The following is a 57,671-nucleotide window of genomic DNA, read 5'->3' as shown; positions in this document are numbered from 1 at the left end:
GAATGGTTTGGCCAACAACCTCACCAACTCACGTTATTTTAACTACACCTTGGTGGATACAATTCGTCCTGATCCTGTAGAGCATCCTTTGGAATTGCCGCCAGATATTCAGGCTTTAGTTGATCAACAAAAACTCTCTGTTTACGAGGCCACAGCAGCCGATCAAAAACGGGTGGTATCATCTCAGGAAGTGACACAATCTGTGGTGAATGAGGCTGAGTTTGCAGGCACAGAAGAAGGTACTAGCAACGATAAACTGCGCATACTACAAGCACAGCAAGAAGATACACAATCGGAAGAAGAACGCTTAAAACAACAGGCACGTATCGACAAAAAAATTCCTGTGATTGTGACTTTAAATGCAGACCGCTTAAATAGTGCCGAAGTCGGTGCAGGTTTTGGAACTGACACAGGCGTGCGTTTGCGTGGGCAATATCGCCGTGCCATTGTCAATAAACGTGGTCACTCTTTCGATGCTAACTTGGAGCTTTCGCAAATTCGTCAAGCTATTGATGGACGCTATAACATTCCTTATAACCATCCACTGAATGATTATGTTGCGTTGGTTGGCGGTTATGAGCGTGAAGAACGTGACGATGTTGCACAAGGTGGCGGCTTGATGATTGAATCTGCGGTTGCAGGTGTTGACCGTGTGATTAAAAAACCAATGGGCAGTTGGCAACATACTTTTGGTTTACGTTATCGACTAGATCGCTTGACCGAAGATGGCACTGTGTTTTTAACTAAACCTGATGCGTTTATTGCCAATGGTGACGTCGAGCAGCAATCGTTATTACTTGGCTATGAAGTTTCACGTACCGACAGCAACCGTCGTGTTAATCCAAGCAAAGGTTTACGTCAAATTTATAAAGTAGAAATAGGAAGTGAATCACTGCTCAGTGATGCAGATTTAGCCATTCTGAATGCAGGTTGGCGTTTTATATACTCCTTGGGTGAAAACGACGACCATCAGTTTGTCGGGCGCAGTGACTTAGGTTATATCTACACCGAAGATTTTAATAAAGTGCCGTATAACTTGCGTTATTTTACCGGTGGCGACCAGTCTTTACGTGGCTTTGACTACAAGTCTTTATCACCACAAATCGAAGGCTTTAAAATTGGTGGTCAGGCTTTGGCAGTGGGTTCATTAGAATATAACTATCAATTTAAAGAGGGTTGGCGCGCAGCCGTATTTAGTGATTTTGGTAATGCTTACGATAAAGACTTTAGCAACGACACCGAATATAGCGTAGGTTTAGGGGTACGTTGGGCATCACCGATTGGTCCAATTCGGATAGATGTGGCTTCTGGCATTTCAGATGACAATCATCCAATCCGTTTACATTTCTTTATTGGCTCTCAACTATAAATTTAAGACTTAGAGAACATTATGGCTGAAGTTGAACAGCAACCAGAAATCCCAGTAACGCCACCTAAAAAGCGTCGAATACTCAGGAGTGTTTTACTGTCACTGCTGTTGATGCTGGTGTTATTGGTGTCCGCTTTGGTGTTGATGTTCTCAACAGACCGTGGCTCAAAGTTTTTATTAGATAGTGTATTGCAGCGCCAAGAAATTATTCATTATGAATATGAAGGCGGTAATTTATGGCGCGGGATTATTTTGCGCAATATCATCGTCAGCTTAAAACCTGTTGATGTCAAAATTGACCGTGCCGATGTCATTCTTGGTTGGCGTGCCATACTAGATAAAGAAATCCATCTTAACCGCGCCGATGTGCGTAATCTGCGGATTTATCCAAAAGGCCCGCCGAGTGATGATCCATTCAAATTCAATGAAATCCGTTTACCTTTTGTTTTGCGTTTAGACATTGCCGATGTCGATCATTTATTGATTCAAACCGCTTCTGGAACTCAGATCGATTTTTACGATATTCATTTAAACAATGCCTTATGGTCGGGTACAGAGCTTAAATTTGAAGACTCCAAGATGGATATGGGATATTTGAATGTACGTAATGCCACAGGCAATATGAAGTTTGAGGGTAAATATCCGCTTAATGTGGTGGGGGTTTTAAATATTCCATCTTTACATAACAGCTTAAATATTCACGATATTAAGGTGGTTGGCAAAGGCACGCTTGACACGATTCAGGCAGGTGTTGCAACAAATACGCCTGACTTGCTCACAGGATGGGTGGTGTTGCACCCTATGCGCAAACAAGTGCCCATGTTTGGTGAGTTACAATTTAAAGACTACCGTTGGCCGATTTTGACCGAGCAGGAACTTTTTACTCAAGCGGGCGCAGCCAAATTTAAAGGCGATATCGAGCTTTTAGATATTGATGTCAATACGGATTTGAGTGGTAAACACATTCCTAAAGGTCAATATACAGGTTTGATGTATACCGATTTAGTTCATCAACTAAATATCAGTAATTTAAATGCACAACTCATGCAAGGTGCAGCTAATGTGGCTGGTATCGTCAGTTGGGATAAAAAAGTGAGTTGGGATTTAACAGGACGTTTGGATAAAATTAATCCTAAAGATCCAATAATTCCTCAAGTGGTCAAAGACTTTTTACCGCCAAGTTTAGATGCCAATTTAACTTCCAAAGGTCATTTGGAAAAAGGTACGCATTTAACTGCACAAGTTGATTTTGACCAATATGAAACTTGGAATTTAAAACTCGATCAAAACCCTGCGCAGGGCAAAGCGGCGAATCCTATGCTGCTTGATGTGCGTTGGAATAACATAGACCGTGCTGTTCCGTATGTGGGTTGGTTAAAAAGTGAATCGGGTGATGTGCAATTGGCCTTACTAGAAGGTCAGCAAGATATTTTTGTGGCGACTAAAGTCAGCACACATGAAAAAACCATGTTACCTGCAGGTATGTACCAGGCCAAGCTTAATTTAAAAAATAATCGCTTAAATATTCCCAATTTTAAATTTGATACCGCAGATAGTCATTTGGCAGGCAGCGCCGTAATTGATTTGCCAACCGACAAACGTCAGTTGAAATGGAATGCAGTATTGGCTGCAAAAAACTTTAACCCACAAAGCATTAGCACCGCAGCACCTGTTAATGTGTTGAATGGACAGTTTAAAGCCAATGGTTTTGCATTGCCAAATCAGCAAATAATTCATTTGAAAGATATTAATTTGACAGGGCGTTTGGTCAACCAAAATGAAAACGTACACTTAACTGGGCAAAGCACCATCGCTTTATTATTCCATGATATCAAAGCTGGCGGTGGCTTTAAAAGTTTTGCCGTGAATTACGATGGTGGCTTAAATGCCAGTGCCATTCAAGGCAGTAAAGGACATTTAAAACTAAAATTATCAGGTACACCTGAACTAATTAAAATTAGTGACTTACGCCATGATGGGGTTGCAGGACAAATTGTCGCGGATGGTTTGCTGCATTTGAATCAGGGGGTAAGCTGGAATTTAAACGCTTCTTTAATTCGCTTTAAGCCGCACTATTTTGTGTCCAGTGTACGTGGTGAATTATCGGGTAATATCCGCACTCAAGGTATTTGGTCAGACACTCAAAAACGGATCAATATTGAACGGCTGAATTTGGCAGGCATGCTCAATAATAAACCTGTACGAGGTACGGGTAATTTAGCTATGTTGATTGATGACAATCAAAAAGGCTTTTTTCCACGACAGTTTGAAGCCAATAATCTATTTTTGTCTTATGCCAAAAATCAATTACAAGCAACGGGGAATGCACAAAATCTGCGTATTAAAGTCAATGCGCCTGCTTTATACGAAATTTATTCAGGGTTGCGTGGGCGTGCTTATGGCTATATCAATGTACAGTCGCAGCCACGCTTACAAGCCACTGCCAATTTCGCAGTTGATCAATTTAGCTTAAATAATATTTTTAGTGTGCGTAAATTGCGCCTAAAAGGTGAGCTGCCAACTTCAGAAAATACACCAACACTGATGAAGGCATCCATTGAAAATTTACGCAGTGGTAACCGCGGCATTGATCACGGGCAAATTTCTTTGGCGGGTACACGTCAGGCGCATATTTTAAAACTTGAAGCTGAAAATAAGCTGAGTAAGTTTTATGTGCAATTGGCAGGTGGTTTAAATGCACAAAATGATTGGATGGGACAAATTCAGAAAGGGGATTTTGACTCCTTAAGAACCCACTTGGCACAGCGCCAAAACGCAGCCGTTATTTATCAACATAAAACCAATGAGCTGTATGTCGGTGCGCATTGCTGGATGAGTCAGCAAAGTCAATTGTGTTTTGATCAACCTATTCGCGTGAGTAAAACCAAAGCCAATGCTTCATTTGTAACTCAAAACTTAGACTTAAATGACTTTTCTGCATTTATGCCTGAAGGTTTGGCGATTACAGGTAAGGTCAATGGATATGCCAAAGCGGCATGGGCAAAAGGACAAAAGCCAAAAATTGATGCTCATTTGGTAACGCGTGATGGCGTCATTGGACTTGCTGGGGACGATCCGCAAGATATTGGCTCTACCTTGCGCTATGAACAAGTGGCTGTGGTCGCAAAAAGCATTGCCGAAGGCTTGAAATTGCGCGTAGATGTGAAAACGCCTGAAATTGGTACGGGTTATGCGAATGTACTAATTGATCCTTATGCTAAAAATATGCCAATCCGCGGTGAAATTGCCTTTGATCAGGTACAACTCAAAGTTTTTAAACCGTTTATTGCCGATGTGCGCACAATGGCAGGCATTTTGTCTTTTGCTGGCAAGATCAACGGGACTTTAACATCACCATTGCTTACAGGTGAAATGCGCCTGAAAGATGGTGTGATCAGCATGATTTCTTTGCCTGTAAATCTGACCAATGTGCAGGTCTATTCATCTATCCGCCAAGATCAGGCCAGTATTAATGGTGCATTTAACAGTGGTGGTGGTGTTGGCCGTTTAACGGGCAATGTAGATTGGAAAAATGAGCCACGAATTCAGTTAAATCTAAACGGTAAAGATTTATTGATTCGTCAAGCACCACTGATTACTGCAACGGTTACGCCAGATGTATCGTTAGATGTTTTACCTTTCCAGAAAAAACTGAATTTAAAAGGGCGTGTGGATGTACCTCGAGCTTTGATTTCTATGCCTGAAGTTTCTTCACCTGTGGTCAACGTTTCTTCGGATGTGCGTGTGGTGCATGAGGGACAAGATCAGCTGGCGTTGTTGCGTTCAGCTCGTCCATGGGATATTCGTGCCGACCTTGAGCTGAATTTAGGTGATCGCGTTATCTTCCAAGGGTTTAATAGTCGTATTCCACTGCTTGGGCGTTTGTATTTATCGCAACGTGGTTTGGAAACTGCAATGCGTGCCAATGGTGCGATTGGGGTAAGCCAACGTGTGAAAATTGAAGCCTATGGACAAAGTCTGGATTTGAACCGTGCAATTGCGCGTTTTAATGGCCCAATTTCTAACCCAACTTTAGACATGGATGCCAATAAAAATGTACAGGGCAGTATGGTCGGCTTTAGAGTCACAGGCACAGCCAGTAGTCCGAATATTCAGGTGTATAACGATGCAGGCTTATCTGAACAAGAAGCATTAAATGCCTTGATTACAGGTCGTATCAATGAAGGTACCAGTGGCTTGAGTCAGACCGAAAGCTTTAAGTCAGACGTCAATAATACCATTGCCGCGGCTGGTATTAGTATGGGCTTAGGGGGTACACGTGCTTTGACTAATCAAATTGGGCGTACTTTCGGTTTAAGTGGTTTGGCGCTTGATGCTCAGGGTACAGGAGATGATACCCAAGTCAGTTTGACGGGTTATATTACCCCAGATTTGTTTATCCGTTACGGTGTAGGGGTTTTCACACCTGTTAATAAATTGACTTTGCGTTATCAAATGAACAAACGATTGTATTTGGAAGCCAGCCAAGCTTTAGAACGCGCTGTGGATATTTTCTATAACTGGCGTTTCTAAAAGCAACCTTACTAAAAAGTGCGTTCAACCAGAGCGCATTTTTCAAACTTGTGTATGGATGGTTGCGTATTTATGCCAACTTTTGATTATCATAAGCACAACAGGAGAGCTTCAATGAAAAAGATTTTAGTGGTGACTGCAGTGCTTGCATTAATGGGCTGTGCAGAAAAGAAACCCTTAACCCCAGAAGAACAATGGCAAGGCTATTGTAGAAGTGTTGGCAACGCAGCGCGTACCATTATGCTAGATCGTCAAAATGCGATTGAAAAAGAAAGTGCCATAGAACATGCCAATAAAATTGAAGATGACATTACCCGTAATTTTATCTTAGAGATTATTGCGCAAGTCTATGCATTACCAATTGAAGAAATTAATGCTGATGTTGATGCGGCACGTGAAAAAGTCCGTACGCAATTTACCGAAAAATGTATTGCGACACCGCATGATAAAATGCCTAATTACAAACCGTTCTAAAGGAACGGTTTTTTTATGAATTAAAATTGAAATATGTTTTGTACTTCTACTATCTTTTATCAAAAAATAGCCTAAGTTAATCAAACGTCTAAAACAAAATAAATAACAAATAAATTGTGACAAGATCTAAATCTTAAAACTAGTAAAGCTTATCTTTTTCATGAATAATTAAAAAACAACAACAGTAGGAGCGCATAATGGAAGTAGTTGCTTACCTGCATAATGCTGATTTGCTCTTAGAAGATGAACAAGGTGTCGCGGTGATTGGCGGCAGTTATTATGTGTTGAGTTTAGGTGATCGGGTGTATTTACGTCAGCAAATTGATGCACCTGCAAAGATATATCAAGTTCAAATTACATTTACCAGCGCAGAGCATTGCATGCTGCATGAACATGAAATTCAAGTCAAGTTTGAAGGTAGTCGTGAACAATTACAGCACTATCTTCAAGCCACAACGGTACACTAAGGTGGAATATCATTCATTCATTAGAACAGGCAACATGAGTGTTGCCTTTTTTACGAGTTAAACTTTAGGCGAAAAGTTAGTGTACATACAGACAAAGTTAAAATTAAGTCGTGTTTTGTCTGTAAATTGAACAATATGCGCATCATTTATTTATAAAATAACGGGCATCACGAAGAAACACTCTAGTTGCATTAACTTTTAACTGGAATTTTAGTAAAATTTAGCAGTCCATATTATTTGTGATGCTTTAAAAGCAGGAATACGTAAATGATTTTTTAAAAAAGAGGAATAACACCGTGCTAGAAGCTTACCGCCAACACGTTGAAGAACGTGCCGCACTCGGAGTCCCACCGAAGCCACTTGACGATGTGCAAACAGCTGCATTAGTTGAATTATTAAAAAACCCACCAGCTGGCGAAGAAGCTTATTTAGTTGATTTGATTGAAAACCGTGTGCCTGCAGGTGTTGACCAAGCGGCATACGTTAAAGCTGCTTTCTTAGCTGCTGTAGCAAAAGGTGAAGCAACCTCTCCACTCGTTTCTAAAGAGCGTGCTGTTTACTTACTAGGCACAATGCTTGGTGGTTACAACGTAGCACCCTTAGTAGACCTTTTAGACAATGCTGAATTGGGTGGCTTAGCAGCTGAAGCATTGAAAAAAACTTTGCTTGTATTTGATGCGTTCCATGACGTAGCAGACAAAGCAAAAGCAGGTAACGAAAACGCGAAAGCAGTTTTACAATCTTGGGCTGATGCTGAGTGGTTCACTAGCCGTAAAGATGTTCCTGAAGAAATCAAACTTACAGTCTTCAAAGTTACTGGCGAAACCAACACTGATGACTTATCACCAGCACAAGACGCATGGAGCCGTCCAGATATACCATTGCACGCAAATGCAATGTTGAAAAACGTACGTGATGGCATCAACCCAGAAGTTCCTGGTGAAGTTGGTCCATTAAGCCAAATCAAAGACCTTATCGCCAAAGGCAACCAAGTTGCTTACGTCGGTGACGTTGTAGGTACAGGTTCTTCTCGTAAATCTGCGACTAACTCTGTACTTTGGTTCTTCGGTGACGAAATCGCACACATTCCAAACAAGAAAGAAGGCGGTTACTGCTTAGGCGGTAAAATTGCGCCAATCTTCTTTAACACAATGGAAGATGCGGGTGCTTTACCAGTAGAAATTGACGTTTCTAACATGAACATGGGTGATGAAATCACGCTTAAAATCGACCATGCTGCTGCTAAAGTAACAGCGTTCAAAGACGGCGCACAAATCGCTGAATCTGAACTTAAAACTCCAGTGCTTCTAGACGAAGTACGTGCGGGTGGTCGTATTAACTTGATCGTTGGCCGTGGTTTGACAACTAAAGCGCGTGAAGCTTTAGGTCTTGCACCATCTACTTTGTTCCGTACTCCAGTTCAGCCTGAAAACACTGGTAAAGGCTTCACTCAAGCTCAAAAAATGGTAGGTCGCGCTTGTGGTCTTCCAGAAGGTCAAGGTGTTCGTCCAGGTACTTACTGCGAACCTAAGATGACTACTGTTGGTTCTCAAGATACAACAGGTCCAATGACGCGTGACGAATTAAAAGATTTAGCTTGCTTAGGTTTCTCTGCAGACTTAGTGATGCAATCTTTCTGTCACACCGCTGCGTATCCAAAACCAGTTGACGTTCAAATGCAACACACGCTTCCTGACTTCATCATGAACCGTGGTGGTGTTTCTTTACGTCCAGGTGACGGTATTATCCACTCTTGGTTAAACCGTATGCTTCTGCCAGATACAGTAGGTACTGGTGGTGACTCACATACTCGTTTCCCAATAGGTATTTCTTTCCCTGCGGGTTCTGGTCTTGTAGCGTTCGCTGCAGCAACTGGTGTTATGCCACTTGACATGCCTGAGTCTGTACTTGTGAAGTTCAAAGGTAAAATGCAGCCTGGTATCACTTTACGTGACCTTGTACATGCGATTCCTTACTACGCAATTAAAGAAGGTGACTTAACTGTAGAGAAGAAAGGTAAGAAAAATATCTTCTCTGGTCGTATCTTAGAAATCGACTTAACAGAAATGGAAACTGACTTAACTGTTGAGCAAGCATTTGAATTGTCTGATGCTTCTGCTGAGCGTTCAGCTGCAGGTTGTTCTATCACACTTTCTGAAGAGAAAGTTGCTGAATACCTTCGTTCAAATATCACCATGCTGAAGTGGATGATTTCTGAAGGTTATGGCGATGCGCGTACTATGGCTCGTCGTGTTGAGAACATGGAAAAATGGTTAGCGAACCCATCACTTCTTAAAGCTGATGCAGACGCTGAATACACGAAAGTGTATGAAATTGACCTTGCTGACATCAAAGAACCAATCCTTTGCTGCCCGAACGACCCAGATGATGCAAAACTTCTTTCTGACGTTCAAGGCGACAAAATTGACGAAGTGTTCATCGGTTCTTGTATGACAAACATCGGTCACTTCCGTGCTGCTGGTAAGTTATTAGACAAAGTTCCTGGTGGTTCTTTATCTACTCGTCTATGGTTAGCGCCGCCAACTCGTATGGACGAGCGTCAACTTATGGAAGAAGGCTTCTACAACACTTATGGTAAAGCGGGTGCGCGTACAGAAATGCCAGGTTGTTCATTATGTATGGGTAACCAAGCGCGTGTAGCACCGAACACAACTGTAGTATCTACTTCTACACGTAACTTCCCGAACCGTTTAGGTCAAGGTGCGAACGTTTACTTAGCTTCTGCTGAGCTTGCATCTGTTGCTGCTGTACTTGGTAAGCTACCAACACCAGAAGAATACCAACAGTACGCTTCTCAAATCGATAGCATGTCTGCTGACATCTACAAGTACTTGAACTTTGACCAGATGGAAAGCTATACAGACGCTGCTGCGAAAGTAGACACCAAGAAAATTGCTGCTGCTCAGTTGACCTAAGATGGGAAAAGCTAACACAAGAGCCAATCTATGATTTGTTTGAGTGTTGAGCAATAAGCAAGATCAAAAAAGGGCTGATTATTCAGCCCTTTTTTTTATGCGTAAAATTTCAATCTAATAATGAATGACATTTAAAACAGCATAGATTGTGATATTTCAGCTTGCCTAACTTATTTAAAAATAGGGGCGCAAGCTATGAAATAAATTAGAATTTAACTTATTAAAACAATATAAATTTGCCTATCAATACCGTTTGTCATAAAATAATGTAAACTGCGTCACAAAATATGGTGGATTAATGCTGGTATTCAATTTTAATTATAATTTTTGGTAAAAACTTTATTGAAATGAACTACTTAGTTTTAATTTTAATGAAATTGGATATTTTTTAATAACTTACTATAACCCCAGTTACGGATAAGCCAAAGATTTAATCACATGAATTTTAGGCTTATTCTTTTGGCAAAGTTGATACGCACATAGTGAAGAAAATACGCCTGCTAAAAAACCAGCAATCGAACGATGTTTACTCGTAACTAAGTGATATTTTTCTTTCAATAATCCTATCAATGTTTCAATTCTTTTACGTTGTCGTAGATGAAATTCATCAGAAAATGGCAATAAGGTCACTCTCATATTTTTTCTTGGATAAGTAATTAAATCAATGCCTTGCTCTTTAAGTGTTTCTTTCAATGGTTGGCTAATGTAGCCTCTATCACCATAGACCGTTGCTGATAAGCCATTCACTAAATCCTCAACTTTTTTAAGATCAGCAATATGTCCGTTTGATAAATCTGAATTTACAATTTCACCCTCTTGATTCATCAGCAAGTGTAATTTGCAACCATAAAACCAGCCCATCGTACTTTTACCACGAGAAGCAATCTCATCTAAAGCATGATGACCTTTAGGGATTCTTTTATTTTTACAAACAGGTAAAGGTGTTGAATCAATCCATAAATATGAACTTTCATCTTTTTGGCTCAACGCATAAAGCAAAGCATGAATAGCAAGTTGGTGCTGATTGATGAGGGTAATCAGGTTTTTATAACAAGGCAAGTCTTTAAAGAGTTTGCTTTCAAACTGACAAAGCAAGTTAAAAAACATCTTAAAATTATGTACTTGAGATGTTTTATAGTAGATGGAGATAGCCACAATTTCTGATAAAGATAGCGTTGCTTGTCTGATACGTTGACGTTTGTTTTCTTGCTTGAGAAATTGCCAATAGATGGGTTCAAATTTTTTGAAAAAATCATCAACAATACAAAAAATTTCTGTAAAATCGTACATGGTAGTTAGAGCCTTTGGGTTGTGTCGTAACTTTCTAAATGGCTCTAACTACCTTTTTTTCAAGGGCTTTTCTTATCCGTAATTCGGGTTACTATAATGATTGTAAAATTATGTAATTAAAATGTGTCATATTATTAATGCATTGACCAATTAAAAAAATTTTGCGTCTCTCTTTAAATATGAAACTGGGTTGTTTTTATGAATTTAATAGAAACAGTTTTTGACTTTAAAGCGCTTTCAATGCAGCAGCAATCGTATTTTTTTGAAAAAATTTATCAATTCGATCAAAAAATCTTTCCAAATTCGAGTTTAGAAGAATTTAAAGCCTTTGTTTATGACCCCGATGCAATCGCAGTCACGGTTATTCAATATCATGATCGAGATCAAGTGGTTGGGCAAAATGTTATTCCTTTTATTTTGATTCATTATAATGAACAGCCTATGCATGTGGTCAATTCACGAGCGGGTTTTTTGTCTGAATATCAAAAACAAAATTTGACGATTCCAAGTGCAGTCAAAGCCATGTTGAATCGACGCTTAAAAAATCCATTTATTCCATTGTGGTTTGTGATTAGCATTAATCAACCGAAGATTTATTCTTTGTTTGCTTCGCGTTCTAAAAGTTTTTTCCCAAGAGTCGGGAAAACTATGCCTAAGGAATATCATGAAGTTTTGCAGCTTATGGCGGCACGGTATCCTGAAATTCAAAAGCGCGGTGAAGGCGTATATGTGCATGAAACTCATTCTCCAGCACGAAGTTTTGAGCAACTGATGCATTTGAGAATTCCGCAAGATGTACATTCCAATTTCTTTTTGCAGCACGCGCCTGATTATTTTGATGGTTGGGGCATTATGTGTATTTGTAAATTAGACGGTAAAACTTTATCCGAAACAGTACTCAATTTAGCCCTGAACCGTAAAGTGGATGAGCTACTTTTCACATCGAAAAACTGTAATCCTCTGTACGTATCCTGTTGACTCTATACTGCAGTAGATGATGAATTTGGGCAGTGATGGGGTGTAACCATCATCTTCACCAAAGTTTTATTGAGTGAAATAATGATCTTGATGTTTACAATTGCGACAAAATAAGGACACATAATTTTCTGCGTCATAATCGACAGTCAGTTCATCCGATCCGCAGTTCATACAGCGTTTGAGTGAATAAAATTTAAGCCGTGCTTCAATTTTTCGCCAAGAACGCCACACAGGTTGAAAGAAAATTCGTTCGTCATAACCCAAAAAGCGAAAGAGTAAAATTTCGCTCATATAGCTGAAAGGCAAATTAGGCGGGCGTGGCAGGGTAGAGGTCTCCCATTTTTCAGCAACTGCCCGTTCACGATATTGCTGTACAGTCTTTTTGAGTAAATTGGTATTAATAAAGTTTTCATTGCGTGGTTTGAGTGCTTTTTGTTGGTATAAATATTCCAAAGCTGTTTGCACTAAGTAAAAAATTTGCCCAACCGCCAAGACATCTAAAAGTCGGTAGCAAAAGTTCTGAAAACTACGGTTTCCCGCAATTTGTATGCCCCAAGTCCGACAATAAAATTGCATAAACTGCACAATTTCTTGATATAGCAATAAATACAGCGCATCTTTGACTTCATCTGCCGTTTTGAACGGTGTACCCATGCTTAGATTTTCATAAAACCAATAGCGTAATTGTTGTGCAATGCTAAATAAACTGGGTTCAGAATAACCATCTAAACGGACATTGATGTAATATTGCTGGGCATTTTCGGCAAAATCTTTGGCAATTAATATTTGCTCTTTTAGCAAATGTTTGATCATACTGTGCTGAAAAAAATAGTTGGGGGTAATATTCAAATACTTAATTTTTTCCCAATCTATAAATTCTTCATGTGGAATATGTTCCTGTGCATGCTGATCTAAAATACTCAATAAGAATAATTTATCTATAAAACGCAGCTGACTTAATTCGCGTTCAGGTGCATCCTGTTTTTTTAATTTTTGTTGTTCTTGCAAGCGGGTTTCCGCCATGATTTTTTTACGTTGCTGGGTGCAACTTGAGCAATGACAGTTTTGTTGTTGGCTATTTTGAAAGATGCGATGTTCACAATGGCTACATTGGTGAAAATTTAATTCCTGCTCATATTGTTCTGCTTCTACCCAATACATAGATGCCTGACACAAAGGGCATAATGTGCTTTCATCTAATTGTTTTTGCAGAATTTGTAGCATTGTGAAATAGAAGCTCAAGTAAATGGTGATATAGCATTATACATGCCTTGTGAACTGAAAAGGGGAAGCTTCTGTGCTTTTGATCATCATCAAAATTAGCATGTGTTGGTTGTATTTGAAGCGAAGTTGCGTATCGAAATATTAAATTTACAGCTAATAGCAATACAGGTATTGATTTATATCGTCTGTTTTTATGTTACTTGTACAGGATTAGTCCAGATAGGATTGAAAAGCTTGGGTTGAGCGCCCATATCAATCAGCAGTGTTAATTAAGATTGAAATAGATTGTGCGCAGACAGATGCTGAAAGTTGTCGTATGATCATTGCAACTTCACAAAAACAAGCGCATCGCCACAAAGAATGAGGACAAGATGAATATTGCAGCAAATCCTATGGTTGAAGCCAACCAAACTATCTATTTAAAAGACTATCAAAAACCTTCATTCTTGGTGGATGCTGTAGAGCTAGATATTCAAGTCTATGCAAATTACACCCAAGTGGGTGCAACATTGAAAATGCAGCGTCATACTGCAGGCGATTTGGTGTTATTGGGGCGTGATTTAGAATTAAAATCCATTATTTTGAATGGTACTGAATTATCAGAAAGTGACTATCAATTAGATAGTGAGCAACTCCGCATTGCAAATGCACCCAATCAAGTCACGTTAGAAACCATCGTGATCATTCATCCTGAAAGCAATACGCAACTCGAAGGCTTATATCAGGCAAGTTCTGATTTATTTGTTACGCAAAATGAGCCTGAAGGTTTCCGTAAAATTACCTTCTATCCTGACCGCCCAGACGTATTATCGGTATTTACCACACGTGTCGAAGCCGATAAAAAATATCCTGTGTTGTTGGCAAATGGTAATTTGTTAGAAACAGGCGAAGCAGGTGAGGGTCGCCATTATGCGATTTGGCAAGATCCGACCAAAAAGCCAAGCTATTTATTTGCTTGTGTGATTGGTGATTTGGCAGTCATGAAAGACCATTACGTGACATCTGAAGGACGTAATGTAGCACTGGAAATCTATGCTGAAGAAAAAGACATTCCAAAATGCAAAATTGCCATGCAAGCGTTAAAACATTCTATGCGTTGGGACGAAGAACACTATGGTCTGGCGTATGACTTAGACAATTATATGATTGTGGCGACAAGTGCCTTCAATATGGGCGCAATGGAAAATAAAGGTCTGAATATTTTCAATACGTCATGTGTATTGGCCGATGAAGAATACACCACCGATGCCGCAATTATGCGTGTACAGTCCGTGATTGCGCATGAATATTTTCATAATTGGACAGGTAATCGTATTACTTGCCGCGATTGGTTCCAGTTATGTTTAAAAGAAGGTTTAACGGTATTCCGTGACCAATCTTTCTCTGAAGATTTACAGTCTGCCGCAGTACAGCGTATTGATGATGTGGCGGTACTCAAAGCACATCAATTCCCTGAAGATTCTGGTCCGTTATCGCACCCACCACGTCCAGATCATTTTGTAGAAATTAATAACTTTTATACCGCAACAGTCTATGAAAAAGGTGCGGAAATTAACCGCATGATGTCAACTTTACTTGGTAAAGAAAAATTCCGTAAAGGAAGTGATGAGTATTTCCGTCGTCATGATGGACAAGCAGTTACGGTTGAAGATTGGGTCAATGCTTTAAGCGCAGGTTCAGGTGTCGATTTATCTAATTTCCTGACTTGGTACAATCAACCTGGCACACCAAAACTTGAAGTGCAGGGCGAATACGATGCGACTACACAGGTTTATCGCTTAAATTTAAAACAAAGCCTGAAGAGTAATGCTAAATATCCAAATTTAAAAGCACTGCCTATTCCTGTTGCACTGGCACTGTTCAATGCTGAAACAGGCGAACAATTTATTTTGCAGTCTGACGCTTTGGTTGAGAATTCAGTGAAAGATGGCGTGTATTTGTTTGATCAGGGGCAAGCAAGTATTGAATTTAGTGGTGTAACATCACATCCCGTTGTTTCTTTATTGCGTAATTTTTCTGCACCTGTGAATTTAGAATTTAACTATTCTAATGATGAATTGGCATTTTTAATGCAGCACGAAACCAATGGCTTTAACCAGTGGCAGGCGACTCAGACTCTATTGGAACGTATTTTATTGGAAGAACATGCAGCAGATACTTATTTGCAAGCCATGAAAAATACAGTACCTGCTTTAATTGAAAAAGATCCTTTGTTGGCATCACGTATTTTTGATGTACCTTCTGAAGGCTATTTGGGCAGCCGTATTGATCAAAATTATCAACCTGAAAAAATTCAGCAACAACGCAATGCGTTGTTAGATACATTGGCGCGCGAACTTGGTGCATTCTGCAAAGAAACCTATTTAAGCCTTGATCCAGACATGCAGCTAGATTTCTCTCAGGCAATGGGTGTACGTGCTTTAAAGAATATCATGTTGGCGTTAATGGCACGTCAGGGCGATGCCGAAGCGTTTGAGCTGGCAAAGCAGCAATACCAAACAACTCGAAATATGTCTGAGCGTTTAGGGGCATTGCGTGTCTTGGTGTGGAATGATGCACCGCAAGCCAAAGCTGCTTTGGAAGATTTTTATACACGTTTTAAAAATGAAGCTTTAGCACTTGATCAATGGTTTATGGTTCAAGCTTCACATCCTAAAGCGACTGTTGAAACTATTCAGGCTTTAACTGCGCATCCTGATTATGATTTGGGCACACCAAACCGTATTCGTTCAGTCAGTGGTGGTTTAAATAGCAACCCTGTGAATACATGGAGTTTTGGTGTTCAGCATTTTATTGACTTAGCCAAGTATTTAGATGAGAAAAACCCAATTGTAGGTTCGCGTTTATTGCAGGTGTTGTCGCGTTGGTTCACTTTGGCAGAGCCACAACGTAGCCAAGTGCAAGCAGCGTTGCTAAATTTGCAGTCTGTGGTGAAATCTAAAAACGTGGTTGAAACCCTAAATAGTATGTTAGAGGTTTAAGTTAAAAAACTAAAAGCCATTTCATCAATTCGTTGAAATGGCTTTTTTGTGGCTGGAATATATTAAAAATAATCTAGCTTAGTCACAGCGAAGTTGATAATCCTTCCTAGAGTAGGTATTAATTTTGTTTAATTGAGCAAGTAATTTTTCATTAAATGTCGATTTTAGAGTTTAGATTTTTTTAGTCCAATCGGCGTTTATCTAAGTTTGTAAATCTGCTGCATATTCTTCACAAATAATATGATTGCCTTCATTTGCAGAATAGTTCTCTAAATCTTGAAGCAAGAATTTCTGCTTTAGTATTGATGGGTGCGAGTTCATACAACATGCTTGGGGCTTGATGTATCGGTTGAGGTGGGGAACAGCCGAAAGTGATTTAGCTACATATCAGAACGAAAAAAAGCAGCTTTACATTGACCCAAAGATTAAAAAATTAAAGTTTTGTTTTAACGCTTACAAGCATAAAATTTAAGAGTATAGTCATTTTTATAACCAGTGAAATGAGTTGAATGACAGTGTCTCGATTTTGTGGAGTTAGTCAGCTCGGCTGACTTGGGAAATGCAGTTTTATGTGTTAGTTTTGATGAAAATCACTTTTTTTCTGCGCTTAATTTATGCAGATGTTTATCAAAAATCACGAAAATTTGAGGCATGAAATGGTTAAACATTATGACTATTTGGTAATTGGGGCGGGAAGTGGTGGTATTGCATCGGTCAATCGAGCGGCGCAATATGGAAAAAAATGTGCATTAATTGAAGCTGCAAATTTAGGTGGGACCTGTGTCAATGTGGGGTGTGTGCCTAAAAAAGTGATGTGGTATTCAGCACAAATCGCTGATGCCATTCAAAAATATGGTCCAGATTATGGTTTTAATACTGAATTAAAATTGCATGATTGGAATACCCTAATTCAAAATCGTCAAGCTTATATTCAGCGTATCCACGCATCGTATCAATCTGGTTTAGCTAAAAACAAAGTTGATGTGATTCAGGGTTTTGCTCATTTTGTAGATCAAAAAACAGTTGAAGTAAATCAGCAGCAATATACTGCAGATCACATTTTAATAGCGACAGGCACCGAGCCAACACTTCCAGGCATTGAAGGGGCAGAGCTAGGCATTGATTCAAACGGTTTTTTTGAATTGCAACAATTACCAAAACGCACGGCAATTGTTGGTTCTGGTTATATTGCTGTAGAGCTGGCTGGAGTTTTAAATGCGTTAGGCTCACAAGTCGGATTGTTTATTCGTAAGCAATTCCCGCTGCGTAGTTTAGATCAATTTTTAGGTGAAACATTACTTGAATGTATGCGAGATGAACATATCCAAGTGCATACTCAAGCCATTCCAAAGAAAGTTACGCGCCAAGCAGATCAGTCTTTGTTATTACACCTTGAAGATGGTTCACAGCACGAGATCGATTGCTTAATTTGGGCGGTTGGACGTAAAGCAAATACACAAGCATTGAACTTGGCTGCTGCGAATGTACAGATTGATGAAAAGGGATATATTGTTGTAGATCAATTCCAAAATACCAGCCAAACGGGTATTTATGCGGTGGGCGATATTATTGGAAAAATTGAGCTGACACCAGTTGCTGTTGCCGCAGGACGCAAATTGTCGGAACGCTTATTCAATCACAAACCAAATGAATATTTAGATTATCAAAATGTTGCCACGGTGGTCTTTAGTCATCCGCCTATTGGTACGGTGGGTTTAAGTGAAGCGCAAGCCATTGAACAGTTTGGGCAAGATCAGGTCAAAGTCTATCAATCTTCTTTTACCTCAATGTACACGGCTGTAACTCAGCATCGTCAAGTGTCTAAAATGAAATTGGTCTGCGTTGGTGATGAACAGAAAGTCGTGGGCGTGCATGGTATTGGCTATGGCATGGATGAAATTTTGCAAGGTTTCGCAGTCGCAGTCAAAATGGGCGCGACTAAGCAAGACTTTGATAATACTGTTGCAATTCATCCAACTGCTGCAGAAGAATTTGTGACCATGCGCTAATAGAGTAGCGTGGTCGCTCACAAAGAGTATGGGTTAAAAAAATCCATACTCTTTTTTATTTTTGAAATTTGTAGATAAAAAATCAGAAGATAAACGTCAGACAGATAAAGTTTGCTCTCGTGATTTATTTAGCCTAATAAGAAAACCCACCGAAGTGGGCTTGTGCGATCAAACACCATCCATTGTGTTTGGGGAGATTATCTGACGAAAATGATTAAGGTTAGATTAAGAAATTTTTTTTTATTAAGTTTATCTTTACAAATTTGTAGCTGATGCTGCAAAGACTTTAAATCTATGTTACAATGTAACCTGTACAATAAAAATATCTCTATTCTCTCGTAGTTATTCATCATCATGCTTTACTGCATTTATTTTCTATGCACTGCAAATTAAGTGTGATGAATGTTGTTGTATTAAAAAAACTATGCTCAAAATTTAATTTGAGCTTAATTTGTAAGTTATAAATGAATTGGTGTAAATATTGAAAAAAATGCAAACAATGCTTGCGAAAGCAGTGAATGGTCGTGAAATTATGGTGTCTTTGGTGGCATCAAAGAAAAAGCAAAATACCCGTGATGGTTTTAAATGGGTCGAAGTCGGAAAACATGTGTTGTTGGAATGTGGTCAGGAAATTGAACTGAATTTAGATGGTCGAAGTTTTTATACTGATACGCATGAAATGTTCCGTTTACCACATCGTGTCAATTAAGTTTTACTCTGAAATGAATATTCAATTCAGCTAAATTGCATAAAATATGCAGTTTAGAAAAATTTAAAAGTTTTATCCAGAAAAATCCCGTTCACTGGCGAACGGGATTTTTTTATTTTGTTTTTTACTGGGGCAAAGCACAGTTAGTACGGAATTAAACCTTAACAACCAAAACAGGAACAGGGGACTGAGTCAGTACGTTTTGGGCAACGCTACCGAGCATCATCTTTTTCACTCCAGTACGACCATGCGAACCCATAATAATCAGGTCAGCACCAATTTCATTGGCAATTTGTACAATCCCTTCTGAAGCTGCAACACCACGGATAATTTTGGTATCTACCGAAATACCTTCACGGCTAAAAGATTGCTGAATTTCAGCCAAACGATTTTGTGCATTTTGTTCAGCCTGCATGAAATAATCGGTAATTGCAGGGGCAACTTTGTAGAAGTCCACACCTACAAAAGGATCAACTGCAATTACACTCATAATGGTGACAGGGCAATTTAGATCTTTTGCCAATGAAAGTGCTTGTTCGGCTGCAGCATAAGACATAGGCGACTCATCTACTGGAACAAGTAAGTGTTTATAAGTTGTCATGGCAAATCCTTATTTAAAATTTATGATAAAAATATGGTTTAAATTTGTGATTAAGCTTTAACTACAAGCACAGGTAATTCTGTATGGCGTAATACGTCTGTGGCAAAACTACCCAACAATAATTTTTGGAAACCTTTGCGACCATGTGAACCCATCACAATCACATCGGCATTTAATTCTTTCGCAGTTTTGATTACACCTTCCGCAGATACCAAGCCCTCAACCACGTGAGTTTCTGCATTTACACCTACCGCTTGCGCAATTTCATCTGCTTCTTTTAATGCCTTTTGCGCATTGGCTGTCGCTTGCACAAAGTATTCTTTCATAATGGCAGATGAATAATTATAGTAAAAGTCTGAATCGGTAAATGGGTCTTCCGCAACAAGGCTAATTAAGGTGAGTTTGCTGTTAAATACTTTGGCAATTTCAGCTGCATGTTTGACCGCTGAAAAAGAAATTTGTGAACCATCTACAGGGACTAAAATATTTTGGTACGACATGCGGGTAACTCCAGAAATTATGATTATGCGCCTTACACTTTATTGATAGCATATAGTCTATACAGGTTCAATTTAAAATCTGAAAAAAGATTGATAATTCATTTAATTACCCGCCAAATTTGCTGAAAGAAAAGATAAGCTGAAGATGATGAAATTGCTCAACTCAACGGCAAGGCTATACGATAAAATAAGCTGCTAAATTTGCAAAATAAACAGCCCCAAATGTTTTGAATAACTTGGGTTTGAATTGTGCCTATGAATCTTGAGGGAATTGTGGTTTGAAATTATTTTGGATGTTGCTGTGTTTTATATTGTTAAGTGCTTGTCAAACCACGCAGCAGAACAGTCGAATCATTGCTGGTGCATTTAATCTCACCACAGGCTTGCAGCAAAAAATCATGGATCGCTATGCACCCAAAAACATACAAGTGCAACATGATATTGTGTATGCCACGCAGCCCAATTTGAGTTTTGACTTGTATCAAGACAGTCAATTGCAAGATTTAGCTGCACGCCCGACAATTGTCTGGATTCATGGTGGTGGCTGGATTGCAGGTTCAAAAGCCCACGCACGTGGCTATTTTAAATTATTAGCCGCGCAGGGCTTTAATGTAATTGCCGTACAATATCAATTTGCCCCGCATGCAACTTATCCTACTCAGTTGCAACAAATTGATCAGGCTTTAAATTATATCACGCAACATGCAGAAAAATATCAGCTTAATCCACAACAATTATATTTAGCAGGCGATTCTGCAGGGGCGAATTTAGCTAGCCATTATGCCGCATTATTGAGTAATCCTGCATTTGCACAGCAGTCTAATTTACAGCCGACTATTCAGCACAAACAACTTAAAGGGCTGATTTTGCACTGCGGGATTTATGATCTAAAAGCGTTTGTTGAAACTGCGCCAGATGAAATGAATATTGTGGAGTGGGGTGTATATAATTTGGTGCAAGCTTATACGGGCGAACGTAAACAGGACAGTGAATTTCTGAAGAATATTTCGCCTATTCAACATTTAACGGCAAACTATCCTGCGGTATTTATCAGTGGTGGTAACAAAGACTTTTTAACAGAAACTCAATCTATGCCGATGCTGCATGCTTTACAGCAACAGCAGATTCCTGTGACGACAGCATTTTATCCAGATACAAAAGCATGGTTAATTCACGAATATCAATTTTTTATGCACCAAAAAGAAAGTCAGCAAACCTTTGCGAAAACGGTGGAATTTATCCGAAGCACAGCAGACCCTAATGTATCGCGCATACAATAAATCAATACGATGCTTCAGAAAAAGTGTTTTTTAACTGCTTAAGTTATTTAGCTTTTGCTTTGTTTAAACTTTAAAACTGCCAAAACCACACAACCAAAAATCAGCCCCCAAAATGCTGAACCAATACCAAAAAACTGCACCCCAGAAGCACTAAATAAAAAGGTCAATAAAGCGGCTTCACGCTCTGCAACGTGCTGAAAGGCGAGGGCGATGTTGTGTCCAATAGTGCCAAGCAGTGCAATTCCTGCCAAAGCAGTAATAAAAACAGCTGGGAATGACATCAACAAACTGGTGAGCGTTGCAGCAAAGATCCCCATCAAGATATAAAACAAACCGCAGCTAATTCCCGCAATATAGCGCTTACTGGCATCGGGATGCGATTGATCATCTAAGCTAATCGCAGCACTGATGGATGCGATATTGACACTAAAACATCCAAATGGCGCGAAAATCGCTTGTGCTGTGCCTGTCCAACCAATTAAGTGACGTACATTTGGGTTAAAACCATAGCTTTTGATCATGGCAAGACCGGGTAAATATTGCGATGCCATATTAATGACAAACAAAGGCAGGGCTAAACCTAAAATAGCAGACCAACTTAATTCAGGTTGCATCCAAACTGGTTGTGCAATACTCCATTGCACACTCGGCATTTGAAATTGCAAGAAGATTGGGCATAGTGCGACCCCAATCAATACAGTTAAAACAATGCTATAACGCGGGCTAAATCGTTTTGCCAATACATAGGCTGCCAATAAAGACAAAATAAATGCCCATGCTTCTTGCAGACTGGTAAATAGGGCAATCCCAAATTTAAGCAGCACACCTGCCAACATGGCGCTGGTTAAGCTTTGTGGAATATAAGTCAGTACCTTTTCAAAAATACCCAAAAAGCCAAGCACTGCTGTGAGTACGCCACAAAACAAAAATGCGCCAATTGCTTCGTGTAAGCTATAACCGCTGCCCGTGGCGATAATCAGTGCCAAGCCTGCGGTAGACCATGAGGTCGCCACAGGATATTTAAATTTCCAAGATAAAATCAGCCCGCTTAGACCAATACCTAAACCCAACGCCCAAAACCAAGAGCTGATTTGCTCAGCACTTGCGCCTAAAATTTGTGCTGCCTGAATGACTAAAACCGCGGAAACACTAATACCGACCAAGAAGGTAATAAAACCTGCAAATACTGCAGGCACAGAGAAGTCATTTAAAAGTTTTTGCATGCTTTCTTAGACATATTTTCTATAATTTATGAACAGATCATACACATTTGAACAAATAGTCAAAAGTGTTTTTTATACTTTTTTTATAGCGTTGAGCTTGCCAGTCTAAAGCCAAAACCGCAGAACAAAATACCAATGCTTGCAACGCAAATGGCTGCAATTTTATAGCGTTGATTGAAATAACTGGCTAATTTGACTCCTGAAAAAATCAAGATAGATAAATAACCCATGCTAATGATTTGTAGGACGATGGCTAAAACAGCAAAGCTCAGCATCGGGTAGGTGTAATCAGGATTGACGAATTGCACAAAAAAAGACAAATAAAACAAAATTGCTTTTGGGTTAATAACGCTAATCATTAAAGCAGTTCGGTAGGGATGAACCCGTTCAGTTGTATTGCTCGTTGCTGTTGTAGAAAGATTGGCGTGCGAAGTTCTGGTTTGTGGAAACCATGTTTTATAGGCTGCAATCAGTAGTTTGATGCCTAAATAGCCTAAGTAGAGCGCACCAACAACTTTTAATAAGGTGAATAGCCATGGAAAAGCATGCAACAATGAGGCTGCCCCTAAAATGGTGCACACAATTAAAATCAGATCACCCGTAAATACACCGAAAGCAGCTGCATAGCCTGTGCGTATCCCAAAGCGTGAAGCCACTGACATGACATAGAGTGAGTTTGGGCCAGGCAAGAGCACAATTAAGGTTGTGCCAATTATAAAAGTGCTGAGGTCACTAATACCAAACACGCAAACTCACCTAAATAAAAACCGATGTTGCAGTATAACAACATCGGTTTTGTGGCTTAGTAAAAATTTTGCAATTTTACTGAGATAGGTTAAAGATTAAGCTTTAATGTCTACATCTAAACCGAAAGACTGGCGTAATAGGGTGGCAAGTTGCTCACGCGCTTTAATAAAGCCATCAATGCCGCCTTGTAACAATTGGAACGCCATCAAATCTGCCTCAAGTTGCGCTTTGAATTGTTCCTTTTCAATTGCTGCCAGTGGTTCAGCTTGAACTTGAATGCCATTGGTCGATAACGCTGCAGCGACTTCTCGCTCATCAGTTTCGAGTTCTGCCAATAAATTTGGTGCAACGGTCAGCAAATCACAACCAGCTAAAGCCAAAACTTGATCAATACTGCGGAAACTCGCGCCCATAATTTCAGTTTGTACTTGGTGCTGTTTATAGAATTTATAAATCTTCTTCACTGAAAGTACACCCGGATCTTTCTCAATAGGGTAGTACATGACATTTTCAGCTTTTTTATACCAATCTAAAATACGACCCACAAATGGTGAAATTAACGTCACTTTGGCATCTGCACAGGCATGTGCTTGATGCAAACCAAACAACAAGGTTAAATTGGTGTGAATACCTTCAGCTTCCAACACTTTAGCCGCTTGAATGCCTTCCCATGTCGAAGCAATCTTGATCAAAATGCGGTCTGAATGAACACCATAAGCCTGGTACAGTGCTAAAAGCTCTTTAGCTTTGGCAATGGTTGCCTCAGTGTCATATGACAAAGAAGCATCTACTTCAGTTGAAACGCGTCCTTTGATGAGCTTTAGAATTTCTACACCAAATTTGACCGTTAAAATATCAATGCTGCGCTCAACCAATAGATCATTTGTATAACCTTCAGCTTTAGCTTGCTCAAATGCAGCTTCAATCAACGCTTTATTTTCAGGTTGATTTGCAGCCGCTGTAATGAGTGATGGGTTGGTGGTCGCATCCAAAGGACGAAACTTTTCAATCGCAGCCAAGTCACTACTATCTGCAACAATGGTGGTTAAGTTTTTTAATTGATTTAAGGCTGTCTGTGTCATTCGAGATCTAGTTCTTAGGTTATTGCTTATACATTCAGTTATATCACAAACAGCTTTTAACCCAAGTACCAAGCATGCGGGTTTGTGGATTATTTACCAGTTTTTCTCAGATTTCGGACGTAATTAATCAAAAAATGAGCAGCAGCGCCCAATTGATGTTCTCGGCTCCAGACCAAATCGACAAAATATTCAAATTTTGGGGTGAAATCTAGCAACTGTAAAATTTTTAATTCGTGTTGTAGTTCAGGGTGTTCATTCAGCATCTCCAAGGGCAAGACACCCCAGCCTAAACCCTGCTTAATCATACTGCAGGCAGAATGATGATTATCGGTAGGCCAATAGTGCTTAGAAAATAACAACTCGGGTTTAATCTGCCGATCACGGCTCGCCACTACAATTTGCCGATTTTGTAAAATCTGTTCAAAACTGACTTGATCAGATTCAGCCAGCGGTGAATGTCGGGCAGCGACAGGCACTAAAATTTCACGTTTTAATTCCACAAATTGTTCACTGCTTTGTAATTGTTCGCGTTCAAACATAAAGGCCAAGTCCGCTGCTTGAGTCATGAGTAAATGCAGTGCATCTTCTTGTGGTGCAGAGAAAATATTGATCTGCAATTCAGGAAATTGCTGTTCTAGTAACACAATATAATCTGTCCAGCGAGTGTGTAGTAATTCAGATACCACCACTATATTTAAGTGTGATTCTAGGCCAGAACTGAGCGCGAAAGCATGCTGTTTCCACTGCTTCATTTCTATGAGTAGTTGTTTGCTTTTTTCGTAAAGACTCTGCGCTTGTGGGGTAGGCATAGGTTCACGTCCAACTCGTTCAAACAGTTTTAGGTCTAAATCAATTTCTAAATTGGCGATGGACATACTAATTGACGAAGGCACTTTACCCAATTGACGTGCAGCTGCAGAAAAAGACCCCGTCTCCATGACGGTGATAAAAATAATCAGCTGATCTTGATTGATATTCATGGCTGAGGTTGGCTTTTATCTTTCAATATTATTGATAGATTCTAACTCGATTGGTCAATTAAAAGAAAATAAAATAAGCGGTGAAGAATAAGTATTTGAGTAAGCAGATGTTGATTTCCAAAAGAAGATGGGTACATGCTCTGAGTTATGAAGTGATTTTATTGGTCATTATTGCTTTGGTATTAAGTTATATGTTTGAAATGCCAATGCAAGTGACAGGTGGTCTAGGTATTGCAATGGCAGTGACATCGGTGCTATGGAATATGTTGTTTAATCATTATTTTGAAAAGTTTGAAGCAAAGCACCAATTACACAGAACTTTTAAAATACGTATTTTACATGCAATTGGTTTTGAAGGTGGCTTAATGCTCGCCACTATTCCGATGGTGGCGTATGCCTTAGAAAAATCTATAAAGCAGGCGATTTTCATTGATTTGCTGATGACGCTCAGTATTTTGCTCTATACCTTTATTTTTCAATATTGTTATGACCATGTTGAAGCGAAATTGGGTTATGCTCCGCAACATTCAGTCAGATAAAACGCTAGTGGCTAATTAAAAGTGAGCTGCTATAAATTAAGCGCTATAAAAAAGCCACCTGAGCGAATCAAGTGGCTTTTATTTCTATCTAAATTGGAACTAGGTAGAATTATTTTTCAATAATAGCTGTTACGCCTAGACCGCCTGCCGCACAGATTGATACCAATACGCGACCTGAACCTTTTTGATTCAGAAGTTTTGCAGCAGTGGCAAGAATACGTCCACCAGTTGCTGCAAATGGGTGACCAGCTGCTAAAGATGAACCTTTAACGTTTAACTTACTACGATCAATCGATCCTAAAGGTGCATCTAAACCTAAACGCTCTTTACAGAACTTAGGATCTTCCCATGCTTTTAAGGTCGACAAGACTTGTGAAGCAAACGCTTCGTGAATTTCGTAATAGTCGAAGTCTTGTAATGTTAAACCTGCACGTTCAAGCATACGTGGAACAGCGTATGCAGGTGCCATCAACAAACCTTCCTTTTTACCCACAAAATCAACTGCTGCAGTTTCTTGGAAAGTCAAATATGCCAAGACTTCGTGACCATTGGCTTTTGCCCATTCTTCAGAGGCAAGTAATACGCAAGATGCACCATCGGTTAGTGGAGTCGAGTTACCCGCCGTCATAGTGCGCGCGTCGCCTTTACCAAAAGCAGGTTTTAACTTCGCTAGTTTTTCTACAGTAGAATCTGCACGTAAGTTATTGTCACGCTCTAAACCTAAGAATGGCGTGATGAGATCATCAAAGAAACCTTCGTCATAGGCAGCCGCCATTTTTTGATGTGAAGATGCTGCAAGTTCGTCTTGTGCTTCACGAGAAATGCCCCATTCCAGTGTAGTAATGGCTTGGTGGTCGCCCATTGATAAACCTGTGCGTGGTTCACCGTTACGTGGCGCATCCATTAAATCTTTAATATTGATTTTGGTTAATGCTTTTAAGCGGTCTTTACCTGTCTTTGCAATATTCAATTCGAGCAATGCTTTACGCAAACCGTCACCAAAAGCGATTGGTGCGTCAGAAGTTGTATCTACACCGCCTGCAACACCAACTTCGATTTGACCCAGTGCAATTTTATTCGCAACTAAAAAAGCAGCCTGCAAGCCAGTACCACATGCTTGTTGTATATCGTAAGCAGGTGTTTCAGGAGCAAGGGCAGTATTGAGTACGCACTCACGAGTCATGTTAAAGTCACGGCTGTGTTTGAGCACTGCACCTGCAACAACTTCACCCAAACGCTGACCTTGTAAGTTGAATCGTTCAACAAGACCATTTAATGCTGCTGTAAACATATCTGTATTAGAAGCAGTAAAGTAAGCACCATTTGAACGTGCGAATGGAATACGGTTACCACCGATAATAGCAACGCGGCGAACAGTGTTTTGGCTCATAATTTTATCCTGTTGAACAGAGGTATTGGTATTAGATGGTGCTTTTGTTTGCGTTGAAGCAGTTGTTTTAGCAAGGCTAGTCGTGCGGGTACGTGTAGTTTTTGTCGTACTCGTGTTGGAACGGGTTGCAGTGTTGCTACTTTTGCTTGTACGTTTAGTACCAGTTGATGTATTTGACACAGAATCCTTTGCAGAATTTTCCACTGCTGGATTTTCTTGAGTTGTTTTGCTCATAAGGCTTTTCCAAGCATGTTAAAGGTCTACTTGATGTGTACATTAGCACAATAGTATGACAGCTGTATTGACTACAATGACATTGCGGAATGCATTCAGGTCAAGACATCTGATTATTAACTCAAGTATGATTTAGCAGAAACGGGTGGCGCTATTGAAATGCGGGCATTTGGCATCATATTGATGTTTAAAGATAACGTGTATTCCATCAAAAAATGAATTTATGAGAGATAATAACCATGACTGATCAATACCAAACATTTGCTAAATCTCCTATTGGTAAATTTGTCATTAAAAATTTGGGTTTACCATCCCCAACTTTTTTAGAGCGTTTTGAGTCTGCAACACCTGTGGTAAAAGGTGCGGTACTTTTAGGCGCAGCACCTGCAAGCGACTTGTCTGCTGAAATTGCACAAGTATTGGCCAATGTACATGCCAACAGTTATGCAGGTAACAATGCAGAATTGCAACAAGCTGCGGCAAAAGTGGGCTTAAATTTAGGTGCATTCAATCCAGGCGATAAAGAATCTAAATTTAAAGTGGTGGTGTTTGATGCTTCAGGTATTGAAAACTCTGAACAATTAAAAGCGCTTTATGAGTTCTTTCACCCAATCCCACGCCAAATTCAGGCTTCGGGTCGCGTGGTTGTGGTTGGCACTACACCAGAAACTGCAGGCAGTGTAAAAAAAGCCATTGCACAACGTGCTTTGGAAGGTTTTGTTAAATCGGTAGGTAAAGAGTTTAAAAAAGGTATTGCGGCTAACTTAATTTATGTCGATCAAGGTGCCGCAGCAAACTTAGAATCTACGTTACGTTTTGCCATTTCACCTCGTTCAGCTTATGTGTCAGGTCAGGTGATTCGTGTCTCGAATGCTGCAACTGTAGAGGTGGATTGGGCAAAACCATTGGCAGGTAAAACTGCAGTGGTGACAGGTGCAAGCCGTGGTATTGGTGAAGCAATTGCGCATGTATTGGCACGTGATGGTGCGCACGTTATTTGCCTAGACGTACCGCAACAACAAGCAGATTTAGACCGTGTTGCCGCTGAAATTGGTGGTTCAACACTAGCAATTGACATTACTGCTGCAGATGCAGGCGAGCAAATTAAAACAGCTGCCGCTGCACAAGGCGGTTTAGACATTATTGTGCATAACGCAGGGATTACACGTGACAAAACTTTGGCAAATATGAAACCAGAGCTTTGGGATTTAGTCATTAACATCAACTTGTCTGCAATTGAGCGTGTCAACGATTACTTATTGGCAAATGATGGTTTAAATGCTAATGGTCGTATTATTTGCGTATCTTCTATTTCAGGTATTGCAGGCAACTTAGGTCAAACCAACTATGCAGCATCCAAAGCAGGTGTGATTGGCGTAGTGAAATTTACCGCCCCTGTGTTAAACAACGGGATCACGATTAATGCCGTTGCACCTGGCTTTATTGAAACGCAAATGACCGCAGCAATTCCTTTTGCTATTCGTGAAGCTGGTCGTCGTATGAACTCTATGAGTCAAGGCGGTTTACCTGTAGATGTTGCGGAAACCATTGCTTACTTTGCTTCATCAGCATCGACAGGTATCAACGGCAACGTAGTTCGTGTCTGTGGTCAAAGTTTGTTAGGGGCTTAACACATTAAAGTCCTCTCCCTTAGGGAGAGGATTTAGGAGAGGGAGATAAGGGGATATATTATTCACCCTTCTCTCTAGCTCTCTCCCAGAGGGAGAGAGAACTCCATTAAAGAAATTAGAAAAACTTCTCAAAGGTTCAGTATGAATACTCGCCATTTTAGTCAACTTCCAAAACCGTATTTAGCCTATCCTAAAGTGATTCAGGGCTTAATTTTTAAAAAGCCCAAAGGCGAAAAAGTGCTGCCGCAAGTTGAATATGTGGTGGATTCATTTAAGGTTGATCAAAAGCATTTAAAAGCCTATAACGCAGTAACAGGTTTTAAAAACAACGGCTATATTCCAGCAATTTACTTGGCTGTTTTGTCGCAAAGTCTGCAAATGCACATGATGACGCAAGAAGCTTTTCCTTTTGCAATTTTGGGTTTAGTGCACATTCGCAATCAAGTCAAGCAAAGCCGTAAAGTTGGATTGAATGAACAGCTGACTTTGTCATGTAAATTTGGTGAATTGCAACCGCATGACAAAGGTGTGCAGTTTGATTTTATAACCACTGTCAAAGTAGGAAATGACGTGGTTATTGAAGGTTTAACTACGTATTTAGCTCGTCAAAAAACCACCACTAAAGCAGCTGCAAAATCTGCAGAAAGTAAAGCTCCGAATTTTGCTGTTCAGGCTGAATGGGATATTTCTGAAAATACGGGACGCCGTTATGCCTTAACCTCTGGTGATTTTAACTTAATTCATATCCACGCGATTACTGCAAAAGCATTTGGATTTAAACAAGCCATTGCTCACGGTATGTGGAGTAAAGCTAAAGCTTTATCAAGCTTAACTTTGCCAGATGCCTATGAAGCCGATGTTTGGTTCAAGTTACCAATGTATTTGCCTTCAAAAGTTGAGTTTTTAACTGCAACAGAAGCTAAAAATACCGATTTTTTGATTCGTAACAGTAAGAATCAAAAACCGCACGTGACAGGTGTTGTCACCGCGCTTTAATTCAGTGATCGAAAGCCTAAATCCTTTGGATTTAGGCTTTTTATTTGCGCTAGCTTTTTATTAATAATAAAAACGAGATAGACAGGACGATGCAACATTTAAAGGATTATATTTTTGCTGAAACTGAAAATTATCGTGGATGGGTTGCACCTGAGTTTCATGATTTAGCGATGCAATTTAGCCGTTTGCAAAATGCACGTAGCCAACAGGGCGGAGCTGCTTTAGCGGTGTACTTTCAAGGTCAGAAAGTCGTCGATATTTACACAGGTAAAAAGTCGCCAGATGAAGACTGGCAAGCCGATACGTTATCGGTATGTTATTCCACAGGCAAAGGTGTATTAGCGACACTGGCACATATTTTGGTCAGTCAAGGACTGGTCGATTACGATACTCCCATTTATATATACTGGCCTGAATTCGCCCAAAATGGCAAAGCAATGATGACCATAAGGCATGTACTAAGCCATCAAAGTGGTTTATATGACATACGTAATATCATAGCCGATGCGACTGAAATGGCAGATTGGTCGCACATGCTGAATGTGCTGGCTCAAGCCAAGCCTCGTTTTGATGTGGCAAGTGAGGCGGCATATCAACCTTTAACTTTTGGTTGGCTGGTCGGTGGGATTTTAGAAAAAGCTACAGGTCGAACATTGGCTGAACTGATGCAGCAATACTTGGTTGAACCTTTGGCTTTGGATGGGGCTTATTTTGGTGTGCCTGCATCTGAGCTTTCGCGTGTCGCACGATCATTTAAAACTGCTGTGACATCAGTGCAAACAGATTCATCACCCACAAATAAACAGACAGCTAAAGTTCAAAACCAAGCTAAATCGAGCAAACGTCCTGTATCAATATTCGATAAAGTCATTGCATGGAGTGGGCAAAATCCGCAAGACTTTCAGGATGGCATGATTCCCAAAGGCATGAAAAATTTTAGTTTTTTTAGTGATACTGGTTTGCAAGCTGTGATTCCTGCGGCTAATGGTGTATTTACTGCACAAAGTTTGGCACGTATTTATGCTATGTTGGCGCAGGGTGGATCATGGCAAGGTCGGCAATTGATTCAGCCTGAAGTTTTTCAGCAATTAAGCCAAGTGCAATATGTGAAGCGTGATCGGGTCATGCCTATTCCAATGCATTGGCGATTAGGCTATCACCGCGTATTAAGTTTGGGTAAACGCTCACAAGGTTTTGGGCATATGGGGTTTAATGGTTCGGGCGCGTGGTGTGACCCTGACCGACAGCTCAGTTTTGCCTATACCCATAATTTTGCTGCAGGTTCTTTAATTGGTGATTATCGACTTTGGGGACTGAGTCAGGAAGCCATTCGCTGTGCAGATCGGCAATTGCAAGGGCGTAAAGGCTGGTTTTAGGCGTGATTGTACGTTCACTCTTTGCCAAAAAAACAGTATGCTTAGACCTGTAAAAAGGAGCATTCATGTATCAGGTACTTGCGCGTAAATATCGTCCTCGTAATTTTAATGAATTGGTGGGACAAAACCATGTATCACGGGCATTGACCAGTGCTTTGGAACGTGGGCGTTTGCACCATGCTTATCTTTTTACGGGAACACGTGGTGTAGGTAAAACTACCATTGCGCGTATTTTGGCCAAATGCCTGAACTGTGAAACAGGCGTGACATCTACCCCATGTGAAGTCTGTCCGACCTGTACTGCGGTCAATGAAGGTCGTTTTATTGATTTAATCGAAATTGATGCGGCATCACGTACCAAAGTTGAAGACACGCGTGAGTTGCTCGATAACGTACCTTATGCACCGACTCAGGGACGTTTTAAGGTTTATCTGATTGACGAAGTGCATATGCTGTCTACGCATTCATTCAATGCTTTGCTGAAAACATTGGAAGAACCGCCCGAGCATGTGAAGTTTCTGTTTGCGACCACAGACCCACAAAAACTCCCTATTACTGTGATTTCTCGCTGTTTGCAATTTACTTTGCGTCCATTGCAGGTCGATGAAATTACCAGTCATTTAACGGATATTTTAGCCAAAGAACAGATTGTTGCAGAGCAAGATGCGATTTGGCAGATTGCTGAATCTGCGCAAGGTTCTTTGCGTGATGCGATGTCTTTGACAGACCAAGCCATTGCTTATGGTCAGGGTGAAATTCATCATCAAGATGTGAAAGACATGCTGGGCTTGATTGACCGCACCATTATCTATGATTTGATTTTAGCGATTCATCAAAACCAACAGCAGCGTGTAAGTCAGCTCTTATTACAATTTAGACAACAAGCTTTAGATGTTTCATTGGTGTTGGATCAGTTGATTTCGACACTGCATGAATTGGCAATCATGCAATATCTACCAGATTTAAACCTGAAATACAGTGCTGAAATTAACCAAAAAATTCAACAGCTTGCGGGTCTGATCTCTGCACAAGATTTACAGTTCTATTATCAAATTGCCTGTAAAGGACGCGCCGATTTACAAATTGCCGTGACCCAAGAACAAGGCTTTGAAATGTGCGTACTGCGTTTACTTGCATTTCGACCTTTGCAAGCCAATGAAGTGATGGTTGCTGCACCACAAAACACTGCACAAACAGCGACTGCCCAGCCAGTTGCCCAAATGGAGCAAACTCCACAAGCTGTGGCAACTCAAAATACAGCACAAGCGGAACAGCATGTAACTGAATTAGATGCGGTTGCAACACCTGATCTTGATGGATTTGACTGTGAAGATGAGGATTATTCAGATCACACCACAGCACAAACAAATATTGCAGAACCTTCTTCAGATGATTTTTTAGATGAAGATGAGCCTGAAGCTTTAACGCATCAAGACCAACAGACGATTCAAGCGCAACAAACGACTCAGGAAGCGCTTCATTCAACAGCTGCGCTTTCACCAGAATCTATGTCAGAACCTGCAGTGAATGAAGAAACTGCAATGCAAGCAGAGGATACACAATCTGAATCTATCGTGTTTGATCCAAATGCAGAAGCGCAATTGTTTGGTTTAGATGATAATACTGCATTGGCAAGCACTGCGTCTGATGTGCACAGTCATGATGAATTCTTGCTAGAAAGTTTTGATGCAGTTGCACCATTAGACGATCTTGCTGCATCAGCTGAAACATTGCCTGTTTCATCTTCACTACAATTGAATGATGCTTCATCACCACTTGCACAAAGTGCAAATGATGCAGAAAGCGCTTTATTTGATTTAGCAGCAGCTGAAGTCGAACCGAATGTTGCTAGTGTGACAGCGCAACCCCAGCAAACTGTAGCATCCAATGCCGATGATCAATTAATGCCGCAGGATATTCTGCGTCTACAACCCCAAGTTTTAGAAGGTGAGTGGACTTTAGACAAGTGGGAATATTGGTTTAGACACAGCGAGTTGTCGCCTGCCGTGCAAGAATTAGCGCAGCATGGTGTGATGACGGGGCAGATTAATGCTGAATCAGTTTTTCATATTCCTGAGCAATATCAGCAGTTATTGACTCAACTGCAACATGCTTTAGAAAATGCTTTAAAAGAACAGTGGAGTAAAACGCTGTTTAAAGTGCAATATGAAAATGTGGATGAGATGACGCCATATATTTTGCTGCAACAGCGCAAACAACGCGCTTACCAACGTGCTGAAAATTTATTGCATCAAGAACCGATTGTGAAAGATATTTTGCAAAATTTTGATGGTGAATTACATAACATTCAGTTGAAATAACCTGTTGTTAGCTTTTGTTTGCAGAATTTTAAGGCTGGGTCAAACCAGCCTTATTTTTTGCTAAGCGCAAGCTGAATCTGTGCTTTTATATGGCTGTAATGCTTCGCGGATGGAGTCAGGAATCGGGCAGTTTTGGCGTGTAATTCGATCTACAAATACATGCACCACTTGTCCTTGTGCAGCGGCAAGATTTTGATTGTTTTTAAAAATTGCCAAATCATAAATTAAGGATGAGTTTCCAATTTTTTGAATAGCAACACCTACTTCAATCATTTCAGGATAGGACAATTCCTGCAAAAAATGACAGGTGGAATTGACCACTAAACCAATACAGGGTGATCGTTTGGGTTCAAAGCCTGCTTTTTGCATCAGTAGGGCATTGGCAGCGCTGTCAAAATAGCTGTAATAAGTGACATTATTGACATGTCCATACATATCGTTGTCTGCCCAGCGAGTTTGGATGGGAAAGAAAAAAGCGTATTGCTCACGGGTTTTGGTGTCAGGTTTCACAAGTTTACCTATATTTTTATCGACGTGGTGTCATGCTTTAATGGGTGGAAATCATCCCAAATAAATGTAGAAAGTTAAATACAGAACGTTAAGCGTAAATGTTAGGCATAAATGGCTTGGTAAATTTTTAAAGCATCCTGCATTTGCATTGCTCTGGGGTTATTTTGCAGTAAACGGCTTTGTAGCATCGCGTCTTCTGCCAGTTGTGGCAGCATATTTTCTGCTATGCCTAGTGCATTAAGTTTTAACACCAAGCCACTTTGATCTAAATGATTTTGTAAATGATCAATAAACAAATCACATAATCCATCTGTGCAGCCTTTGCTGCGTGGGTCTAAGCAACACATCAATTCTGCATAATACTGTTTGGCAGCAGGTGCATTAAATTTTAAAACTTCGGTCAGTACCAATGCATTGCTATGTCCATGTGAAATATGGAAATGCCCACCCAATGGATAGGCAAGTGCATGCACCGCTGCCACAGGAGCATTGGCAAAGGCTTGTCCTGCCAGCATTGAACCAAACAGCATGTTTTGCCGTGCTTGCATATTGCTGCCATCTTCAAGCACTAATTTTAGGTTTTGATCAAGTAAACGTAGCGCATGTTTTGCCAGTAAATCTGAATACGCATTTTTTTTGATTTTTGAGGTATAGGCTTCAATGGCATGTACCATCGCATCTATACCTGTGGCTGCAGTGATCTGTGCTGGAAGATTACGGGTAAAATTGGCATCTAAAATGGCAACATCGGCATATAAAATAGGAGAAACAATGCCTGTTTTACTGGTTGCACCAGTAGTTACAATGGAAATTGGTGTGACTTCTGAACCTGTGCCTGCTGTAGTGGGAACTAAAATGAGTGGTAAACGTGGTGCTTGAGCATTGCCGACACCATATAAGTCTGACAATTCTTGACTTTGTTCAGGATGACTCAGCACTGCAATAATTTTGGCGACGTCCATTGCACTACCGCCACCAAAACCTAATACAACATCAATATTTTTCTGTTTAGCAAAATCAACCGCTTCTAACACAATACGTTCTGCGGGGTCGGCTTGCACATTCGAGTAAATGGCATAGTCCAGTTGTAGCTGCTCTAAAATTTCTAAAATAGGTTGATGCAATTGATGTTGTAAAATGCCAGCATCGGTGACCAATAACAAACGCTTATAATTTTTTTTGGTTAAAACCGTTTTTAGTTCAGAAATTGAACCTAATCCTGAAATAATGTTGCCAACCGTTTGAAATTGAAAATGCTGCATTGTCTTTATTCCTATTTTTTATACCTAAATCAACATTATTGTAAGGTCACGATATAGGATTCATATCATAAATAACTTAACATAAGACACTTAAAAATAAAGTAGCTTTGAGGTTGTTTATGTCATCCAAAACGCCATATAAGGTGTTATGTGTTTGTTTGGGAAATATTTGCCGCTCTCCAACGGCAGAAATTGTACTTCAACATTTTTGTGATGAACAACAACTCAATGTGTGGGTAGATTCTGCTGGAACCAGTAATTATCACCCAGGCAAAGCCCCAGATTTACGCAGTCAAAAACATGCGCTTAAGCGCGGTTATGATTTATCTAGACTGCGTGCGCGTCAGTTACGCATACAAGACTTTGTCGAGTTTGATTTGATTTTGGCGATGGATTTTGAAAACTTAAGCAATATTCAAGACTTAATGCGTCGTGCTGAAGCTGAACTGGGCAGTTTGCGCGCTGAAATTGCTTTAATGAGCGAACACGATCCGCATTATACGCAGCAAGAATTACCCGATCCTTACTATGGCGAAGCCGATGGTTTCGAGCGGGTGCTCGATCAATGCGAGTCAAGCAGTCGTGCATGGGTGAAAGTTTTACAACAACAATTTGAATTGAAGGTTTAAGTCATGCACATTCACTACAACATGCAACTCAAACCATTCAATACCTTAAATTTGGATGCTACAGCCTCGCATTATGTGAAAATTGAAAATATTCAAGATGTACAGGATGCTTTGGCATTTGCCCAGAAAGAACAGTTAAATGTGCTGATTTTGTCAGGTGGCAGCAATATGTTATTGCCTGAACATATTCATGCCTTGGTCATGCACATGGATATTCAGGGCATCGAAAAATGCGCTGAAGATGATGCAAGTGTCACCCTAAAAGTTGGGGCAGGACAAATCTGGCATGAGTTTGTGTTGTGGAGTACGGAACAAAAGTTATATGGTCTGCAAAATCTGGCTTTAATTCCAGGTTTGGTCGGCGCTTCACCTGTGCAAAATATTGGTGCTTATGGCGTTGAAGTCGGTGAGTTTATTGAATCTGTGCAGGTTTATGATCGTGAATGCCAACAATTCAGCTCAATTGTTGCAGCAGATTGTCAGTTTGCCTATCGACACAGTATTTTTAAAGATCATCCCAACCGTTACATCATTACCCATGTGACTTTTAAACTGTTAAAACAGGCGGCGTTAAAATTAAATTATGGCGACTTAAAAGCTGCTGTAGGCGATGAGCAAACTGCTGAAAATCTGCAGCAACAAGTCATTCAAATTCGCCAAAGTAAGCTGCCTAATCCTGCACAATATCCAAATGTAGGTAGTTTCTTTAAAAATCCTGTGATTTCGACTCAGCAATTTGACCAAATTGCAGCACAATTTCCAAATTTACCCCATTACCCACAGCCGAATGCGCAAGTTAAAATTGCAGCAGGCTGGTTGATTGATCAAGCTGGCTGGAAGGGAAAACAACTGGGTGTGGTGGGTATGTTTCATAAACAAGCGTTGGTTTTAGTCAATTATGCCGATGCCACTTTGGCAGATGTGCAACACACCTATCGTGCTGTGCAGCAAGATGTTTTGAGTCGTTTTGGTATTTCACTCGAACCTGAACCTGTGTTATTTGATGAAACAGGTTTGATTCGTGCACATCAACCGGTAGGTTAAGTGAAGATGAAACAGAATCGTTGGATGCTCAGACTGGTACAAATTGCTGCCGTGCTCTTTGTATTGTTTGCAGCATTCATGATTTTTATTTATTCACCTTTTTATTCTACTTTGGTGGTCAAAACGCTGAACACTTTGGTGCCTGTAGAAGTGAATCAAGTGGCAGCAAAAAGTCAGCAAATGGCGGCTTTTAGTGATCAAGACAGTTTGGAGCCCGGTTCAGATTTATGGATTGCCCGACAAGCTTATCTGAAGCTCATGGAGCAAGAAATCCAATCTAAAAATTCGCAAAATTTAACTTTAATTCAGGCACGTTATAAAGCCTTACAAGCGCTTATTTTAGAAGAACAAACGCAAAAAAAAATAGCCTCAGAACAAGAGTTGCCGCAAGTCCCATTGTTGGTGTCTAATGCAGCTTCTGAAGCGGTTGTAGAAGACCCATCCGAAAATGTAAAAGCCTTGCTCAATTTAGATAGTCATGAAAATCAGGCACTCATGGAACAATACTTGGCATTTTTAAGCACTCATAAAATTGCCGAAACCGAAAGTGAGCCTGTAGATGAAGAAATCTTTAAAGATATTGCCTTAATTCAGCAACAAAATATTCCCAAAATACCTGCAAATTCTAAACCTTATGCGATTGTGGTTTTAGGTGGTGGCTTAACTTTAGATGATAATGGCAAAGATATTGTGGTCAATGACTACACACGTTTGCGTTTAGAAACGACTTTGGCTGTTGTGAAACAATATCAATTGCCGATTGTATTGAGTGGTGTAGAAGCACCTTATATGCAGCGTTGGTTAAAAAAATATGATGTCGATGCAAAATTATTAGAAGATCGCAGCATGAATACTTGTGAAAATTCACGTTTTAGTTCTTTATTATTACAAAAAAAAGGTGGAGCGCCGACAGTGATTTTGATTACTGATCGTTATCACATGCCACGCACTCGCCGTTTATTTGCTTTAAATGGAATTGAAACGATTCCTGTCGAAGCACCAATGCCGACCCAACTGACTGCATGGCGTCCAAGTGAACAAAACTATGATCACAGCCGCCGTGCCAATTATGAAATGCTTGCCACCATTCGGGATGTCTTGATTGGTTCTAGCGCATGTCGCGAGGTGCCATAATGCCAGATATTCCATTTCTAAACCCAAGTGTGTTGAAGCAATTAGATTTGCCAGTGCCGAGTCGGGAAACTACGCCACAAATTCTACAACCCCTAAATTTGAATCGTCCCTTTGAACCGAGTGTTGAGTTACAAGCTTATCGACAGCTTTATGGTTTTCATTTGTTGGACTGTGCGCATTGGCAAGGCTATGTACAAATGCCGTTGTTTAAATTGCATGTGCAGATTTTTCAACCCGATTTAAGCAAAACCAAATTTGATCAAGTGCAGGGTACGGTATTTTTGCTGCATGGCTATTTGGAACATAGCGGGATTTATCAACCTATCGTCAAAGAGTTATTAGAGCAGGGCTTTAGTGTTCTGACTTATGATTTACCTGGACATGGTTTGAGTGATGGTTCTCCAGCTAACATCAAAAATTTTGATCATTATCAACATGTATTACATGCAGTTTATCAATATGTAAAAAATGCCCATCAATTGCCAAAGCCATGGTTAGGCATTGGACAAAGTACGGGCGGTGCAATTTGGATGCATCATTTGTTGGAGTTTGCACAGCGCCGTGAGAATCCATTTGTAGAGCGTGTGTTGCTCTTATCACCTTTGATTCGTCCTGCAAAATCGGCATGGTGGCATAACCCCGTTGGTCTGGGCATTATCCGCCGAATTAAGCGTGAAGTGCCGCGACATTTCCGACGTAATAATCATAATCCTGAATTTTTACGCTTTGTGCGTTTAAAAGACCCTCTGCAACCTAGAATGATGGGCATGGATTGGATTTTAGCCATGTCTAAATGGATGTTGGAAATGGAAGAGCGTCCAGCTTGCCGTATACCTGTTTGGTTGGCACAAGGAGCGCAAGATCAAACCGTTGATTGGCGCTATAACATTGAGTTTATTCGGCGTAAATTCCGCCTGCAAACCTTACTTATGTTAGAAGAAGGCTCACATCAATTAATCAATGAACGTGCGGATATTCGTGCGGCTTTAACAGGTCTGATTCCTGCCTTTTTGCATGCGCATAGCTCCAAAATTTATTATTAATTTATCGACCATATTTTAAATACGGTTCTAGATTTGCTTTGAGGTTGTTCTTGGCATCAAAGCATATCTATGCTGCGCTACTCATTAAAATACGAAGCAACTTCTAAAAATAAAATAGTAATTCTCTGCTCATTTATTTTTTATTTCATGCTTTAGTTTCATGTTTCAGTGCTATGCTCAAGTTTATAAAATAAGCTAAATTTGAAAAACTCCTTAATTCTAGGGATAGTGTTTACATCAAAACGATTGATATATTTACACAAATAATCTAGGGGATGAATGATGGCAGAAATGGAAGCGATATTACCCGTACCGGTTTTAATTGTTGAAGATGAGCCTATTATTCAGTCACGTATTAGAAAAATTTTGCATGATATTGGCTATCAAGATGACATGCTATTTTTTGTGAGTGATCTTAAAGCTGCAATGACATGTATAGAAGATCATCCGATTGCTTTGGCTTTGGTCGATTTAGGTTTGCCTGATGGCAATGGTAAAGAGCTGATAGAACAATTACATTTTAGAGATCCGAGCGCATTAATTTTGGTGATCTCTGCATGGAGCACCCAAGACAGCTTATTTTCTGCAATTCAAGCAGGTGCAACAGGCTATGTGCTTAAAGAACGTGACGATGACGAAATTATTATCGCAATTCGCAGCATTTTAAGAGGTGGCGCACCCATAGACCCATTTATTGCCCGTGAAATTTTATCGCAAATTTCGCATCAAAAAGTGCCTGTGCTGAACGAAGATTTAATAGTTCAAGCGGATGCTCAAGCATTCAACTCACATTATGAACAGCTCACCAATCGTGAATTAGAAATTTTAAATTTGGTGGCGCAAGGTTTAAGTAATCGTGAAATTGCTGAGCAATTATTTGTGTCGCGTTATACCGTTGAAAGCCATATTAAACATATCTATCGGAAGTTGTCAGTCACTAAACGTACTAAGGCTGTAAGTACAGCTAGAACTTTAGGTCTTTTATGATTCAAAGGCTTTGGCAGTGTAGTTTAGGCGTATTGTTATTGCTCTGTGCATGGCAAAGCTATGCACAGCAAGTGGTGTATCCAATTAATCAATACTGTAATGTGCACGTACTTTCAATCAGCTCTGCCAAAACAGCTTCAAACAATAAAAAACCTGAAACGGGTTGGGAAAATGTACAACTGCCTGACGTTTGGGATGATCGCTGGAAAAATTATAATGGTGGGGCGTGGTACAAAATAGAGTGGGAGTGGTTTTGTGAGAGTGAACATCGTTTAAATCAACCCATCGTTTTTGCGCTGGATTATTTAAATAGTGCAGGGGCAGTTTATCTAAATCAGGATTTACTTTGGGCAAGTCAACATTTAGAAGAACCATTATCAAAAAGCTGGAATATGCCACGTTACTGGATTTTACCTATTGCTGGTTTAAAACAAGGTAAAAATCAAATATTGGTCTATGTAAATGGATACGCATTTCAAAATGCGGGTATAGGAAAAATAAGTTTTAATAATGTGCATAACAATATTGAACAGCACCAGCAAAGTATATGGAATAAACGTACTTTATTTGAAATTAATGCGATTTTATCTGCCACTTTAGGCATTTTATGTTTGATTATTTGGCTATTTTTACGCCGTGAACCGAGTTTTGGCTGGTTTGCGCTGAGTTGTGTATTGTGGTTATTATTTATTTCTCATTTTTTAACCACAGAAACCTTTCCATACCCAAGTGTATTGGTGGCATCTCAAGCCAATTTAAGCTTTTTTATCCTCTATGTTTTAGCTTTTAGTCTGTATTTAATCAGATTTGTCAATCAACGCTTTCCAATATTGGAAGAAAGTATTTTTATTCTGAGTTTAGCGGTAATCGTTTGTGTGTTTTTAACACCATTAGATTATGTCAAACTGGTATTTGGGATTGTCTTTTTAAGTTATGCCAGTTTACTGGTCCTGGTTTATTTTTATTTGGCGTATTTAACGTATAAATCTCCTAAAACAGAAGTATATCTGCTGCTATTTTGTTTAACCTTGATTGGCTTTTTTGCGGGTGTAGATGTATTTCGTTTAAGTAATGCGGCAACGGCAAGTTTATATCAGCCATTATCACCGTATACCTCGCCAGTAATTACTTTATTTATTGCGATTATTTTAGGCATACGTTTAAAAAGAAATATTCAAAAAATTGAAATATTTAATCAAGATTTAGAGTTAAAAGTTTTTGAAGTTAGTGATGATTTAAAACGCAGTATGTCAGAAAAGCATTATTTAGAATTGGAAAATGTGCGTTTGCAAGAACGAATTCATCTCTCGCATGATTTGCATGATGGTTTGGGTGCATCTTTGGTACGTTCCATGATTATGGTCGACCAAAGCGAACAGAACATGAGCAATCAGCAATTTTTATCTATGCTGAAATTACTGCGCGATGATTTACGTCAAATTATTGATAGTGGCTCTTCTATTGGTTCTAAAGTACCTGAAAATCCTAAAATTTGGGTCGCGCCAGTACGTCATCGTTTTAGTCAATTGATGGATGAAATGGATATTCATTCCAAGTGGGATTTTCCAAATGAATGGGTGATTGAGCCGAATTCGTTACAGTGCTTAACTTTGATGAGGGTATTAGAAGAAAGTTTAACCAATGTGATTAAGCACAGCCAAGCCAAGCATGTATCCGTCAGTATGCAATTTGTACCGCCGACGCAATTGGTACTTAAAGTTCAGGATGATGGGGTAGGTTTTGAAGCCAATAGTGTGCTTGAACATGGTATGAGTATTGGGATACGCAGTATGAAAATGCGTTTAGAACGGGTTGGCGGGCAATTAAAATTAAATTCGACACCTGGCTATACGTTAATTCAGGCAGTTTTAACTTTAGATCCCGCTCATCCAAACTCCCCCAAGCTGAATTGATCATCTTGAGGGGGGCTCAAACGAATATTTTAAGCGTCTTCAGCAGGTAATAACATTAAAATGGATTCATTGAGCAGTTGTACCAAATCTTCCAGAATATCTGCATCGTAAAGGTTTTCATCGAGCAGCACGCGTTCACCATTGGCGATTTTTTGCAGCACAGGGATAGATACTTCTGCGACACAAATCGCTTCACCATTCGCCCAAAATAAAACGTCATCTTGCTGATTTACATAAAGCAGGCGAGAGGTGGGTTCCAACATGATTTGATAACCCTGATCTAGCGCATCTTCTAAATCGCCTACACCCATTTCATCTACTTCTGGAATATTTTCAGGATATTTCGGTTCAGACATTAAGCTTAAAATCGCATCATCCAAAACAGATGAGTTTTGCAAACGTGCCCACAATTCTGCTTTCAGATAATCCAGTTCTGTCGCAGTCATTTCGCCAATTTGCGTACTTTTTTCACGAACAATGTCTTGTAGTGGCGTGCGTAACATTTCATCGGCAGAGAATTTATCGCTCACTCGATCCATCATTTCACGAATATTCGGCATACGGAAACCGAACGAGAACGTCAGACAGTCATCTTCTGCCACGCCATAATGTGCCAATCCCGGTGGCACATAGAGTAAATCACCAGGGGCAAGAACTTCATCAAAATTGACCTGCATTTCAGGCAATAATTTTAAAGGTTGTCCTGCGACAAATTCGGTTTCAGCATCACACATTTGTCCAAGTTGCCAACGGCGATGTCCATAGCCTTGTAGTAAAAACACATCATAAAAATCAAAATGCTGACCTACAGAGCCGCCTTTAGGCGCATAAGACACCATAATGTCATCACGTCGCCATTGCGGAATAAAAGGAAATTTTTTCCAAAGTTCGGCGAGATCAAAAGAATAATGATCAACTGCCTGTACCAACAGTGTCCACAACTTTGGCATTTTTTGAAAATCTGCCTTAATCAGTGGTGATGATTTCACAGTCCATTGATTTGGATCACGATCTTTTTGTTTAATTAAACGAGCAGTCACATCTTCTTCAAGAGCGAGTTCCATCACATCACTAGGTTCGAGTAGGTGGACAATTTCTGGGAGTGCATTGCGTACCAAAAGTGGTTTTTTTTGCCAATATTCACTTAGGAATTGTTCTGCGGTAATTCCGCCCAAAACATCTAAAGGTTGCGACATAAAATAGCCTAAGCAAGTTTTATCAATAATCTCAATATTGTCTAATTTGTCGCTGTAAAGGGCAAGGTGATTTAGAGTCTTTATAAATATTCACGACTGTTTAATGACGCAGCTTAAAACTTAGGGAACTTGAATATTTAGCATTCTTAACATGCGGCATAACTGAATCATCGGCAGACCCATTAAGGTGGTTTGGTCATTGCCTTGCATGGCTTCAAACAAGCTAATGCCCAAACCTTCGCACATAAAACTACCTGCACAATTTAGCGGTTGTTCCTTTGCAACATAGCGTGCAATTTCATTGTCGGTTAAGCTGCGGAATTTAACTGTGTAGTGTTCTACAACCGTTTGTTCAAAGCCTGTAGATTGCTGCTGCACACTCAGCGCAGTACTGAAATAAACCGTTTGACCTGAATTGGCTTGTAATTGCTGAATAGCATTTTCTGAAGTGAGCGGTTTACCTATAAAAATATCTGGCTGCTGTTCACGCCATGCGACTTGGTCTGAACCTATTACTATTGCATCAGGATGTTCCAGCGCAATACAGCGCGCTTTTTCAAAAGCCAAACGTCGCGCCAAATTATCTGCATGCAATTCACCCTGTGCAGATTCATCAATATCAGGTGAAATTGACTTATACGCCAAATGCAGACGATTCATCAATTGCTGACGAGTTTGACTGCCAGAAGCCAAAATAATTTGAGGATGTTGCATCAGATCATCACACTGCATAATCCATCAATATATCTAAAGGCACATAAGACAATACGGATTGATGACAGGCTTGAATGTTAATCGGTGGCGCATGACCTGCTTGATAGGCTTCAACCCAACGGGTGACGCAAATACACCAGAAATCACCTGGTTGTAAGCCGTTAAATCCAACTTCAGGTACTGGCGTAATTAAATCATTGCCAATTTTTTGTGAAAAATTTAAAAAGTCAGAGGTCATTTGTGCACAAACGGTATGCTGACCTAAATCGGTTGGGGCGGTATGACAAAAACCGTTACGAAAATATCCAGTAATAGGATCAAAGCAACAACTGGCGAGAGGTTCGCCCAAAACATTTAAACGATTGATATTTGGATCGGGATGAATAGACATAAGTGCGATAAAGATGGTGACTTTTCTCTATCATAATCAAAACTTTTGCTTTAAACAGCAATTCTACAAAAGTTGCTAACCTTTTTCCGCATAATCATTTAAAATCGTGGCGTTTTGATATCAATAAAGTGAGCTATACATGAACTTTCAGCGTATGACTGACCTCGATTTAGCAGGTAAGCGTGTCCTTATTCGTGAAGATTTAAACGTACCTGTTAAAAATGGTGTGATCACCAGCGATGCACGTTTACGTGCGGCATTGCCAACGATTCAAGCTGCTGTTGCCAAAGGTGCGGCAGTGATGGTGTATTCTCACTTAGGTCGTCCTGTTGAAGGTGAGCCAAAAGCTGAACAATCTTTGGCACCTGTAGCTGCATATTTAACCCAAGCGCTAGGTCAAGATGTTCAACTAATCACTGATTATTTAGATGGTGTAGACGTTGCTCCTGGTCAAGTGGTTTTATTGGAAAACTGCCGTTTTAACCATGGCGAAAAGAAAAACAACCCAGAACTTGCCGCTAAATATGCAGCATTGTGTGATGTATTTGTGATGGATGCGTTTGGTACCGCGCACCGTGCAGAAGCATCTACCGAAGGCGTTGCGCGTTTGGCACCAGTTGCAGCAGCAGGCCCATTATTGGCTGCGGAATTAGATGCCTTGGGTCGTGCTTTAAAAACACCTGAAAAACCAATGGTAGCAATTGTTGCAGGTTCTAAAGTATCGACCAAGTTAGATGTATTGACTTCATTGTCTGATATTTGTGATCAACTCATTGTAGGCGGTGGTATCGCCAATACTTTCCTTGCAGCAGCAGGCTATAACGTAGGCAAATCATTATGTGAAAATGATTTGATTGACACTGCCAAAGCAATTGCTGCAAAAGTTTCTGTACCATTACCAACCGATGTTGTGGTTGCAGATGCCGCTGAAATTAACTTTGAAGATTTCTTGGGTTCATTGGCAGCAGCGAAAGCAACTGTGAAAAAAGTTGAAGATGTTGCAGACACCGACATGATTTTAGATGTAGGTCCAGAAACTGCAAAAGCATTTGCAGAAATTTTAAAAACTTCAAAAACAATTCTTTGGAATGGTCCAGTGGGCGTATTTGAAGTAGATCAATTTGGTGAAGGCACCAAAGCACTTTCATTGGCAATTGCAGAATCTGCAGGTTTCTCTATTGCAGGTGGTGGTGACACTTTAGCCGCAATTGACAAATATGATGTTGCAGACAAAATCGGTTATATCTCTACAGGGGGTGGTGCATTCCTTGAATTTGTCGAAGGTAAAACCTTACCTGCAGTTGCAGTATTATTAGAACGTGCTTAAATCTAGAAAATTTATCAATAATTTTTAAAAAGGTTGACTTCGGTCAACTTTTTTATATTTATGTCATGCCGTAGTCATAAAAATGTCATAAATGTGCAATAAACTGTAGTAAATGAATGACCTAACTGTAGGAAATGACGATGATTCAAAAACTAACACTTGCTGCTTTAATTGCTGCATCTTTAGCCTTGACTGCTTGTGCCAAAAAAGAAAGCGCACCTGCGACTGAAACTGATGCATCTTCTGCAGTTGTAGATAACGCTCAAGTTTCACCAGAACAACAAGCTGCAATCGACGCAATTGACCAACCAATCATGGATGAAGGCAACACCGATATTCCTGAAGACGTTGCAAATGCACCTGCTGATGTTGCGACAGCAGACACAGAAGTTGCTGCTTCTGAAGCGCAATAAGTGCTGAAAAACGACAGATTGTAGTAATTTGTTTAAAAGTCCCTGCTTTTGCAGGGACTTTTTTTTTAAAAGGGTGATTTGTTGCTGAATTGAAACAAATCACAGGGTAGAATAGGCAACATTATTTGGGAGGAAATTATGGCTCTTATTTCATTGCGCCAGCTCTTGGATCATGCCGGTGAACATGCTTACGGCGTTCCAGCGTTTAACGTCAACAACTTAGAACAAATGCGCGCAATTATGTTAGCCGCAGATGCAACCAATTCACCTGTAATTGTTCAAGCTTCGGCAGGTGCGCGTAAATATGCAGGTGCCCCATTTTTGCGCCACCTGATTTTGGCTGCAATTGAAGAGTGGCCACATATTCCAGTGGTTATGCACCAAGACCATGGTACAAGCCCTGATGTATGTCAGCGTTCGATCCAACTAGGCTTTTCATCAGTAATGATGGATGGTTCTTTGGGTGAAGATGGTAAAACACCAACTTCGTATGAATACAACGTCGAAGTGACGCGTCGTACTGTGCAAATGGCGCATGCGTGTGGTGTATCGGTTGAAGGTGAGATTGGCTGTTTAGGTAGTCTTGAAACAGGTATGGCAGGTGAAGAAGATGGCGTGGGCGCAGAAGGCGTACTTGACCACTCTCAATTGTTAACATCTGTTGAAGAAGCACGTAGCTTCGTTGCAGATACTAATGTGGATGCTTTGGCGATTGCTGTTGGTACTTCGCACGGTGCATACAAGTTTACTCGTCCACCTACAGGCGATATTCTTGCAATTGACCGTATTAAAGAAATTCATGCTGCGTTGCCAAATACACACCTTGTAATGCACGGCTCTAGCTCAGTACCACAAGAATGGTTGGCAGTGATTAACCAATACGGCGGCGACATCAAAGAAACTTATGGTGTACCTGTTGAGCAATTGGTTGAAGCAATCAAGCATGGTGTGCGTAAAATCAACATCGACACAGATTTACGTTTAGCTTCTACTGGTGCAATGCGCCGTATGATGGCAGAACAGCCAAGCGAATTTGACCCACGTAAATTCTTCGCAAAAACTGTAGATGCAATGAAACAAATTTGTATCGACCGTTATGAAGCATTTGGTACTGCGGGTAATGCAGACAAAATTCGTCCAATTTCTTTAGAGAAAATGGTTGAACGTTACAAATAATTCTTAATTTTAATTAAGAACTAGAAAGCCCACAGTCCTTGTGGGCTTTTTACTGATGAATCCATCCCCCAATCAAGAACAAAAATAATGATTGAACAGCAATCTTCGAGCGTATCATGGAACTGATTGTAGCCGCAGCCTTTTGTAGTGTGCTGGTCTCTATTTTATTAAAAGTCTGCAAGATGCAGGGTTTTAACCCTATGCAGATGATCACCTGGAATTATGTCAGTGCCAGTGTATTGTGTTTTTATTGGTTTAAACCCAACTTGAGCACGATCTCAATCCAACACACGCCGTGGTGGCTTATTCTTAGTTTAGGTGTGTTGTTGCCCAGTGTCTTTTTAGCGTTAGCAAAATCGTTAGACAGCGCTGGTATTTTAAAAACTGAAATTGCACAGCGTTTGTCAGTGGTTTTGTCTTTGGCTGCTGCTTATTTTATTTTTCAGGAAAATTTTAGCCAACTAAAAATTGTGGGAATCTCACTTGGCATTGTCGCGGTCTTATTTATTTTATATTCGCATCGTGCTGCAGGGCAGTCTGCTAAAGCGCAACAAGGCATCTTATATTTGAGCTGTGTTTGGCTAGGTTATGCACTGATAGATGTTTTACTTAAATACACCACAGGTTTAGGACTGCAGTTTGCGGTTGCGCTGAATTTGATGTTTGTATGTGCTTTTGTTTTAGCGATTGTTTATATCTTAATCCGTGATAAAAGCATGGGCAGTATGCAAAATATCAGTGCAGGTTTAATTTTAGGTGCACTGAATTTTGCTAATATTGCCTTGTATGTTAAAGCTCACATGCTGCTTAAAGACAGTCCTGCCGTGGTATTTGCAGGGATGAATATTTTAGTGGTGCTATTTGGTGTGATCAGCGGTGTATTGTTCTTTAAAGAAAAACTGAAAAGCACGACCACTATTGGGCTTGGCTTGGCATTGCTTAGTGTGCTTTGCCTCGCTTATGCCATGACGGTTTAAGATAACTCAATACAAAGCGCAAAGGATGTCGCAATACATCTGCAGTTTCTGCAAGACCATGCAGCATTGTGGTTCTATCGCAAATCGGGCAGCGCAGGGTTGGATAGCTTAGTTTAGTTTGATATAAATACAGCTTTTTACTACGTCGGCATTCTAGTTTGAGCGGCATAGTAAGTAAATTGTGCATCACACACCTCATTTTTATTTTTGCTAGAGATTGAGTAAAGATTGCAAATATAGATAAAGCAAAATTTAGACCAAAAAAATAGGGACAAATTTTGTCCCTAGTGTTATCGCATGCTTGTTTTACAGTTGCGTGAAAATCTCGCGTTTATCAAGGCGTGATTTTGGCAGTTTGGCATTAAAATCTTGTTCGCTACGATAGCCTAAACACAATAAAACTGAAGGAATTAGACCTTGCTCAGTGAGTTGCAGTTCTTGAGTTAAAATTGCTTCATCAAAACCGCCCATTGGCGTTGCATCAATTCCTTCAATGCCTGCAGCCAACAGCATTTGCCCAAGCGCAATAAAAGTTTGATTTTCAGCCCAGCGCTGAATATCGCCTTTTTCATTGCGGTAGTAGTCGACATAACCTGTGCGACTGTCTTTTTGACCTTGCTTGGCGGCTTCATCTTTAAAGCGTCCACTGGCAGCGTCCTGATTAAGTAGGTTTTCTAAATGCAATTCGCTGATGTCAGCTTTGGTGCAAAATAAAATGGTATGCGAAGCATCTAAAACTTTAGGTGCGTTATAGGCGTACTTTCCTACTAAAGCTTTAGCAATACGTTGTTTGGCTTCAGGGTGATCTGCAATAAAAAAATGCCACGGTTGAATATTTATGGAAGATGGTGCTAAACGCAGAATTTCTAATAAACGCTCAAATTGTGCGGTAGGAATGCTGCGACTCGCATCATAGGCTTTGGTCGTATAACGAGTTTGTGCAACGTTAAGCAAATCCATAAATCATCTCCATTTAAAGGCTATATTTGGGGCAGGGGTGGGCTAAAAGCTTAACATGCCTTGCTATGCTGCGAAATGAACCCATGTGCTATTTATATGGTCAAGACGAGATAAGCCCGCCAGGCAAAGCAGCAGAAATTTTATCAACCCAGCACGAAGTGATGCAAAAGTATTTGGATTTAGGCACAGTATTTGTCACAGTTGGGTAAATACCAGTGTGTTGATGACTTTGTTACGCGAGTTTTTGACTAAATATAAAGCAGATGTCGAAGTCATTCAGTTTGATGGCGGGTACTAAAATATAAAAGTCCAATATTTATTGGGCATTTCTTCAATATAAGCTATTTGGATTTTGTAGAAGATGTTTTGATAGAGTGGGTTCTATTCTAAAAATTTTTTTATTTCCTTCTGTTTTACCTGTATTAAAAATAAATTTAATTGTTTCTAGCCAAACTACTGCTTGATCATTTGGATTTAATGCTTTTTCTTGAACTTTGTCATTCATAAATAAAGATAAGATGTTTTTCTCTTCATAAGAAAGCTTTGAAATTTTATTGATTAATTCTTTATTTTTATTTGAAAAAGAAAACTCCTGATCCTTCTTAGCTTTGATATTGGATAATAAATCATATAGCATGAGTGAGATACTAAATAAGAAAATGATCAATAGAAAAGTGAAATTTTTTTGAACAAAAGACGATAAGTGTTCATCTAAATTAATAGTAGCTACAAAAAATATTAAAAGCATAAAAATGGAAAATACAGCATTTATTTTTTGAACGTTGAATTTCATATTATAAATTTTAAAATAAAGTTGCTGAAATATTAATATATTAAAAACGGATTTGGCAAGTCTTAGAAGTTAATGTTGTCAACTTTTATCCTAGTAACTCCATATCTTTAATTTGAATTCCATATAGTTTTGTTCTGGGATAATTTCTAAAATTTGCGCCGTATCTTTACGCCAATCGCCTAATACAATTCTTGGCTTACCGTGTTCATTGTGAATATTTGGACGATGCGTATGCCCATGAATTAACACATCGGCATGTTGCAAGGCTTGTGACACAGCATCTGCATTCACGTCCATGACGTCATAACTTTTAACTTGATTGGCATGTTGGCTTTTTTTTCGGAAACCTTGTGCAAGTTTTTGTCGAAAAGCCAATGGTGTTTTCTTTAAGATCCCTAAAATGATGGGATTGCGAATGATTTTACGGAATTTCTGATAAGACACATCATCGGTGCACAGGGCATCGCCATGTTCTAAACGTACCTGTTGCGAGCCAATGTGCAGGGTGTACACATCGGGTAGGAGTTGCCCTGAAAACTGATCTAGAAATTTCTGACCTAAAGCAAAATCTCGATTGCCGACAATAAAATAAATATGATTACCTGCTTGGCTAAACTGCTTTAAACGTGTAACAACTTCATCGAGCCACGCTGCGGTGTAATCATCGCCAATCCATGCATTAAACCAGTCGCCTAAAATATACAGTTGGGTGTGTTTATTTTGATAAGCGTCTAGCAAATCTAAAAACCCCCGTACAAGTCGAGGGTGATCTGGTGACAAGTGTAAATCTGCGATAAACAGATAGGTCACGGATTATTCCTTGGAATCTCCCTAAATCCCTCTTTAAAAAGAGGGATTTCTCCTCCCTGAATGAATTTTAAAGCACTGCTTAAAAATGATGTGTGTAAGGGAGGTCGGGTGGGATTCTTATTCAGAAATGATTTTTGCAGATTCAATGACCACATTTTCTAGTGGAACATCTGCGTGATAACCACGGTTGCCAGTACGCACGCCTTTAATAGCGTCTACAACGTCCATACCTTCAACAACTTTACCAAACACGGCATAACCCCAACCTTGTGCAGTTTTGCCAGTGTGGTTCAAGAAAGAGTTATTTTTTACGTTTATGAAGAACTGAGCTGAAGCTGAGTGAGGTGCTTGGGTACGCGCCATTGCAATCGTACCAACATCGTTGCTTAAGCCGTTGTCTGCTTCGTTTTCAATCGCATCACGTGTTGCTTTTTCTTTGAAGTTTTCATCCATGCCACCGCCTTGGATCATGAAACCATCAATAACACGGTGGAAAATTACGCCGTCATAAAAACCATCACGAACGTATTCTAAGAAGTTAGCAACTGTAATTGGTGCTTTTTCAGCGTTCAATTCTAAAACAATACGACCTTTATTGGTGTTTAATTCGACTTGAGGAAAACTCATTGTGTAATCTCCTAAACATGGACACGAATGCCATGGGTTTTTTGGTTGAGAGAAGCATAAGCAAACTGTAAACTACAAGGCAAGTAAAAACGTTATTTTCTTTGTTAAAAACAAGGAAAAGCGTTCTAATGGGTGATGTATGCTTCACTATTGAAGTTTCTGTAACCCAGTTTATCCAATTTTATTTTTAGAAGTGATTGTATTGCTATGAAGCCAAATGATGTTGTTGCATCTCTGCCAAACACCCCGACACAAAGTTCAAATGCCTCTGTCGATGCTGTGCAGCAAGAACAACAGCCGGGCTTGGACTTTATACGTCAAGTCATTACCGAGGATATTGCGGCAGGCCGTATTAAGCAGGTGGTGACACGTTTTCCACCTGAGCCGAATGGTTATTTGCATATTGGTCACGTGAAAGCAATTTGCTTAAATTTTGGCATCGCACAAGAATATCAAGGGGTGTGTAATTTACGTTTTGATGACACCAACCCAGATGCAGAAGAACAAGAATATGTCGATGGTATTGCTAATGACGTGAAATGGCTGGGTTTTGAGTGGAATGGCGAACCACGCTATGCTTCAAGCTATTTTGATCAATTATATGCATGGGCAATTCAGCTGATCGAACAAGGCGATGCTTATGTCGATTTGCAAACCCCTGATGAGATTAAGCTCAATCGTGGTTCTTTTGTAGAGCCGGGCAAAAACTCGCCATATCGTGATACGCCAGTGGCAGAAAACTTGGCTTTATTTGAAAAAATGCGCAATGGCGAATTAGGCGAAGGTCAGGCAGTACTCCGTGCTAAAATTGATATGGCATCGCCAAACGTACACATGCGTGACCCGATTTTGTATCGTGTTCTACATTCATCGCATCACCAAACGGGCGATAAATGGAAAATGTACCCAATGTATGATTATGCGCATCCATTATCCGACGCGATTGAAGGTATCACTCATTCACTATGTACATTAGAATTCCAAGACCATCGTCCATTCTATGATTGGGTGGTGGAAAAGGTGAAATCCGAGGCTGTGCCGCGTCAGTATGAATCTAGCCGTTTGAATATTGATTACACCATCACATCTAAGCGTAAATTGCGTAAATTGGTTGAAGGCGGTTTTGTGAATGGTTGGGATGACCCACGTATGCCAACAGTGGTAGGTATGCGTCGTCGTGGCTTTACACCAGAAGGTTTACGTGATTTCTGTAAGCGTGTAGGTGTGTCTAAGTCAGACGGTATTGTGGGTGTGGCAATGCTTGATTATTGCATCCGTCAATCATTGGAAAATACTGCAGCACGTGGTATGGCGGTGTTAAATCCACTTAAAGTGACTTTGACTAACTTGCCAGAAGCATTAGATTTGGTCCATGCACGTCATCCAAATGTAGATATGGGTGAACGTATCATTCCGCTGACTTCTGAAATTTACATTGACCGTAAAGACTTTGAAGAAGTGCCGCCTAAAGGCTTTAAGCGTTTAGTGCCTGAAGGAGAAGTACGTTTACGTCATGCTTATGTAATCAAGTGTGATGAAGTGATTAAAGATGCTAACGGCGAAATTATTGAGCTCAAATGTTCAATTGACCCTGAAACTTTGGGCAAAAACCCAGAAGGTCGTAAAGTAAAAGGCGTGATTCACTGGGTATCTGCAAGTAAAGGCGTTGCGGCAGAAGTTCGTTTATATGATCGCTTATTTACTGAGTCTGATCCAGAAGTGGGTGATGACTTCTTGGCGAATCTAAACCCTGAATCATTGACGGTGGTACAAGCGATTGTTGAACCTGCATTGGCAAAAGCACAACCTGAAGATCGTTTCCAATTTGAACGTGAAGGTTATTTTGTTGCAGATCAGTATGATCACAGTGCGGAAAAACCAGTGTTTAACCGTATTTTAGACTTAAAAGACAGCTTTAAGCCGGGTAAGTAAAATCTTATTTAGGTTTTAGCTTGCAATTTAAAAGCCCAACTTGATCAATTCAGCTTGGGCTTTTGGTTTTATCTATTTGAGGTTTATAGAATATTTTATGAGATACACAGTGTCGCTAAAATGACAGCGATTAGCGGTTTTTATGTTGTTCCTTCTTCATCAGGATTTGCGGTAACTGCATTTTGGCTTTGTCGCGTAGTTTCTTCTTAATATAGAGCACCAAAGCAAAGCAAGTGGTGGTTAGGGTCAGCATCATACTATTCATATAACTCATCAATGAGCTGACATAACCAATGGTGGTCAAACGGTCCATCATCTTAAATACTTGCGGACTGCTTTCTACACCTGTAATTGCCCAAGTGCATAAATGTTCACAGTTATTCATAATCAAATGATAATTGTTTTCGTGCATTCTAGAACGCATACGACGTACCACTTTGCGTCCTTTATACTTGGGCGCATGATATGACTGCACAATAATATTTTTGCCGTGACTAAACTTTTCAATACTGGTCATTTCAATCGGGTGCTTTTTGAAAAGATGTGCAAAACCCGAATAATGAATCACGCGACCACGCCCGGCATAGATGCCATGATGGCTATAGCCGAAGTGTTTCACAATTAAATGTGCCCCTAAAGGAAATCGTGTTTTCTGCTTGAGCATCGTACGCTTGACCAATAAAGTAACATGAGTAGAGAAAAGAAATCAGGTTTTATAGTGTACTGCGTCTGACACAAATATGCGATAACCCATTCAGTTATATGCACAATTTGTAACATGACGGGTAGGGAGATGATAATGTTTTGTTCTCGGTGGAAGTGCTTATTGCTCAGTTATTTATTCTGCACGTCTACTGCACAGGCAGAAATTCGTGCATGGACGGTCAATAACAGTAAAATCAATGTGGATGTGGTGGAAGTGACACAATTGTCTCAATTAGGTTTATATCTGCAAGATCAGCAAGGGAAACCGTATCTGCAAATTTCTCAACTAAAAAAAAATCTGCAGCCTTGTGAAAACATGCAATTTGCCATGAATGCCGGCATGTTTCATCCAGATTATTCGCCTGTGGGTTTGTATGTGGAACAAGGACGGCAATTTCAAAACCTAAACCGACAGCAACAAGGATGGGGGAATTTTTTAATTCAGCCCAATGGTGTACTGGCGTGGAATCATCAACGGGTGTTTTTAGGCACAACCCAACAATTTGCCAATCAAGCGTTCAAAGCACAGTATGCGACACAGTCTGGCCCAATGTTGGTTATTAATCACCAGTTAAATTCACGTTTTTTGGCAGACAGTACTTCTTATAAAATTAGAAATGGGGTTGGGTTAAAAAATCAAAGCCTGTATTTTGTGATTAGTAACACACCTGTGACTTTTCATCAATTTTCCACCTTTTTTAAAGATGAGTTGAAAACACCAAATGCCTTGTATTTAGATGGTTCAATTTCTACAGCATACATTCTGCAATTGCAACGCCATACTCATCCACATCGCAATTTAGGACCAATTTTAGCTTATATAGATGATCAAGGCTGTAAACCTTAACATTAGAATTTGGTTTAGGCTTGGCTAAATTTATTGTCCGATAAAACCTAAAGCTGTGCCTTGCATCGTGCAGATTTTGACTGCTTCTTCGCTTTTCATTTGTTTGACTTCATTTTCAAATTGCTTTTTTTGCTGTTTGAGTTGTTCGTCTGAAATGCCCATGCTTTTAGCCAAAGTTTCCATTTTTTCCCAAGTATCGGCACATTCTTTTGGCATTGGGCTACACGCTGTGAAACTCAGGCTGAGTAGAGTAAGACAGCTAAGGCTGGTTTTTTTCATTGTCATTTTCTCGGTTTGAATAATTCGAATTTATTGGTGTGATGATTATGTGTAGAAATAATAGCGCATGATTGTGAAGATATGATTGACTTCGTTTGAAAAGATTAGAGTTTTTGTGCAATCTCAAGCACGTATTAAGATTTATAAAATTTATTGTTTTAAGTGCCAATATATTTGCAGCTATTAAAAAAGGCACTTAGTTCAACTAAATGCCTTTTTTATCATATTCCATTACTGGAATGGTAGATGCTGGAGTTCATTTAACTCTTTGCGGCTATAACCTCGCGAAGCGAGAACCTTCTTAATCCCGATAATGACATCTTCATCTGTGGCTTTGGTTAAAGCTTCGAGAAGTTGTTCATTTGTCTTGCAAGAGCAATCATTTTCAACACAAGCAATTTGATTTTTATGCTCGTTTTGCTGTTCTGTAGAGAACAACTTTTGCCAAAAACTCATAGAGCCTTCATTCACAACCTAACATAGATCGAAATATAGCCAATATAAAAAATAAATCAAGTCGACCTAAGTGATAAAAGCAGCAATCGAGTTGCAGAAATTTCGATGATATTGCATTGTTTTAACGAAATTATGACAGTTAAAAGGCTTGTAATGCGATAACTGATTAATTTTCATCATAATATTTACAAGTGCTAAAAAGCAAAACTTGTAAATATTGAAGAATAATGCAACAAATTGTTTAAATCTTTTCCAGTAGAACACCCGACTCAACATGATGGGTGTACGGAAATTGATCAAACAGTGCAAATTGTGTCACTTTATGGCTTTGACACAAGGTTTTTAAATTGTCATGCAAGGTGTCAGGGTTACACGAAATGTAAATAATATGCTTAAAACGCTGTAGGAGTTTTAAGGTGTCATCGTCAATTCCTGCACGTGGCGGATCGACAAAGACCGTATCAAAATCATAACTTGAAAGATCAATGTTCGCTTCTTGCAAACGGCGGAATTCACGTTCACCGTTATAGGCTTGAGTAAACTCTTCAGCCGATAAACGTGCGACTTGAATATTCTCAATCTGGTTTTGTTCAATATTCCATTGCGCTGCATATACCGAAGATTTAGCCAGTTCAGTGGCAAGCACGCGACGGAAACGAGTCGATAGCGGCAGGGTAAAGTTACCATTGCCACAATAAAGTTCTAATAAATCTTGCTCAGAATGTTCGGCAACCGTACACGCCCATTCCAACATTTTTTGGCAAACTTGCGCATTTGGCTGGGTAAAGCTACTTTCAATTTGCTTATAGGTATAAGTGCGATCAAAAACTTGTAATTGTTCAACTACATACTCATCGGATAGCACAAACTTTTGCCCACGACTGCGTCCAATCAGTTTAATGTTTAATGCTTTGCTCAATGCTTGGGCTGCAGACTCCCAATCAGACTCAAGTTTGCGATGATAAAGCAGTGAAACTAACATTTCGCCACTTAATGTTGCTAAAAAATGCACTTCAAATAAACGAGCCGATAATACGGGATCGGCTTTTAGTGCGGCTAACAGCTTTGGCATTAATAAGTTAATGCTGCGGTCTGCAATGGGAAACTCATCTACACGAATAACTTTTTTCTGTTTATCTTCACTGCGTTCAAACATGGCATAAAACAGATCATCTTCAATATGCCAAATCCGGAACTCTGCCCGCATACGGTAATTGTGTTCTGGTGAGGCAAATACTTGTAAGGCAGGTGGATTATATTCGGCAAATTGGGCAGAGATACGGGCAACTTTCGCATTAAGTTGTTGCTGATAAGATGAGGTCATATGCAGTAAACATCACAAACACAGAGAAAGAGCGATGGTAACAAAGTTTTAAAGAGATACCTAAAACTATTATAAAAATGATGCAACCCCGCAAGATGTCAAAATAGCCTAAGCATATTCATGACATCTTGCTAGTGGAAAAATTTGGATGCTGTAATTACTTTAAATTTTATGTAATTGATCGAATAATTGCTGCATGCCCTCAGTGGCAGTTTTGGAAATCCGTTGAAATTGAGCAGGAAGTTGGGCCTGCATGGCTTTCGGGTCAATATAATAAGCCTGACAATTTGCAGGAATTTCGTGTATTAATCCGGCAACAGGGTACACCATCAAACTTGTCCCAATCACAATA

At 39.9% G+C, this 57,671-nt stretch carries 52 protein-coding genes (2 of these 52 only partly in view); 28 read left to right on the top strand and 24 right to left on the bottom strand.

All coding sequences use genetic code 11. The features are described 5' to 3' along the window. The 5 genes from LZP46_RS08595 to LZP46_RS08575 all read left to right on the top strand — a co-directional run. Window positions 1-1,369, top strand: partial view of an autotransporter assembly complex protein TamA gene (locus LZP46_RS08595; RefSeq protein WP_236093579.1) — the 3' end only. The gene continues 1,433 nt to the left of window position 1, outside the view; only the last 1,369 of its 2,802 coding nucleotides appear in the window; the start codon falls outside the window, past its left edge; its stop codon occupies window positions 1,367-1,369. Between the two features lie 21 nt (window positions 1,370-1,390). Then, the gene (locus LZP46_RS08590) at window positions 1,391-5,902 is read left to right on the top strand and encodes a translocation/assembly module TamB domain-containing protein (protein WP_236093578.1); all 4,512 of its coding nucleotides are present in this window, start codon (window positions 1,391-1,393) and stop codon (window positions 5,900-5,902) included. 114 nt (window positions 5,903-6,016) lie between these two features. Continuing rightward, complete coding sequence (locus tag LZP46_RS08585) at window positions 6,017-6,376, top strand: hypothetical protein (protein WP_236093577.1); 360 nt, start codon at window positions 6,017-6,019, stop codon at window positions 6,374-6,376. Window positions 6,377-6,573: 197 nt separating this feature from the next. Continuing rightward, window positions 6,574-6,843 carry a hypothetical protein gene (locus tag LZP46_RS08580; RefSeq protein ID WP_236093576.1) on the top strand — a complete coding sequence of 90 codons (270 nt, stop codon included), beginning with the start codon at window positions 6,574-6,576 and terminating at the stop codon, window positions 6,841-6,843. A gap of 296 nt (window positions 6,844-7,139) precedes the next feature. Beyond that, window positions 7,140-9,779: a bifunctional aconitate hydratase 2/2-methylisocitrate dehydratase gene (locus LZP46_RS08575; protein WP_236093575.1), complete on the top strand. Its 2,640-nt coding sequence runs from the start codon at window positions 7,140-7,142 to the stop codon at window positions 9,777-9,779. A 411-nt stretch (window positions 9,780-10,190) separates the two neighbouring features. Here LZP46_RS08575 and LZP46_RS08570 read toward each other — a convergent pair whose 3' ends face one another. Continuing rightward, window positions 10,191-11,069, bottom strand: a complete 879-nt coding sequence (locus tag LZP46_RS08570; RefSeq protein WP_004973252.1) for an IS982-like element ISAba4 family transposase — start codon at window positions 11,067-11,069, stop codon at window positions 10,191-10,193. Window positions 11,070-11,267: 198 nt separating this feature from the next. Between LZP46_RS08570 and LZP46_RS08565 the strand changes: the two genes are divergently transcribed. Then, entirely contained in the window at window positions 11,268-12,047 is a 780-nt protein-coding gene (locus LZP46_RS08565; RefSeq protein ID WP_236093574.1) for a hypothetical protein, read from the top strand. 66 nt (window positions 12,048-12,113) lie between these two features. Here LZP46_RS08565 and LZP46_RS08560 read toward each other — a convergent pair whose 3' ends face one another. Beyond that, window positions 12,114-13,271 (bottom strand): hypothetical protein, encoded by a 1,158-nt coding sequence (locus tag LZP46_RS08560; protein ID WP_236093573.1) that lies wholly within the window; start codon window positions 13,269-13,271, stop codon window positions 12,114-12,116. A 371-nt stretch (window positions 13,272-13,642) separates the two neighbouring features. On the opposite strand from LZP46_RS08560, the gene pepN reads away from it, so the two are divergent. The 3 genes from pepN to LZP46_RS08545 all read left to right on the top strand — a co-directional run bounded on the left by pepN (window position 13,643) and on the right by LZP46_RS08545 (window position 18,970). Next, complete coding sequence (gene pepN, locus LZP46_RS08555) at window positions 13,643-16,252, top strand: aminopeptidase N (protein ID WP_236093572.1); 2,610 nt, start codon at window positions 13,643-13,645, stop codon at window positions 16,250-16,252. A gap of 656 nt (window positions 16,253-16,908) precedes the next feature. After that, window positions 16,909-18,261, top strand: a complete 1,353-nt coding sequence (gorA, locus tag LZP46_RS08550) for a glutathione-disulfide reductase (RefSeq protein WP_236093571.1) — start codon at window positions 16,909-16,911, stop codon at window positions 18,259-18,261. A 490-nt stretch (window positions 18,262-18,751) separates the two neighbouring features. Next, window positions 18,752-18,970 carry a hypothetical protein gene (locus LZP46_RS08545; RefSeq protein WP_004973244.1) on the top strand — a complete coding sequence of 73 codons (219 nt, stop codon included), beginning with the start codon at window positions 18,752-18,754 and terminating at the stop codon, window positions 18,968-18,970. Between the two features lie 154 nt (window positions 18,971-19,124). Here LZP46_RS08545 and LZP46_RS08540 read toward each other — a convergent pair whose 3' ends face one another. Together LZP46_RS08540 and LZP46_RS08535 are read right to left on the bottom strand one after the other, a co-directional pair. Next, complete coding sequence (locus LZP46_RS08540; RefSeq protein WP_019837227.1) at window positions 19,125-19,571, bottom strand: universal stress protein; 447 nt, start codon at window positions 19,569-19,571, stop codon at window positions 19,125-19,127. A gap of 50 nt (window positions 19,572-19,621) precedes the next feature. Further along, a complete protein-coding gene (locus LZP46_RS08535) occupies window positions 19,622-20,071 on the bottom strand; it encodes a universal stress protein (protein ID WP_019837228.1) in 450 nt (149 codons plus the stop codon). Between the two features lie 293 nt (window positions 20,072-20,364). Between LZP46_RS08535 and LZP46_RS08530 the strand changes: the two genes are divergently transcribed. After that, complete coding sequence (locus LZP46_RS08530; protein WP_236095194.1) at window positions 20,365-21,351, top strand: alpha/beta hydrolase; 987 nt, start codon at window positions 20,365-20,367, stop codon at window positions 21,349-21,351. A 47-nt stretch (window positions 21,352-21,398) separates the two neighbouring features. Here the strand turns inward: LZP46_RS08530 and LZP46_RS08525 are convergent, their stop codons facing one another. The 4 genes from LZP46_RS08525 to LZP46_RS08510 all read right to left on the bottom strand — a co-directional run bounded on the left by LZP46_RS08525 (window position 21,399) and on the right by LZP46_RS08510 (window position 25,383). Further along, window positions 21,399-22,574, bottom strand: a complete 1,176-nt coding sequence (locus tag LZP46_RS08525) for a benzoate/H(+) symporter BenE family transporter (RefSeq protein WP_178318669.1) — start codon at window positions 22,572-22,574, stop codon at window positions 21,399-21,401. A gap of 83 nt (window positions 22,575-22,657) precedes the next feature. Beyond that, entirely contained in the window at window positions 22,658-23,320 is a 663-nt protein-coding gene (leuE, locus tag LZP46_RS08520) for a leucine efflux protein LeuE (RefSeq protein WP_004973255.1), read from the bottom strand. Between the two features lie 96 nt (window positions 23,321-23,416). Then, window positions 23,417-24,403 carry a transaldolase gene (gene tal / locus LZP46_RS08515; RefSeq protein WP_236093570.1) on the bottom strand — a complete coding sequence of 329 codons (987 nt, stop codon included), beginning with the start codon at window positions 24,401-24,403 and terminating at the stop codon, window positions 23,417-23,419. Window positions 24,404-24,492: 89 nt separating this feature from the next. Next, a complete protein-coding gene (locus LZP46_RS08510; protein WP_236093569.1) occupies window positions 24,493-25,383 on the bottom strand; it encodes a LysR family transcriptional regulator in 891 nt (296 codons plus the stop codon). A 107-nt stretch (window positions 25,384-25,490) separates the two neighbouring features. Here LZP46_RS08510 and aceI point away from each other — a divergent pair, with 107 nt between their 5' ends. Continuing rightward, a complete protein-coding gene (aceI, locus tag LZP46_RS08505) occupies window positions 25,491-25,922 on the top strand; it encodes a chlorhexidine efflux PACE transporter AceI (protein WP_236093568.1) in 432 nt (143 codons plus the stop codon). 109 nt (window positions 25,923-26,031) lie between these two features. Here the strand turns inward: aceI and LZP46_RS08500 are convergent, their stop codons facing one another. Next, the gene (locus tag LZP46_RS08500) at window positions 26,032-27,546 is read right to left on the bottom strand and encodes an acetyl-CoA C-acetyltransferase (protein ID WP_236093567.1); all 1,515 of its coding nucleotides are present in this window, start codon (window positions 27,544-27,546) and stop codon (window positions 26,032-26,034) included. A 239-nt stretch (window positions 27,547-27,785) separates the two neighbouring features. Between LZP46_RS08500 and LZP46_RS08495 the strand changes: the two genes are divergently transcribed. From LZP46_RS08495 to dnaX, 4 genes are all read left to right on the top strand, one after another. Continuing rightward, entirely contained in the window at window positions 27,786-29,177 is a 1,392-nt protein-coding gene (locus LZP46_RS08495) for a 3-oxoacyl-ACP reductase (RefSeq protein WP_236093566.1), read from the top strand. Window positions 29,178-29,318: 141 nt separating this feature from the next. Further along, a complete protein-coding gene (locus LZP46_RS08490) occupies window positions 29,319-30,173 on the top strand; it encodes a MaoC family dehydratase (protein WP_236093565.1) in 855 nt (284 codons plus the stop codon). An 89-nt stretch (window positions 30,174-30,262) separates the two neighbouring features. After that, a complete protein-coding gene (locus tag LZP46_RS08485; protein ID WP_236093564.1) occupies window positions 30,263-31,549 on the top strand; it encodes a serine hydrolase domain-containing protein in 1,287 nt (428 codons plus the stop codon). 65 nt (window positions 31,550-31,614) lie between these two features. Then, entirely contained in the window at window positions 31,615-33,870 is a 2,256-nt protein-coding gene (gene dnaX / locus LZP46_RS08480; protein ID WP_236093563.1) for a DNA polymerase III subunit gamma/tau, read from the top strand. A gap of 60 nt (window positions 33,871-33,930) precedes the next feature. Here the strand turns inward: dnaX and LZP46_RS08475 are convergent, their stop codons facing one another. Both LZP46_RS08475 and LZP46_RS08470 read right to left on the bottom strand, forming a co-directional pair. Then, entirely contained in the window at window positions 33,931-34,380 is a 450-nt protein-coding gene (locus tag LZP46_RS08475) for an acyl-CoA thioesterase (protein WP_004973275.1), read from the bottom strand. A 101-nt stretch (window positions 34,381-34,481) separates the two neighbouring features. Further along, window positions 34,482-35,642 carry an iron-containing alcohol dehydrogenase gene (locus LZP46_RS08470; RefSeq protein WP_236093562.1) on the bottom strand — a complete coding sequence of 387 codons (1,161 nt, stop codon included), beginning with the start codon at window positions 35,640-35,642 and terminating at the stop codon, window positions 34,482-34,484. A 119-nt stretch (window positions 35,643-35,761) separates the two neighbouring features. On the opposite strand from LZP46_RS08470, the gene LZP46_RS08465 reads away from it, so the two are divergent. The 6 genes from LZP46_RS08465 (at window position 35,762) to LZP46_RS08440 (ending at window position 42,392) form a co-directional block, all read left to right on the top strand. Continuing rightward, window positions 35,762-36,271, top strand: a complete 510-nt coding sequence (locus LZP46_RS08465; protein WP_236093561.1) for a low molecular weight protein-tyrosine-phosphatase — start codon at window positions 35,762-35,764, stop codon at window positions 36,269-36,271. A gap of 3 nt (window positions 36,272-36,274) precedes the next feature. After that, entirely contained in the window at window positions 36,275-37,315 is a 1,041-nt protein-coding gene (murB, locus tag LZP46_RS08460; RefSeq protein ID WP_236093560.1) for a UDP-N-acetylmuramate dehydrogenase, read from the top strand. 6 nt (window positions 37,316-37,321) lie between these two features. Continuing rightward, complete coding sequence (locus tag LZP46_RS08455) at window positions 37,322-38,449, top strand: YdcF family protein (protein ID WP_236093559.1); 1,128 nt, start codon at window positions 37,322-37,324, stop codon at window positions 38,447-38,449. Next, window positions 38,449-39,492 (top strand): alpha/beta hydrolase, encoded by a 1,044-nt coding sequence (locus LZP46_RS08450; protein WP_236093558.1) that lies wholly within the window; start codon window positions 38,449-38,451, stop codon window positions 39,490-39,492. Before LZP46_RS08455 ends, LZP46_RS08450 begins: the two co-directional genes overlap by 1 nt. Before the next feature lie 282 nt (window positions 39,493-39,774). Further along, window positions 39,775-40,479 (top strand): LuxR C-terminal-related transcriptional regulator, encoded by a 705-nt coding sequence (locus LZP46_RS08445; RefSeq protein WP_236093557.1) that lies wholly within the window; start codon window positions 39,775-39,777, stop codon window positions 40,477-40,479. Continuing rightward, window positions 40,476-42,392, top strand: coding sequence for a sensor histidine kinase (locus LZP46_RS08440; protein WP_236093556.1), 1,917 nt, complete (start codon window positions 40,476-40,478; stop codon window positions 42,390-42,392). The genes LZP46_RS08445 and LZP46_RS08440 overlap by 4 nt, the downstream gene beginning before the upstream one ends. A 29-nt stretch (window positions 42,393-42,421) precedes the next feature. On the opposite strand, the gene LZP46_RS08435 is transcribed toward LZP46_RS08440, so the two are convergent. The 3 genes from LZP46_RS08435 to LZP46_RS08425 all read right to left on the bottom strand — a co-directional run bounded on the left by LZP46_RS08435 (window position 42,422) and on the right by LZP46_RS08425 (window position 44,693). Next, the gene (locus tag LZP46_RS08435) at window positions 42,422-43,588 is read right to left on the bottom strand and encodes a ribosomal protein uL16 3-hydroxylase (RefSeq protein ID WP_236093555.1); all 1,167 of its coding nucleotides are present in this window, start codon (window positions 43,586-43,588) and stop codon (window positions 42,422-42,424) included. Window positions 43,589-43,708: 120 nt separating this feature from the next. Further along, window positions 43,709-44,302 carry a Maf family protein gene (locus tag LZP46_RS08430; RefSeq protein WP_236095193.1) on the bottom strand — a complete coding sequence of 198 codons (594 nt, stop codon included), beginning with the start codon at window positions 44,300-44,302 and terminating at the stop codon, window positions 43,709-43,711. 7 nt (window positions 44,303-44,309) lie between these two features. Continuing rightward, complete coding sequence (locus tag LZP46_RS08425; RefSeq protein WP_236093554.1) at window positions 44,310-44,693, bottom strand: DUF2237 family protein; 384 nt, start codon at window positions 44,691-44,693, stop codon at window positions 44,310-44,312. 139 nt (window positions 44,694-44,832) lie between these two features. Here LZP46_RS08425 and LZP46_RS08420 point away from each other — a divergent pair, with 139 nt between their 5' ends. From LZP46_RS08420 to LZP46_RS08405, 4 genes are all read left to right on the top strand, one after another. Further along, complete coding sequence (locus tag LZP46_RS08420) at window positions 44,833-46,020, top strand: phosphoglycerate kinase (RefSeq protein WP_236093553.1); 1,188 nt, start codon at window positions 44,833-44,835, stop codon at window positions 46,018-46,020. 140 nt (window positions 46,021-46,160) lie between these two features. Beyond that, window positions 46,161-46,433, top strand: a complete 273-nt coding sequence (locus LZP46_RS08415) for a hypothetical protein (protein WP_180158982.1) — start codon at window positions 46,161-46,163, stop codon at window positions 46,431-46,433. A 138-nt stretch (window positions 46,434-46,571) separates the two neighbouring features. Continuing rightward, entirely contained in the window at window positions 46,572-47,609 is a 1,038-nt protein-coding gene (gene fba / locus LZP46_RS08410) for a class II fructose-bisphosphate aldolase (protein ID WP_004973298.1), read from the top strand. A gap of 116 nt (window positions 47,610-47,725) precedes the next feature. Continuing rightward, complete coding sequence (locus tag LZP46_RS08405; RefSeq protein ID WP_236093552.1) at window positions 47,726-48,586, top strand: DMT family transporter; 861 nt, start codon at window positions 47,726-47,728, stop codon at window positions 48,584-48,586. On the opposite strand, the gene LZP46_RS08400 is transcribed toward LZP46_RS08405, so the two are convergent. Then, on the bottom strand, window positions 48,549-48,773 hold the full coding sequence (locus tag LZP46_RS08400) for a hypothetical protein (protein WP_236093551.1): 225 nt from the start codon (window positions 48,771-48,773) through the stop codon (window positions 48,549-48,551). The genes LZP46_RS08405 and LZP46_RS08400 overlap by 38 nt on opposite strands. Window positions 48,774-48,892: 119 nt before the next feature. After that, window positions 48,893-49,546, bottom strand: a complete 654-nt coding sequence (nfsB, locus tag LZP46_RS08395; protein ID WP_236093550.1) for an oxygen-insensitive NAD(P)H nitroreductase — start codon at window positions 49,544-49,546, stop codon at window positions 48,893-48,895. A gap of 83 nt (window positions 49,547-49,629) precedes the next feature. Between nfsB and LZP46_RS16310 the strand changes: the two genes are divergently transcribed. Beyond that, window positions 49,630-49,755, top strand: coding sequence for a hypothetical protein (locus LZP46_RS16310; protein WP_268920070.1), 126 nt, complete (start codon window positions 49,630-49,632; stop codon window positions 49,753-49,755). Window positions 49,756-49,877: 122 nt separating this feature from the next. Here LZP46_RS16310 and LZP46_RS08390 read toward each other — a convergent pair whose 3' ends face one another. From LZP46_RS08390 to LZP46_RS08380, 3 genes are all read right to left on the bottom strand, one after another. After that, a complete protein-coding gene (locus tag LZP46_RS08390) occupies window positions 49,878-50,339 on the bottom strand; it encodes a super-infection exclusion protein B (RefSeq protein ID WP_236093549.1) in 462 nt (153 codons plus the stop codon). A 90-nt stretch (window positions 50,340-50,429) separates the two neighbouring features. Beyond that, the gene (locus LZP46_RS08385; RefSeq protein ID WP_236093548.1) at window positions 50,430-51,149 is read right to left on the bottom strand and encodes a UDP-2,3-diacylglucosamine diphosphatase; all 720 of its coding nucleotides are present in this window, start codon (window positions 51,147-51,149) and stop codon (window positions 50,430-50,432) included. 117 nt (window positions 51,150-51,266) lie between these two features. Further along, entirely contained in the window at window positions 51,267-51,776 is a 510-nt protein-coding gene (locus LZP46_RS08380) for a peptidylprolyl isomerase (RefSeq protein WP_019837255.1), read from the bottom strand. 207 nt (window positions 51,777-51,983) lie between these two features. Here LZP46_RS08380 and LZP46_RS08375 point away from each other — a divergent pair, with 207 nt between their 5' ends. Further along, window positions 51,984-53,708: a glutamine--tRNA ligase/YqeY domain fusion protein gene (locus LZP46_RS08375; RefSeq protein WP_236093547.1), complete on the top strand. Its 1,725-nt coding sequence runs from the start codon at window positions 51,984-51,986 to the stop codon at window positions 53,706-53,708. Window positions 53,709-53,838: 130 nt separating this feature from the next. Here the strand turns inward: LZP46_RS08375 and LZP46_RS08370 are convergent, their stop codons facing one another. Then, the gene (locus LZP46_RS08370; RefSeq protein WP_236093546.1) at window positions 53,839-54,372 is read right to left on the bottom strand and encodes a lecithin retinol acyltransferase family protein; all 534 of its coding nucleotides are present in this window, start codon (window positions 54,370-54,372) and stop codon (window positions 53,839-53,841) included. 135 nt (window positions 54,373-54,507) lie between these two features. Between LZP46_RS08370 and LZP46_RS08365 the strand changes: the two genes are divergently transcribed. Further along, the gene (locus LZP46_RS08365; protein WP_236093545.1) at window positions 54,508-55,260 is read left to right on the top strand and encodes a phosphodiester glycosidase family protein; all 753 of its coding nucleotides are present in this window, start codon (window positions 54,508-54,510) and stop codon (window positions 55,258-55,260) included. Between the two features lie 30 nt (window positions 55,261-55,290). On the opposite strand, the gene LZP46_RS08360 is transcribed toward LZP46_RS08365, so the two are convergent. From LZP46_RS08360 to LZP46_RS08345, 4 genes are all read right to left on the bottom strand, one after another. Then, on the bottom strand, window positions 55,291-55,539 hold the full coding sequence (locus LZP46_RS08360) for a hypothetical protein (protein WP_236093544.1): 249 nt from the start codon (window positions 55,537-55,539) through the stop codon (window positions 55,291-55,293). A gap of 231 nt (window positions 55,540-55,770) precedes the next feature. Continuing rightward, window positions 55,771-55,995: a hypothetical protein gene (locus LZP46_RS08355; RefSeq protein WP_004973321.1), complete on the bottom strand. Its 225-nt coding sequence runs from the start codon at window positions 55,993-55,995 to the stop codon at window positions 55,771-55,773. Window positions 55,996-56,236: 241 nt separating this feature from the next. After that, window positions 56,237-57,319 (bottom strand): tRNA (uridine(54)-C5)-methyltransferase TrmA, encoded by a 1,083-nt coding sequence (gene trmA, locus LZP46_RS08350; RefSeq protein ID WP_236093543.1) that lies wholly within the window; start codon window positions 57,317-57,319, stop codon window positions 56,237-56,239. A 162-nt stretch (window positions 57,320-57,481) separates the two neighbouring features. After that, window positions 57,482-57,671 carry the end of an SIR2 family NAD-dependent protein deacylase gene (locus LZP46_RS08345; protein WP_236093542.1) on the bottom strand. Its footprint extends 512 nt past the window's final position, so the window shows 190 of its 702 coding nt (coding positions 513-702); the start codon falls outside the window, past its right edge; the stop codon is at window positions 57,482-57,484.

Source organism: Acinetobacter sp. SCLZS86, from assembly GCF_021560715.1.
Lineage (GTDB): Bacteria > Pseudomonadota > Gammaproteobacteria > Pseudomonadales > Moraxellaceae > Acinetobacter > Acinetobacter towneri_A.
Note: the sequence above shows the minus strand (reverse complement) of the source record. Positions and strands in the feature narration are given on the sequence as shown.

Excerpts from the sequence above, each read along its gene's own strand:
- LZP46_RS08590 (WP_236093578.1), top strand. The coding sequence starts at position 1,391 with ATGGCTGAAGTTGAACAGCAACCAGAAATCCCAGTAACGCCACCTAAA.
- LZP46_RS08585 (WP_236093577.1), top strand. The coding sequence starts at position 6,017 with ATGAAAAAGATTTTAGTGGTGACTGCAGTGCTTGCATTAATGGGCTGT.
- LZP46_RS08580 (WP_236093576.1), top strand. The coding sequence starts at position 6,574 with ATGGAAGTAGTTGCTTACCTGCATAATGCTGATTTGCTCTTAGAAGAT.
- LZP46_RS08570 (WP_004973252.1), bottom strand. The coding sequence starts at position 11,069 with ATGTACGATTTTACAGAAATTTTTTGTATTGTTGATGATTTTTTCAAA.
- LZP46_RS08565 (WP_236093574.1), top strand. The coding sequence starts at position 11,268 with ATGAATTTAATAGAAACAGTTTTTGACTTTAAAGCGCTTTCAATGCAG.
- LZP46_RS08560 (WP_236093573.1), bottom strand. The coding sequence starts at position 13,271 with ATGCTACAAATTCTGCAAAAACAATTAGATGAAAGCACATTATGCCCT.
- pepN (WP_236093572.1), top strand. The coding sequence starts at position 13,643 with ATGAATATTGCAGCAAATCCTATGGTTGAAGCCAACCAAACTATCTAT.
- gorA (WP_236093571.1), top strand. The coding sequence starts at position 16,909 with ATGGTTAAACATTATGACTATTTGGTAATTGGGGCGGGAAGTGGTGGT.
- LZP46_RS08545 (WP_004973244.1), top strand. The coding sequence starts at position 18,752 with ATGCAAACAATGCTTGCGAAAGCAGTGAATGGTCGTGAAATTATGGTG.
- LZP46_RS08540 (WP_019837227.1), bottom strand. The coding sequence starts at position 19,571 with ATGACAACTTATAAACACTTACTTGTTCCAGTAGATGAGTCGCCTATG.
- LZP46_RS08535 (WP_019837228.1), bottom strand. The coding sequence starts at position 20,071 with ATGTCGTACCAAAATATTTTAGTCCCTGTAGATGGTTCACAAATTTCT.
- LZP46_RS08530 (WP_236095194.1), top strand. The coding sequence starts at position 20,365 with ATGTTGCTGTGTTTTATATTGTTAAGTGCTTGTCAAACCACGCAGCAG.
- LZP46_RS08525 (WP_178318669.1), bottom strand. The coding sequence starts at position 22,574 with ATGCAAAAACTTTTAAATGACTTCTCTGTGCCTGCAGTATTTGCAGGT.
- tal (WP_236093570.1), bottom strand. The coding sequence starts at position 24,403 with ATGACACAGACAGCCTTAAATCAATTAAAAAACTTAACCACCATTGTT.
- LZP46_RS08510 (WP_236093569.1), bottom strand. The coding sequence starts at position 25,383 with ATGAATATCAATCAAGATCAGCTGATTATTTTTATCACCGTCATGGAG.
- aceI (WP_236093568.1), top strand. The coding sequence starts at position 25,491 with ATGTTGATTTCCAAAAGAAGATGGGTACATGCTCTGAGTTATGAAGTG.
- LZP46_RS08500 (WP_236093567.1), bottom strand. The coding sequence starts at position 27,546 with ATGAGCAAAACAACTCAAGAAAATCCAGCAGTGGAAAATTCTGCAAAG.
- LZP46_RS08495 (WP_236093566.1), top strand. The coding sequence starts at position 27,786 with ATGACTGATCAATACCAAACATTTGCTAAATCTCCTATTGGTAAATTT.
- LZP46_RS08490 (WP_236093565.1), top strand. The coding sequence starts at position 29,319 with ATGAATACTCGCCATTTTAGTCAACTTCCAAAACCGTATTTAGCCTAT.
- LZP46_RS08485 (WP_236093564.1), top strand. The coding sequence starts at position 30,263 with ATGCAACATTTAAAGGATTATATTTTTGCTGAAACTGAAAATTATCGT.
- dnaX (WP_236093563.1), top strand. The coding sequence starts at position 31,615 with ATGTATCAGGTACTTGCGCGTAAATATCGTCCTCGTAATTTTAATGAA.
- LZP46_RS08470 (WP_236093562.1), bottom strand. The coding sequence starts at position 35,642 with ATGCAGCATTTTCAATTTCAAACGGTTGGCAACATTATTTCAGGATTA.
- LZP46_RS08465 (WP_236093561.1), top strand. The coding sequence starts at position 35,762 with ATGTCATCCAAAACGCCATATAAGGTGTTATGTGTTTGTTTGGGAAAT.
- murB (WP_236093560.1), top strand. The coding sequence starts at position 36,275 with ATGCACATTCACTACAACATGCAACTCAAACCATTCAATACCTTAAAT.
- LZP46_RS08455 (WP_236093559.1), top strand. The coding sequence starts at position 37,322 with ATGAAACAGAATCGTTGGATGCTCAGACTGGTACAAATTGCTGCCGTG.
- LZP46_RS08450 (WP_236093558.1), top strand. The coding sequence starts at position 38,449 with ATGCCAGATATTCCATTTCTAAACCCAAGTGTGTTGAAGCAATTAGAT.
- LZP46_RS08445 (WP_236093557.1), top strand. The coding sequence starts at position 39,775 with ATGGCAGAAATGGAAGCGATATTACCCGTACCGGTTTTAATTGTTGAA.
- LZP46_RS08440 (WP_236093556.1), top strand. The coding sequence starts at position 40,476 with ATGATTCAAAGGCTTTGGCAGTGTAGTTTAGGCGTATTGTTATTGCTC.
- LZP46_RS08435 (WP_236093555.1), bottom strand. The coding sequence starts at position 43,588 with ATGTCGCAACCTTTAGATGTTTTGGGCGGAATTACCGCAGAACAATTC.
- LZP46_RS08430 (WP_236095193.1), bottom strand. The coding sequence starts at position 44,302 with ATGCAACATCCTCAAATTATTTTGGCTTCTGGCAGTCAAACTCGTCAG.
- LZP46_RS08425 (WP_236093554.1), bottom strand. The coding sequence starts at position 44,693 with ATGTCTATTCATCCCGATCCAAATATCAATCGTTTAAATGTTTTGGGC.
- LZP46_RS08420 (WP_236093553.1), top strand. The coding sequence starts at position 44,833 with ATGAACTTTCAGCGTATGACTGACCTCGATTTAGCAGGTAAGCGTGTC.
- LZP46_RS08415 (WP_180158982.1), top strand. The coding sequence starts at position 46,161 with ATGATTCAAAAACTAACACTTGCTGCTTTAATTGCTGCATCTTTAGCC.
- fba (WP_004973298.1), top strand. The coding sequence starts at position 46,572 with ATGGCTCTTATTTCATTGCGCCAGCTCTTGGATCATGCCGGTGAACAT.
- LZP46_RS08405 (WP_236093552.1), top strand. The coding sequence starts at position 47,726 with ATGGAACTGATTGTAGCCGCAGCCTTTTGTAGTGTGCTGGTCTCTATT.
- LZP46_RS08400 (WP_236093551.1), bottom strand. The coding sequence starts at position 48,773 with ATGCACAATTTACTTACTATGCCGCTCAAACTAGAATGCCGACGTAGT.
- nfsB (WP_236093550.1), bottom strand. The coding sequence starts at position 49,546 with ATGGATTTGCTTAACGTTGCACAAACTCGTTATACGACCAAAGCCTAT.
- LZP46_RS16310 (WP_268920070.1), top strand. The coding sequence starts at position 49,630 with ATGTGCTATTTATATGGTCAAGACGAGATAAGCCCGCCAGGCAAAGCA.
- LZP46_RS08390 (WP_236093549.1), bottom strand. The coding sequence starts at position 50,339 with ATGAAATTCAACGTTCAAAAAATAAATGCTGTATTTTCCATTTTTATG.
- LZP46_RS08380 (WP_019837255.1), bottom strand. The coding sequence starts at position 51,776 with ATGAGTTTTCCTCAAGTCGAATTAAACACCAATAAAGGTCGTATTGTT.
- LZP46_RS08375 (WP_236093547.1), top strand. The coding sequence starts at position 51,984 with ATGAAGCCAAATGATGTTGTTGCATCTCTGCCAAACACCCCGACACAA.
- LZP46_RS08370 (WP_236093546.1), bottom strand. The coding sequence starts at position 54,372 with ATGCTCAAGCAGAAAACACGATTTCCTTTAGGGGCACATTTAATTGTG.
- LZP46_RS08365 (WP_236093545.1), top strand. The coding sequence starts at position 54,508 with ATGTTTTGTTCTCGGTGGAAGTGCTTATTGCTCAGTTATTTATTCTGC.
- LZP46_RS08360 (WP_236093544.1), bottom strand. The coding sequence starts at position 55,539 with ATGAAAAAAACCAGCCTTAGCTGTCTTACTCTACTCAGCCTGAGTTTC.
- LZP46_RS08355 (WP_004973321.1), bottom strand. The coding sequence starts at position 55,995 with ATGAGTTTTTGGCAAAAGTTGTTCTCTACAGAACAGCAAAACGAGCAT.
- trmA (WP_236093543.1), bottom strand. The coding sequence starts at position 57,319 with ATGACCTCATCTTATCAGCAACAACTTAATGCGAAAGTTGCCCGTATC.